This window comes from Macromonas bipunctata (assembly GCF_002837135.1).
Taxonomy (GTDB): Bacteria; Pseudomonadota; Gammaproteobacteria; order Burkholderiales; family Burkholderiaceae_C; genus Macromonas_A; species Macromonas_A bipunctata.
Window position 1 is genome coordinate 385 of record NZ_NWBQ01000022.1, and the last position, 53594, is coordinate 53978.

At 65.9% G+C, this 53594-nt stretch carries 62 protein-coding genes, 1 tRNA gene and 3 pseudogenes (1 of these 66 running past the window's edge); 42 read left to right on the forward strand and 24 right to left on the reverse strand.

What is annotated here, in order from left to right:
* A pseudogene (locus CON76_RS03455) lies at window positions 1-1321 on the reverse strand (heavy metal translocating P-type ATPase); the annotation flags it as partial.
* 139 nt (window positions 1322-1460) lie between these two features.
* Here CON76_RS03455 and CON76_RS03460 point away from each other — a divergent pair.
* The 4 genes from CON76_RS03460 to minE all read left to right on the forward strand — a co-directional run bounded on the left by CON76_RS03460 (window position 1461) and on the right by minE (window position 3951).
* Window positions 1461-1682 carry a heavy-metal-associated domain-containing protein gene (locus CON76_RS03460; protein ID WP_101101971.1) on the forward strand — a complete coding sequence of 74 codons (222 nt, stop codon included), beginning with the start codon at window positions 1461-1463 and terminating at the stop codon, window positions 1680-1682.
* 388 nt (window positions 1683-2070) lie between these two features.
* Window positions 2071-2844 (forward strand): septum site-determining protein MinC, encoded by a 774-nt coding sequence (gene minC, locus CON76_RS03465; protein WP_101101972.1) that lies wholly within the window; start codon window positions 2071-2073, stop codon window positions 2842-2844.
* Between the two features lie 22 nt (window positions 2845-2866).
* On the forward strand, window positions 2867-3682 hold the full coding sequence (gene minD / locus CON76_RS03470; protein ID WP_101101973.1) for a septum site-determining protein MinD: 816 nt from the start codon (window positions 2867-2869) through the stop codon (window positions 3680-3682).
* Window positions 3683-3687: 5 nt separating this feature from the next.
* Complete coding sequence (minE, locus tag CON76_RS03475) at window positions 3688-3951, forward strand: cell division topological specificity factor MinE (RefSeq protein ID WP_101101974.1); 264 nt, start codon at window positions 3688-3690, stop codon at window positions 3949-3951.
* Between the two features lie 64 nt (window positions 3952-4015).
* On the opposite strand, the gene CON76_RS03480 is transcribed toward minE, so the two are convergent.
* Together CON76_RS03480 and CON76_RS03485 are read right to left on the reverse strand one after the other, a co-directional pair.
* Window positions 4016-4738 (reverse strand): 16S rRNA (uracil(1498)-N(3))-methyltransferase, encoded by a 723-nt coding sequence (locus tag CON76_RS03480; RefSeq protein WP_101102027.1) that lies wholly within the window; start codon window positions 4736-4738, stop codon window positions 4016-4018.
* A 22-nt stretch (window positions 4739-4760) separates the two neighbouring features.
* Window positions 4761-5885, reverse strand: coding sequence for an aminoglycoside phosphotransferase family protein (locus CON76_RS03485; protein ID WP_101101975.1), 1125 nt, complete (start codon window positions 5883-5885; stop codon window positions 4761-4763).
* A 120-nt stretch (window positions 5886-6005) separates the two neighbouring features.
* On the opposite strand from CON76_RS03485, the gene CON76_RS03490 reads away from it, so the two are divergent.
* The 3 genes from CON76_RS03490 to rsmA are packed head-to-tail and all read left to right on the forward strand — an operon-like array spanning window position 6006 to window position 10559.
* The gene (locus tag CON76_RS03490) at window positions 6006-8417 is read left to right on the forward strand and encodes an LPS-assembly protein LptD (protein WP_145995312.1); all 2412 of its coding nucleotides are present in this window, start codon (window positions 6006-6008) and stop codon (window positions 8415-8417) included.
* Window positions 8410-9786: a peptidylprolyl isomerase gene (locus tag CON76_RS03495; RefSeq protein ID WP_101101977.1), complete on the forward strand. Its 1377-nt coding sequence runs from the start codon at window positions 8410-8412 to the stop codon at window positions 9784-9786. The genes CON76_RS03490 and CON76_RS03495 overlap by 8 nt, the downstream gene beginning before the upstream one ends.
* Entirely contained in the window at window positions 9783-10559 is a 777-nt protein-coding gene (gene rsmA / locus CON76_RS03500; protein WP_101101978.1) for a 16S rRNA (adenine(1518)-N(6)/adenine(1519)-N(6))-dimethyltransferase RsmA, read from the forward strand. The genes CON76_RS03495 and rsmA overlap by 4 nt, the downstream gene beginning before the upstream one ends.
* A gap of 122 nt (window positions 10560-10681) precedes the next feature.
* On the opposite strand, the pseudogene CON76_RS03505 reads toward rsmA, so the two are convergent.
* Window positions 10682-11077 (reverse strand): annotated as a pseudogene (locus CON76_RS03505) (barstar family protein); the annotation flags it as partial.
* 256 nt (window positions 11078-11333) lie between these two features.
* Window positions 11334-13658, reverse strand: coding sequence for an NADP-dependent malic enzyme (locus CON76_RS03510; protein WP_101101980.1), 2325 nt, complete (start codon window positions 13656-13658; stop codon window positions 11334-11336).
* A 141-nt stretch (window positions 13659-13799) separates the two neighbouring features.
* On the opposite strand from CON76_RS03510, the gene CON76_RS03515 reads away from it, so the two are divergent.
* On the forward strand, window positions 13800-14726 hold the full coding sequence (locus CON76_RS03515) for a bestrophin family protein (RefSeq protein WP_101101981.1): 927 nt from the start codon (window positions 13800-13802) through the stop codon (window positions 14724-14726).
* Window positions 14727-14759: 33 nt separating this feature from the next.
* Here CON76_RS03515 and CON76_RS03520 read toward each other — a convergent pair whose 3' ends face one another.
* From CON76_RS03520 to CON76_RS03535, 4 genes are all read right to left on the reverse strand, one after another.
* Window positions 14760-15746: a TPM domain-containing protein gene (locus tag CON76_RS03520; protein ID WP_240592752.1), complete on the reverse strand. Its 987-nt coding sequence runs from the start codon at window positions 15744-15746 to the stop codon at window positions 14760-14762.
* Between the two features lie 11 nt (window positions 15747-15757).
* Window positions 15758-16357 carry a LemA family protein gene (locus tag CON76_RS03525; RefSeq protein ID WP_420812901.1) on the reverse strand — a complete coding sequence of 200 codons (600 nt, stop codon included), beginning with the start codon at window positions 16355-16357 and terminating at the stop codon, window positions 15758-15760.
* Window positions 16358-16437: 80 nt separating this feature from the next.
* Window positions 16438-17931 carry a sensor histidine kinase gene (locus CON76_RS03530; protein ID WP_101102030.1) on the reverse strand — a complete coding sequence of 498 codons (1494 nt, stop codon included), beginning with the start codon at window positions 17929-17931 and terminating at the stop codon, window positions 16438-16440.
* A gap of 94 nt (window positions 17932-18025) precedes the next feature.
* On the reverse strand, window positions 18026-18700 hold the full coding sequence (locus tag CON76_RS03535; protein ID WP_101101982.1) for a response regulator: 675 nt from the start codon (window positions 18698-18700) through the stop codon (window positions 18026-18028).
* Window positions 18701-18882: 182 nt separating this feature from the next.
* Here CON76_RS03535 and CON76_RS13805 point away from each other — a divergent pair.
* Together CON76_RS13805 and CON76_RS03540 are read left to right on the forward strand one after the other, a co-directional pair.
* Window positions 18883-19059: pseudogene (locus CON76_RS13805) on the forward strand (type IIL restriction-modification enzyme MmeI); the annotation flags it as partial.
* 64 nt (window positions 19060-19123) lie between these two features.
* Complete coding sequence (locus CON76_RS03540; protein ID WP_101101983.1) at window positions 19124-19312, forward strand: type IIL restriction-modification enzyme MmeI; 189 nt, start codon at window positions 19124-19126, stop codon at window positions 19310-19312.
* On the opposite strand, the gene CON76_RS03545 is transcribed toward CON76_RS03540, so the two are convergent.
* Genes CON76_RS03545 through CON76_RS03555 form a run of 3 tightly spaced genes read right to left on the reverse strand, consistent with a single transcriptional unit; the run spans window position 19304 to window position 21710 of the window.
* Complete coding sequence (locus CON76_RS03545) at window positions 19304-19912, reverse strand: hypothetical protein (protein WP_101101984.1); 609 nt, start codon at window positions 19910-19912, stop codon at window positions 19304-19306. The genes CON76_RS03540 and CON76_RS03545 overlap by 9 nt on opposite strands.
* Window positions 19909-21192, reverse strand: coding sequence for an AAA family ATPase (locus CON76_RS03550; RefSeq protein ID WP_101101985.1), 1284 nt, complete (start codon window positions 21190-21192; stop codon window positions 19909-19911). The genes CON76_RS03545 and CON76_RS03550 overlap by 4 nt, the downstream gene beginning before the upstream one ends.
* Before the next feature lie 17 nt (window positions 21193-21209).
* Window positions 21210-21710, reverse strand: a complete 501-nt coding sequence (locus tag CON76_RS03555) for a MarR family winged helix-turn-helix transcriptional regulator (protein WP_420812903.1) — start codon at window positions 21708-21710, stop codon at window positions 21210-21212.
* A 168-nt stretch (window positions 21711-21878) separates the two neighbouring features.
* Between CON76_RS03555 and recA the strand changes: the two genes are divergently transcribed.
* The 3 genes from recA to scpB all read left to right on the forward strand — a co-directional run bounded on the left by recA (window position 21879) and on the right by scpB (window position 24443).
* Entirely contained in the window at window positions 21879-22955 is a 1077-nt protein-coding gene (gene recA, locus CON76_RS03560) for a recombinase RecA (protein WP_101101987.1), read from the forward strand.
* A complete protein-coding gene (locus CON76_RS03565) occupies window positions 22952-23587 on the forward strand; it encodes a RecX family transcriptional regulator (RefSeq protein ID WP_101101988.1) in 636 nt (211 codons plus the stop codon). The genes recA and CON76_RS03565 overlap by 4 nt, the downstream gene beginning before the upstream one ends.
* A gap of 70 nt (window positions 23588-23657) precedes the next feature.
* Window positions 23658-24443 carry a methylmalonyl-CoA decarboxylase gene (scpB, locus tag CON76_RS03570; RefSeq protein ID WP_101101989.1) on the forward strand — a complete coding sequence of 262 codons (786 nt, stop codon included), beginning with the start codon at window positions 23658-23660 and terminating at the stop codon, window positions 24441-24443.
* Between the two features lie 37 nt (window positions 24444-24480).
* On the opposite strand, the gene CON76_RS03575 is transcribed toward scpB, so the two are convergent.
* The 3 genes from CON76_RS03575 to CON76_RS03585 form a co-directional block, all read right to left on the reverse strand.
* Window positions 24481-25728 (reverse strand): helix-turn-helix domain-containing protein, encoded by a 1248-nt coding sequence (locus tag CON76_RS03575; RefSeq protein ID WP_101101990.1) that lies wholly within the window; start codon window positions 25726-25728, stop codon window positions 24481-24483.
* A gap of 307 nt (window positions 25729-26035) precedes the next feature.
* Entirely contained in the window at window positions 26036-26848 is an 813-nt protein-coding gene (gene dapB, locus CON76_RS03580; RefSeq protein ID WP_101101991.1) for a 4-hydroxy-tetrahydrodipicolinate reductase, read from the reverse strand.
* Between the two features lie 11 nt (window positions 26849-26859).
* Entirely contained in the window at window positions 26860-27423 is a 564-nt protein-coding gene (locus CON76_RS03585; protein ID WP_101101992.1) for an outer membrane protein assembly factor BamE, read from the reverse strand.
* Between the two features lie 103 nt (window positions 27424-27526).
* Between CON76_RS03585 and fur the strand changes: the two genes are divergently transcribed.
* On the forward strand, window positions 27527-27970 hold the full coding sequence (fur, locus tag CON76_RS03590; RefSeq protein ID WP_101101993.1) for a ferric iron uptake transcriptional regulator: 444 nt from the start codon (window positions 27527-27529) through the stop codon (window positions 27968-27970).
* A gap of 18 nt (window positions 27971-27988) precedes the next feature.
* On the opposite strand, the gene hprK is transcribed toward fur, so the two are convergent.
* The 3 genes from hprK to hpf all read right to left on the reverse strand — a co-directional run bounded on the left by hprK (window position 27989) and on the right by hpf (window position 29910).
* Window positions 27989-28939, reverse strand: a complete 951-nt coding sequence (gene hprK, locus CON76_RS03595) for an HPr(Ser) kinase/phosphatase (RefSeq protein ID WP_101101994.1) — start codon at window positions 28937-28939, stop codon at window positions 27989-27991.
* A 31-nt stretch (window positions 28940-28970) separates the two neighbouring features.
* Window positions 28971-29441 (reverse strand): PTS sugar transporter subunit IIA, encoded by a 471-nt coding sequence (locus tag CON76_RS03600; RefSeq protein WP_101101995.1) that lies wholly within the window; start codon window positions 29439-29441, stop codon window positions 28971-28973.
* A 136-nt stretch (window positions 29442-29577) separates the two neighbouring features.
* Window positions 29578-29910, reverse strand: coding sequence for a ribosome hibernation-promoting factor, HPF/YfiA family (gene hpf / locus CON76_RS03605; protein ID WP_101101996.1), 333 nt, complete (start codon window positions 29908-29910; stop codon window positions 29578-29580).
* A gap of 214 nt (window positions 29911-30124) precedes the next feature.
* Between hpf and corA the strand changes: the two genes are divergently transcribed.
* Window positions 30125-31111: a magnesium/cobalt transporter CorA gene (gene corA, locus CON76_RS03610; RefSeq protein ID WP_101101997.1), complete on the forward strand. Its 987-nt coding sequence runs from the start codon at window positions 30125-30127 to the stop codon at window positions 31109-31111.
* A 24-nt stretch (window positions 31112-31135) separates the two neighbouring features.
* On the opposite strand, the gene CON76_RS03615 is transcribed toward corA, so the two are convergent.
* A complete protein-coding gene (locus tag CON76_RS03615) occupies window positions 31136-31891 on the reverse strand; it encodes a 5'-methylthioadenosine/adenosylhomocysteine nucleosidase (RefSeq protein WP_101101998.1) in 756 nt (251 codons plus the stop codon).
* Between the two features lie 17 nt (window positions 31892-31908).
* Entirely contained in the window at window positions 31909-33612 is a 1704-nt protein-coding gene (locus tag CON76_RS03620) for an AMP-binding protein (protein WP_240592753.1), read from the reverse strand.
* A 103-nt stretch (window positions 33613-33715) separates the two neighbouring features.
* Here CON76_RS03620 and CON76_RS03625 point away from each other — a divergent pair, with 103 nt between their 5' ends.
* From CON76_RS03625 to ubiA, 5 genes are all read left to right on the forward strand, one after another.
* The gene (locus tag CON76_RS03625; protein ID WP_101102000.1) at window positions 33716-34186 is read left to right on the forward strand and encodes an NUDIX hydrolase; all 471 of its coding nucleotides are present in this window, start codon (window positions 33716-33718) and stop codon (window positions 34184-34186) included.
* A gap of 16 nt (window positions 34187-34202) precedes the next feature.
* A complete protein-coding gene (locus CON76_RS03630; protein ID WP_101102001.1) occupies window positions 34203-34763 on the forward strand; it encodes a YaeQ family protein in 561 nt (186 codons plus the stop codon).
* Window positions 34764-34859: 96 nt separating this feature from the next.
* Window positions 34860-35711: a 3-hydroxybutyryl-CoA dehydrogenase gene (locus tag CON76_RS03635; RefSeq protein WP_101102002.1), complete on the forward strand. Its 852-nt coding sequence runs from the start codon at window positions 34860-34862 to the stop codon at window positions 35709-35711.
* Between the two features lie 6 nt (window positions 35712-35717).
* Window positions 35718-36689 carry a hydrogen peroxide-inducible genes activator gene (locus tag CON76_RS03640; RefSeq protein WP_101102003.1) on the forward strand — a complete coding sequence of 324 codons (972 nt, stop codon included), beginning with the start codon at window positions 35718-35720 and terminating at the stop codon, window positions 36687-36689.
* 18 nt (window positions 36690-36707) lie between these two features.
* Entirely contained in the window at window positions 36708-37613 is a 906-nt protein-coding gene (gene ubiA, locus CON76_RS03645; RefSeq protein ID WP_101102004.1) for a 4-hydroxybenzoate octaprenyltransferase, read from the forward strand.
* Window positions 37614-37640: 27 nt separating this feature from the next.
* Here the strand turns inward: ubiA and proC are convergent, their stop codons facing one another.
* Window positions 37641-38477 carry a pyrroline-5-carboxylate reductase gene (proC, locus tag CON76_RS03650; protein ID WP_101102005.1) on the reverse strand — a complete coding sequence of 279 codons (837 nt, stop codon included), beginning with the start codon at window positions 38475-38477 and terminating at the stop codon, window positions 37641-37643.
* A 239-nt stretch (window positions 38478-38716) separates the two neighbouring features.
* On the opposite strand from proC, the gene rplN reads away from it, so the two are divergent.
* The 19 genes from rplN (at window position 38717) to CON76_RS03745 (ending at window position 48378) form a co-directional block, all read left to right on the forward strand.
* Complete coding sequence (gene rplN / locus CON76_RS03655; RefSeq protein ID WP_101049622.1) at window positions 38717-39085, forward strand: 50S ribosomal protein L14; 369 nt, start codon at window positions 38717-38719, stop codon at window positions 39083-39085.
* Between the two features lie 11 nt (window positions 39086-39096).
* Window positions 39097-39417 (forward strand): 50S ribosomal protein L24, encoded by a 321-nt coding sequence (gene rplX / locus CON76_RS03660; RefSeq protein WP_101102006.1) that lies wholly within the window; start codon window positions 39097-39099, stop codon window positions 39415-39417.
* 2 nt (window positions 39418-39419) lie between these two features.
* The gene (rplE, locus tag CON76_RS03665; RefSeq protein WP_101102031.1) at window positions 39420-39959 is read left to right on the forward strand and encodes a 50S ribosomal protein L5; all 540 of its coding nucleotides are present in this window, start codon (window positions 39420-39422) and stop codon (window positions 39957-39959) included.
* Between the two features lie 8 nt (window positions 39960-39967).
* Entirely contained in the window at window positions 39968-40273 is a 306-nt protein-coding gene (gene rpsN, locus CON76_RS03670; protein WP_101102007.1) for a 30S ribosomal protein S14, read from the forward strand.
* Window positions 40274-40292: 19 nt separating this feature from the next.
* Window positions 40293-40688 (forward strand): 30S ribosomal protein S8, encoded by a 396-nt coding sequence (rpsH, locus tag CON76_RS03675; protein ID WP_101102008.1) that lies wholly within the window; start codon window positions 40293-40295, stop codon window positions 40686-40688.
* Between the two features lie 24 nt (window positions 40689-40712).
* A complete protein-coding gene (rplF, locus tag CON76_RS03680; protein WP_101102009.1) occupies window positions 40713-41246 on the forward strand; it encodes a 50S ribosomal protein L6 in 534 nt (177 codons plus the stop codon).
* Between the two features lie 11 nt (window positions 41247-41257).
* Complete coding sequence (gene rplR / locus CON76_RS03685) at window positions 41258-41623, forward strand: 50S ribosomal protein L18 (RefSeq protein ID WP_101102010.1); 366 nt, start codon at window positions 41258-41260, stop codon at window positions 41621-41623.
* 14 nt (window positions 41624-41637) lie between these two features.
* Window positions 41638-42156, forward strand: a complete 519-nt coding sequence (gene rpsE, locus CON76_RS03690) for a 30S ribosomal protein S5 (protein WP_101102011.1) — start codon at window positions 41638-41640, stop codon at window positions 42154-42156.
* A gap of 12 nt (window positions 42157-42168) precedes the next feature.
* Window positions 42169-42351: a 50S ribosomal protein L30 gene (rpmD, locus tag CON76_RS03695; RefSeq protein ID WP_101102012.1), complete on the forward strand. Its 183-nt coding sequence runs from the start codon at window positions 42169-42171 to the stop codon at window positions 42349-42351.
* 13 nt (window positions 42352-42364) lie between these two features.
* A complete protein-coding gene (gene rplO, locus CON76_RS03700; RefSeq protein WP_101102013.1) occupies window positions 42365-42796 on the forward strand; it encodes a 50S ribosomal protein L15 in 432 nt (143 codons plus the stop codon).
* 24 nt (window positions 42797-42820) lie between these two features.
* Window positions 42821-44131: a preprotein translocase subunit SecY gene (gene secY, locus CON76_RS03705; RefSeq protein WP_101102014.1), complete on the forward strand. Its 1311-nt coding sequence runs from the start codon at window positions 42821-42823 to the stop codon at window positions 44129-44131.
* 172 nt (window positions 44132-44303) lie between these two features.
* A complete protein-coding gene (gene rpmJ / locus CON76_RS03710; protein ID WP_072242940.1) occupies window positions 44304-44417 on the forward strand; it encodes a 50S ribosomal protein L36 in 114 nt (37 codons plus the stop codon).
* Between the two features lie 18 nt (window positions 44418-44435).
* On the forward strand, window positions 44436-44801 hold the full coding sequence (rpsM, locus tag CON76_RS03715; protein ID WP_101102015.1) for a 30S ribosomal protein S13: 366 nt from the start codon (window positions 44436-44438) through the stop codon (window positions 44799-44801).
* Window positions 44802-44818: 17 nt separating this feature from the next.
* On the forward strand, window positions 44819-45223 hold the full coding sequence (rpsK, locus tag CON76_RS03720) for a 30S ribosomal protein S11 (RefSeq protein WP_101102016.1): 405 nt from the start codon (window positions 44819-44821) through the stop codon (window positions 45221-45223).
* Between the two features lie 160 nt (window positions 45224-45383).
* Window positions 45384-46007: a 30S ribosomal protein S4 gene (rpsD, locus tag CON76_RS03725; RefSeq protein WP_101102017.1), complete on the forward strand. Its 624-nt coding sequence runs from the start codon at window positions 45384-45386 to the stop codon at window positions 46005-46007.
* Between the two features lie 108 nt (window positions 46008-46115).
* Window positions 46116-47102, forward strand: coding sequence for a DNA-directed RNA polymerase subunit alpha (locus tag CON76_RS03730; RefSeq protein ID WP_101102018.1), 987 nt, complete (start codon window positions 46116-46118; stop codon window positions 47100-47102).
* An 86-nt stretch (window positions 47103-47188) separates the two neighbouring features.
* On the forward strand, window positions 47189-47581 hold the full coding sequence (gene rplQ, locus CON76_RS03735) for a 50S ribosomal protein L17 (RefSeq protein WP_101102019.1): 393 nt from the start codon (window positions 47189-47191) through the stop codon (window positions 47579-47581).
* Window positions 47582-47604: 23 nt separating this feature from the next.
* Window positions 47605-47681: transfer RNA gene (locus CON76_RS03740), tRNA-Met, on the forward strand.
* A gap of 94 nt (window positions 47682-47775) precedes the next feature.
* Complete coding sequence (locus CON76_RS03745; RefSeq protein WP_101102020.1) at window positions 47776-48378, forward strand: hypothetical protein; 603 nt, start codon at window positions 47776-47778, stop codon at window positions 48376-48378.
* Window positions 48379-48475: 97 nt separating this feature from the next.
* On the opposite strand, the gene CON76_RS03750 is transcribed toward CON76_RS03745, so the two are convergent.
* Window positions 48476-49021, reverse strand: coding sequence for a phasin family protein (locus tag CON76_RS03750; RefSeq protein ID WP_101102021.1), 546 nt, complete (start codon window positions 49019-49021; stop codon window positions 48476-48478).
* Window positions 49022-49156: 135 nt separating this feature from the next.
* A complete protein-coding gene (locus CON76_RS03755) occupies window positions 49157-51619 on the reverse strand; it encodes a bifunctional acetate--CoA ligase family protein/GNAT family N-acetyltransferase (RefSeq protein ID WP_101102022.1) in 2463 nt (820 codons plus the stop codon).
* Here CON76_RS03755 and CON76_RS03760 point away from each other — a divergent pair.
* Window positions 51618-52049: a hypothetical protein gene (locus CON76_RS03760; RefSeq protein ID WP_145995314.1), complete on the forward strand. Its 432-nt coding sequence runs from the start codon at window positions 51618-51620 to the stop codon at window positions 52047-52049. The two genes, CON76_RS03755 and CON76_RS03760, sit on opposite strands and share 2 nt — an antisense overlap.
* Here CON76_RS03760 and rsmI read toward each other — a convergent pair.
* Window positions 52046-52975, reverse strand: a complete 930-nt coding sequence (rsmI, locus tag CON76_RS03765; protein WP_101102024.1) for a 16S rRNA (cytidine(1402)-2'-O)-methyltransferase — start codon at window positions 52973-52975, stop codon at window positions 52046-52048. The two genes, CON76_RS03760 and rsmI, sit on opposite strands and share 4 nt — an antisense overlap.
* 3 nt (window positions 52976-52978) lie before the next feature.
* Between rsmI and CON76_RS03770 the strand changes: the two genes are divergently transcribed.
* Together CON76_RS03770 and CON76_RS03775 are read left to right on the forward strand one after the other, a co-directional pair.
* A complete protein-coding gene (locus CON76_RS03770) occupies window positions 52979-53395 on the forward strand; it encodes a YraN family protein (RefSeq protein WP_240592754.1) in 417 nt (138 codons plus the stop codon).
* A 36-nt stretch (window positions 53396-53431) separates the two neighbouring features.
* Window positions 53432-53594, forward strand: the 5' portion of a protein-coding gene (locus CON76_RS03775; RefSeq protein ID WP_101102032.1) for an SIS domain-containing protein. The gene runs 404 nt beyond the window's last position; 163 of the gene's 567 nt are visible here — the first part of the coding sequence; its start codon is at window positions 53432-53434; its stop codon lies beyond the right edge, outside the window.

Here is a 53594-nt window from a genome sequence, read left to right on the forward strand (position 1 = left end):
CTTCGGTCAGGGTGCCGGTCTTGTCCAGCACCACGGTATCGACGCGGTGCGCCAGCTCCAGCGCCTCGGCGTCCTTGATCAGGATGCCATGGCGCGCCGCCACCCCCGTGCCCGCCATGATGGCCACCGGCGTGGCCAGCCCCAGTGCGCACGGGCAGGCAATCACCAGCACCGCCACCGCGTGCAACCACACCGTTTCCAGCGGTGCCTGTTGCCACCACCAGCCCAGCCAGGTCAGCACCGCCAGCAGCAACACCACTGGCACAAACCAGGCCGCCACCCGGTCCACCAGCCGCTGCACCGGCGACTTGGTGGCCTGCGCGTCCTGCACCAGCGCAATGATGCGGCTGAGCACACTTTGCGCACCCGTGGCTGTGACGCGCAGCCGCACCGCACCATCACCGTTGAGGCTGCCACCCGTGACCACATCACCCACCGCCTTGGGCACGGGCATAGGCTCGCCGGTGAGCATGGATTCATCGACCTGGGTCTCGCCATCCACCAGCACGCCGTCGGCGGGGATGCGCTCGCCCGGGCGCACCAGCACCACGTCGTCGGGCAGCAGTTCGGCCACGGGCACATCCACCACCTCGTCGCGGCGGACGCCGTCGGGCCACAGGTGTGCCACCTCCGGGCGCAGGGCCTGCAGCGCACGGATGGCGCTGGTGGTCTGGCGCTTGGCGCGCGCTTCCAGCCACTTGCCCAGCAGCACCAGCGTGATGACCACCGCCGAGCTTTCGTAGTACAGGTGCGGCATGGTGCCGGCCTCGGCGCGCCACCACAGCCAGGTGCTCAGGCCCCAGCCCGCCGTGGTGCCGATGGCCACCAGCAGCTCCATGTTGCCGCTGCGCGCCCGCAGCGCGTGCCAGGCGCCAGCGTAAAAACGCCAGCCCAGCACCCACTGCACCGGCGTGGCCAGTGCAAACTGCCACCCGGGCGCCAGCATGGCGTGCCCACCCGAGCCCAGGCCCGCCAACATCGGCCACAGCAGCGGCAGCGACAGCAGCGCCGCCACCAGCACCGGCCAGGCGTCGCGCGGCACACCCAGCCAGCCCGGTGCCACGGCGGGCTCGGTGGCCTCGGCGGGGCGGGGCTCGTAACCGGCATCGCGGATGGCGCGCTGCACCCGCGCCGCCGCGGCGGCGGCTTGCTCGGCCACAAGGTCATCGCGCCAGTGCACGCGCGCGGTCTCGGTCGCCAGGTTGACCGCCACCGCCTGCACTCCGGGCACTTTTTTCAGCGCCCGCTCGACCCGGCCCACGCAGGAAGCGCAGGTCATGCCCCCCACACCCACGTCGTACGGATTCATGGCTCCATCCATATTTGATAAAAAACTACATTTTCACCGCAGGTGTGCGGTACCACCCGCGCATGCGGTACAACCGGTGGGCCGCATTGTCCCACCTGGGACGCACACGGCACTTTTTCACCTTGTTTCCAACACCGAAAGGAAAGATCCCATGAACGACTACTTGTTCACCGTCACCGGCATGAGCTGCGGCCACTGCGAACGGGCCATTGTGCAAAGCCTGCGCCAGCTCGACCCCCACGCCGTGGTGCAGGCCAGCCACACCACGCAACACGTGCGCGTGGAACACACCGCCCACACCGCTGAGGCCCTGGCAGCGGCCATCACCGAGGAGGGCTACACCGTGGTGCAGATCACACCCTTACAAAAGTAATTTAATCACGTAATACGTCATAAAATTTATGTAAAAACCTGTGGATAAGTTGGTGGATAACTTGTGTATAACCTGTGAGTTATCCACAAGATTTTGGAAATCCCAAAGTTGTTCAACTTTCATCCACAGGCTACTCACAGGTAATCCACAGGGTTACCCACAGGAGAACAAGGGGTTAAGTTGTTGATTCAAAACATGTTTTTGAAGTTATCCACAGAAAAGGGCCAACACCTACTATCTACTACTAAGATATATATATATAAGAAAGAGATAGAGATAGAGGGAAAACTTTTCCACAGGAGCCAAGGGGTTGACCAGGGTCGAAAATGTTAAAACTTCATCCTATGGGCCAGAACCGTTAGAATTTCGTTTTCTTTACCGTACGCCCATGTCCCTGGTCTCTGGCAACAGCCCTTCTAGCTACGACATCAAGAGCGCCCAACTCTCCGTGGTGGTGCTGTTGCTCAAGTCCAACGTCCTGTCGGTGCTGGACGCGGAGCTCGAGCAACGCTTTGGTCGGCAATCCTTGTTCTTCAGCCAAGATCCGGTCTTGCTGGACTTGTCGCCGCTGGCCGCGCAGGCTTGCACCGTGGACTACGCTGGACTGCTGGCACTGTTGCAGGGTTACGGCATGGTGGTGGTGGCCGTCAAGGGCGGCAGCCCGGAGCAGATGCAGGCGGCGCTGCAGTTCGGCCTGGCGCAGGCCGACGACCAGCTCGCCCTGCAGCCGTCCACGGCGACCCGCCACCCGCAGCATCCACCGTCCGGGCCCGACATCCCCGCCCCGCTGGACGCCGGCGCGGTGTACGCCGAAACCGTGCCCGCGCTGGTGGTCGACAAGCCGCTGCGCTCGGGCCAGCAGGTGTACGCCCGGGGCCGCGACCTGCTGGTGATGGCGATGGTCAACCCCGGCGCGGAAGTGATTGCCGATGGCCACATCCACGTCTACGCCCCGTTGCGGGGCCGCGCCATGGCCGGCGCCCGGGGCTGGACCGAGGCCCGCATTTTTGCGCAGGTGATGGAGCCCGAACTGGTCTCGATTGCCGGCATCTACCGCACCAGCGAAGTGCCCTTGCCCGCCGATGTGCTGGGCAAGCCGGCCCAGGTGCGCCTGCAGGTGGGCCCTGAAGGCGACCAGCTGCGCGTGGACCCGATTCCCTGATATTTGGAAAGACTGTTTGAAAATGGCAAAGATTGTTGTCGTGACATCGGGCAAGGGCGGGGTGGGCAAGACCACCACCAGCGCCAGTTTTGCCGCCGGGCTGGCGCTGCGCGGTTTCAAGACCGTGGTGATCGACTTTGACGTGGGGCTGCGCAACCTCGACCTGATCATGGGCTGCGAGCGGCGCGTGGTGTACGACTTCATCAACGTGATCCAGGGCGAGGCCAACCTCAACCAGGCGTTGATCAAGGACAAGCAGTGCGACAACCTGTTCGTGCTGGCCGCCAGCCAGACACGCGACAAGGACGCGCTGACCAAGGACGGTGTGGAGCGCGTGCTCACCGAGCTGGCCGGCATGGGGTTCGACTACATCGTGTGCGACTCGCCCGCCGGCATCGAGACCGGGCCGCTGCTGGCGATGCACTTTGCCGACGAGGCGCTGGTGGTGACCAACCCCGAGGTGTCGTCGGTGCGCGACTCCGACCGCATCCTGGGCATGCTGGGCAGCAAGACCAAGCGCGCGGTGGAGGGCGGCGAGCCGGTCAAGGAGCACCTGCTCATCACGCGCTACAACCCGAACCGGGTGCAGGATGGCCAGATGCTCTCGCTCAAGGACGTGCAGGACATCCTGCGCATTGACCTCATCGGCGTGATTCCGGAGAGCGAGAGCGTGCTGCAGGCGTCCAACCAGGGCCTGCCGGTGATCCACCTGCAGGGCTCGGACGTGTCCGAGGCCTACAAGGACGTGATCGAGCGCTTTCTGGGCCACGAGCGGCCGATGCGCTTTGTGGAGGCCGAGAAACCAGGCTTCTTCAAGCGCCTGTTTGGCGGGAGGTAAGGCCTGTGTCCTTCTTCTCGTTTCTGTTGGGCGAAAAAAAGAAAACCGCCCCGGTGGCCCGCGAGCGGCTGCAGATCATCCTGGCGCACGAGCGCTCGGGGCGCAACGCCGCCGAGCCCGACTACCTGCCCGACTTGCAGCGTGACCTGATCGCGGTGATCAGCAAGTACGTCAACATCCACCAGGAAGACATCAAGGTGCAGCTCGACCGCCAGGAGAACCTGGAGGTGCTGGAGGTCAAGATCGAGCTGCCCGAGAAGGGCAAGTAGCCCCAGCGGCCCCGGGATGCCGTTTGCAGGCCGCCAAAGGCCCGCTGGCGGCCTCTGCGGGGCTTCAGAGTACCCAAGCCGCCAGCGCGGCAATCGCGGCCGTCTCGGCCCGCAAAACGCGCGGCCCCAGGCTGGTGGCGGCAAAGCCTTGCGCCAGCAGGGTGTGTTCCTCTTGCGGGCTGAGGCCGCCTTCGGGCCCCAGCACCAGCCACAGGGGTTGCTGGTCATCAAATTGGCGCAGGCCTTGTGCGCCAGCGGCCAGCGACAACACGCCGCGTTGTGCCGATGCGGGCGGCGCGCTGGCGCCATGCAACCATTCCTGCAGGGTGCGCACCGGGTGTACCACCGGCACCCGGTTGCCGCCACATTGCTCGCACGCCGACACCGCCACCGCTTGCCAGTGTGCTTGTTTTTTGTCGGCGCGTTCGCCTTTGAGGCGCAGCACGGTGCGTTCGGTCATCAGCGGTTGGATGCTGGCCACGCCGAGTTCGGTGGCTTTTTCCACCAGCCAATCCATGCGTTCGTTGGCGGGCATGCCCACCACCAGATGCACCGTACGCACGGGTTCGCGTTCGGTGGCGTGGTGGGCGCCGACGTGGACTTGCACGTCGCTGCGCCCCATGCGTTGTACGGTCGCATCGTATTCTCCGCCCACTACAGGATCGCCAAACAGGGTCAGCGTATCGCCAGGTTGCAGGCGCAGCACTTGCACGTGGCGCGCGCCCTCCGGGGTTAGGTCTAGCGTCTGGCCGGGTTGCAGGGGGGAGGGATGGTGGATGCGGGGCATGGGGTGAACCTGGGGGGTGGCTTCAGACGCGGCCATAGGCAAAGCCGCTGGCGGCTTCCCAGCCTTCGACCTTGTCGATCAGGCGCAGCAGGGGCGTGAGTTCGCGGTAGCGTGCGGCGGTGTTGCGGATGTAGTGGATGAAGCGCGGCGCATCGGCCAGGTACTGGGGCTTGCCGTCGCGCAGGGTCAGGCGGGCAAAGATGCCGGCCACTTTGAGGTGGCGTTGCAGCCCCATCCATTCCACGGCGCGGTAAAAAGCGCCAAAGTCGTCGCTCCAGCCGTCAAAGTCCAGCATGCCCAGCTGGCGCGCCTGTTGCCAGTAGCGGATGGTGACGTCAAGCACCAGGTCTTCTTCCCAGGTCAAAAAGGCGTCGCGCGTCAGGCAGGCGATGTCGTAGGTGATGGGGCCGTACACGGCGTCCTGGAAGTCGAGCACGCCCAGGCGCTGGTCAGGGTCGTGGGCGCGCGGCAGCATCAGGTTGCGCGGCATGAAGTCGCGGTGGACAAACACGCTGGGCGCGGCCAGGTTGCGTTCCACCACCAGCGCAAAGGTGCGCTCCAGCGTGGCGCGCTGGGTGTCGTCCAGCGTCAGGCCTTTGTGCTGTGCCAGGTACCAGTCGGGAAAGAGTTGCAGTTCGCGCTGCAGCAGCGCAGCGCCGTAGGCGGGCAGCACGCCGGGGCGCGAGGCCTGTTGCCACACCAGCAGGGCGCGGGTGGCGTCCTGGAAGTGGGGCAGGGCGGCGGCGGGCTGGTGCGCGTCGAGCGCGCTGAGCAGGGTGTGGTCGCCCAGGTCGGTCAGCAGCATGAAGCCCAGGGGTTCGTCCCAGGCCAGCACGTCGGGCACGCGCACGCCAGCGTCGCGCAGCAGCTGGGCGACTTGCACAAAGGAGCGGCAGTCCTCGTGCGCGGGTGGGGCGTCCATGATCACCAGGGTGCCGCCACCGGCGCTGGCGGCGCGGTCGATGCGGAAGTAGCGCCGGAAGCTGGCGTCGGCGGAGGCGGGGCGCACGCTGTCGGGCTGCACGCCGTGCGCGCTGGCCTGGGTGTGCAGCCAGGCCTGGAACGCCTGGGCGCGTGACGGGTCGGCCCACCCGATGCGGGCGGGGGAGGCGGAGCTGGAGGGGCTGGGGGTGGGCGTGGCGTGCATGGTGGCGCGGGGCGGGAGTGGCCTCGTGGATAATTGGCTGGCTATTCTACGAACGCGGTTCGTGTGTGCGCGGGTGGGGCCGGTCGGGCCCTGGGGTCTGGGTTGTTGTGGTGGGTGTTTGTGCTGTCTGTTTTGTTTGCCGCTGGGGGTGGGTTGCGCTGGTGCCGCGTGAGCGGGCGCTGGGTGCTGGCCGCCGGTGCGCTGGCCACGTTGTCCACCCTGGCCCAAGCCGATGAGGCACTGCCACCGCTGGCGCTGCAGCCCAGCGAGCGTCTGCAGGAGCGCCTGAGCCCCGCCGCCGCCGAGCAGGCGCCACAATTTCTGTTCGGGGACGCGGTGCAAGGCCAGGCTGATGCCCAGACCGTGGTGCAGGGCCACGCCGAGCTGCGCCGCCACGACTTGGTGCTGCGCGCCGACCAGCTGACGCACGACACGCCCAGCAACACCGTGACCGCCACGGGCCAGGTGCGCATCAACCGGCAGGGTGATGTGTACGAGGGCACCGAGCTGCGGCTGCAGCTCGACACGTTCGAGGGCCACTTCGTGCAGCCGCGCTTCTCGTGGCTCAAGAACGGGGGCCACGGCCAGGCCGAGCGGGTGGATTTTCTGGACGAGCACCGCGCCGTGGCGCACCAGACCCAGTACACCACCTGCGAGCGCCCGCCGGGTGGCGACTGGCTGCCGGACTGGGTGGTGACCGCCGACCGCATCGAGTTTGACACCGCCCAGGACACCGGCACCGCCACCGGCGCGGTGCTGCGCTTCAAGGACGTGCCGGTGCTGGCTGCGCCGTGGCTGAGCTTTCCGCTGTCGGACAAGCGCAAGTCCGGCGTGCTGCCGCCCACGCTCAACCTCGACACGCAAAGCGGGCTGGAAGTCACGCTGCCGTACTACCTCAACCTGGCGCCCAACATGGACGCCACGCTGTTCCCGACCGTGATGAGCAAGCGCGGCATCGACCTCGGGGCCGAGTTGCGCTATCTGGAACCCAGCTTCAATGGCCGCGTGCGTGGCGCCTTCATGCCGTCCGACCCCGCACGTGAGCACACCGACCGCTGGAGCCAGGCCTGGCAGCACCAGCAGGTGTTCAACGGTGTGCCGGGCCTGGGCACCCTGGGGCTGCGCCTGAACCACAACCGCGTCAGCGACGACGACTACTGGCGCGACTTTCCGCGCAGCAACACCGCCCTGACCGAGCGCCTGCTGCCCAGCGAGGCCACGCTGCACTGGGGCCAGGGCGACTGGCAGGTGTCGGCCGGGGCGCAACGCTGGCAGACGCTGCAAGATGCCGACGCCCCCATCACCGCGCCCTACGACCGCGTGCCGTCGCTGGCGGCGCGCTACACCCCGGCCGCGTTTGCGCTGGGCGGGGTGGACGGCTGGGAGGCCACGCTGCAGACCGAGGCCACCCACTTCAGCGCCGACCGCGCCCTGCGCGCCGCCAACGACGTGGACGGCACCCGCACGCTGGCGGTGGCCGAGATCAGCAAGCACTGGCACACGCCGGGCGCCTACCTCAAGCCCGCGCTGCAGTTGCACGCGCGCCACTACGCCTTCAGCCAGACGCTGGCCAACGGCACGCGCCACCAGAGCTACGCCATTCCCACCCTCAGCCTGGACGGCGGGCTGATGCTGGAGCGCGACACGCGCCTGGCCGGGCAGGACTTTGTGCAGACGCTGGAGCCGCGCGTGCTGTACGCCCGCACCGGCTACCGCGACCAGAGCTTTGTGCCCACCTACGACACCGCTGCCTACGACTTCAACCTGGCCACAGTCTTCACGCCCAACCCCTACGGCGGGCACGACCGCATTGCCGACACCCACGCCGTGACGCTGGGCGCCACCACCCGCCTGCTGCACCCCGTCACCGGTGCCGAGGTGCTGAGCCTGGGCGTGGCGCAGCGCGTGCGCCTAGACGACCAGCGCGTGGTGCTGCCAGGCGAGGCGGTGGTGTCGGAGCGCCTGAGCGATCTGCTGTGGGGCGGGCGCGTGCAGTGGACGCCGCAATGGGCCTTCAACGGCACCGTGCAGTACAACCCCAAGCAGAACGAATCGGTGCGCACCACGCTGGGCATGCGCTACCAGCCCGGGCCGTACCGCCTGTTCAACGCCGCCTACCGCCTCAACCGCAGCACGCCCGAGGCCGAGAGCCAGCAGTGGGACTTCAGCTGGCAGTGGCCCGTGGGCGGTGGTGCGGCCAACGCCGCCACGCCCGCCGTGCGTGGCCAGGGTCTGGGGCCACGCCAATGGTACAGCGTGGGCCGCCTCAACTACAGCGCCACCGACAACCAGGTCGTCGATCTGGTGGCGGGCTTTGAGTACGATGCCGACTGCTGGATCGGCCGCGTGGTGCTGGACCGCCTGCAGCGCAGCACCGGCAGCGCCAACCAGCGCATTTTGTTCCAGCTCGAGTTCGTCGGCTTCTCCCGTCTTGGCTCCAACCCTTTGCAAACGCTCAAGGACAATGTACCCCGCTACCAATACCTGCGAGAAGACACCAACCCGCCCAGCCGGTTTGAACGCTATGAATAAATGGTCGCACTGGAGCGTGCTGGCGCTGTGTCTGGGGGGTGCCGTGGCACTGCCCGTGGGCGCACAGGGCCTGCGCATGGGCAACACCGCTACCACGCCCAAGGCGGCGGCGCGCGTGCCCACCCCCGCCCCCGCCCTGGTGGTGGCCGAGGCCGACCACATCGTGGCGGTGGTCAACTCCGAACCCATCACCCGGCACGACGTGCGCGCCCGCCTGGCGCGCCTGCAACCGCCCGAGGGCACGGCCCTGCCGCCCCGGGCGCAACTGGAGCGCCAGGTGCTCGATCGCCTGGTGCTCGAGCGCATCCAGCTGCAGCAGGCCAAGGAACAGGGCCTCAAGGTGGACGATGCCGCGCTGGCCGACGCCGAAGCCGCCGTGGCGCGCCAGAACCGCCTGACGGTGGACGCCTTGCGCGAGCGCGTGCAGGCCATCGGCCTGACGCTGCAAGGCTTCCAGGCCGACTTGCGACGCGACTTGCTGCTGCAGCGCCTGCGCGAGCGCGAGGTGGACAGCCGCGTGCGCGTGAGCGAGGCCGACATCGACGCCTACTTGGCCGAGCGCCAGCGCGCGGCTGGCCTGGCCCAGACCGAGTTGCACCTGGCCCAGGTGCTGGTGCAGGTGCCCGAAGGCGCCAGCGCCGACACCATGGCCGCCCTGCAGGCGCGGGCCGAACACGTGCGCCAGCGCGCGCAAGACGGTGCCGACTTTGCCGCTCTGGCCAAGGAGTTCTCCGAAGCGCCCGAGCGCGACAACGGCGGCCAGCTGGGCCTGCGCAGTGCCGAGCGTTACCCGACGCTGTTTGTCGAGGCCACGCGCCAGCTCAAGGCGGGCGACGTGAGCGCCGTGGTGCGCAGTGGCGCCGGTTTCCACGTCCTCAAGGTGCTGGAAAAACGCGCCACCGGCCTGCCCGAAGCCCAGTACACCCAGACCCGTGCGCGCCACATCCTGCTGCGCCCCAACGCGCAACTGAGCGAAGCCGCCGCTATCGCGCGCCTGAACGGCTGGCGCGAGCAAATCCTCAGCGGCAAGACCACCTTTGAGACCCTGGCGCGCCAGCACAGCCAGGACGGCTCTGCGGCACAAGGGGGCGACTTGGGCTGGGCCAGCCCCGGTCAGTTTGTGCCCGAGTTCGAGCAGGTGATGGACGAGCTGGCCCCCGGCCAGGTGTCGATGCCGCTGGTGTCGCGCTTTGGCGTCCACCTGATCCAGCTGCAGCAGCGCCGCCAGGCCGAGCTCACCCCGGCGCAGCAGCGCGACTGGGTGCGCAACCTGTTGCGCGAACAAAAAACCGAAACCGCCTACGCCAACTGGCTGCGCGACCTGCGCGCCCAAGCGTATGTGGAATACCGCGAAGCACCCCAACCTTGAAACCTTCAGCTCCCCACCAGGCGCGCAAGCGTTTTGGACAACATTTTTTGTCGGACCGCGGCATCATCGAGGCCATTGTGCAGGCGATTGCGCCGCAGCCGGGCCAGTTTGTGGTCGAGATTGGCCCTGGTCTGGCGGCATTGACGCAGCCGCTGGTGGAGCGGTTGGGCCAGCTGACGGTGATTGAACTCGACCGCGACCTGGCGTTGCGCTTGCGCCTGCACCCGCAGTTGCAGGTGATTGAATCCGACGTGCTGCGGGTCGATTTCCGCGCGCTGGCCGCCAGCCGCCCCGAGCCCATGCGCGTGGTGGGCAATCTGCCCTACAACATCTCCACGCCCATCCTGTTCCACCTGCTGGATGTGGCCGATGTGGTGCAAGACCAGCACTTCATGCTGCAAAAAGAGGTGATCGACCGGATGGTGGCACAGCCCTGCACCGCCGACTACAGCCGCCTGAGCGTGATGCTGCAATGGCGCTACGCGATGGAAGACGTGCTGTTTGTGCCGCCCGGCAGTTTTGAGCCACCGCCCCGGGTGGACAGCGCGGTGGTGCGCATGGTGCCACTGGCGCAGCCGCCGCAGGTCGATGCGGGGCTGCTGGAGGAGCTGGTGAAGGTGGCGTTTTCGCAGCGGCGCAAGCTGTTGCGGCACAGCCTGGGCCGCTGGCTGGAGCAGCGCGGCTTTGCCGGGTCGTTCGACCTACAGCGCCGCGCCGAGGAAGTGCCCGTGGCCGAGTACGTGGCTTTGGCTCAGGCCGCGGCGGTCCAGTAGCCGGCGTTGAAGGGGCTGCTCATGCGCAGCGCCATCGGGCTGACATCGACCAGCTTGTCGGTCAGCAGCGGCTCGTCGCTGTGGGCGCTCAGATCCTCGGCCTTGGCGGCGCGCGCCACCGAGAACGAGTAGAAGCAGCGGAACGGCACCTTGCGGTCGTTCCAGTATTCGGCGATGTCGCGGAAGATGTCGAGCAGTTGCTCGCGCGCTTCCTTGTCGAACTTGGGGCTGGTCGGGATGTGTTCCAGCACCGCCACAAAGCCGGTTTGCGCGCCGGACTTGTGGATCAGGTCGGTCATGCACTCGTAGAGCGCATCAAAGTTTTTGCCAAAGCTGGCGGGCAGGGTGTATTGGCCGGCAATCAGGTCGAGCACGTCCTGCTTGTTTTGCGCGTTGGCCAGGTTGGCGTACAGAAAGTGGTGGCCCAGCTCTTCGGCGGCGGCCTGCAGGTTTTGGACGGTGTGAGCGCGTATCGATTGAACGATGTTGGTGCGAACGGTACGAAGCGGTGTGTCCATCTCCGTTTGTCTTTCTTGTGTCAAAGTTGAAAATCCCGAACGGCCCAGGGCAGGGCGGCACAATGTGCGGACTGGCAGCCGCGCTGCAGGTGTGGATGCGCGGCTGGCCTGGCCCCCACAAAACAAACGGGTAAACCCTGGCAGTGAGCCCGGGTTTACCCTGAAAACAAGGGCGCAAGTGTGCCCTAAGCGGTGTTGAAAAGCAAGGGGCCACCGTCGGTGGCCCCTGGGCAGGCGCGGGTGCCGCCGGGTGGCGTTACGCCGGGGTGGCCGCCGCCGAGGCGCGCGGCCCGGCGTTGGCCTCGCTCACGGTGAGCGCGGTCATGTTGACGATGCGGCGCACGGTGGCGCTGGCGGTCAGGATGTGGGCCGGCTTGGCCACGCCCAGCAGCATGGGGCCGATGGCAATGCCGCCGCCCGCAGCGGTCTTGAGCAGGTTGTAACTGATGTTGGCGGCGTCGATGTTGGGGAACACCAGCAGGTTGGCATCACCCGTCAGCGCGCTGTTGGGCATGAGGCGCGCGCGCGAGCTGGCGTCGAGCGCCACGTCGCCGTGCATCTCGCCATCGACTTCCAACCACGGCGCACGTTCGCGCAAGATGGCCAGGGTTTGGCGCATCTTGACGGCAGAAGGTTGGTCGGACGAGCCGAAGCTGGAGTGCGACAGCAGCGCCGCCTTGGGCGTGATGCCAAAGCGCAGCATCTTGCGCGCGGCCATCTTGGTGATCTCGGCCAGTTGCTCGGCGCTGGGGTCGTAGTTGATGTGGGTATCGACCATGAAGATCTGGCGGCCCGGCAGCATCAGCGCGTTCATGGCGGCATAGCAGTGGGCTTCCTCGCGCAAGCCGATCACCTGGTCGATGTACTGCAGGTGCATGGTGTGGTTGCCCCAGGTGCCGCAGATCAGGCCATCGACCTCGCCCTTGTGCAGCAGCATGGCGCCAATGAGCGAGAGGCGGCGGCGCATCTCGATCTTGGCCAGCTGCTCGGTCACACCCCGGCGCTCCATGATGCGGTGGTAGGTTTGCCAGAAGTCGCGGTAGCGGTGGTCGTTTTCGACGTTGACCACGTCGTAGTCCAAGCCTTCGGCCAGGCGCAGGCCGAACTTTTCGATACGTTGCGCGATGATGGCCGGACGGCCAATCAGCACCGGGCGGGCCAGACCTTCATCGACCACCACCTGGCAGGCGCGCAGCACGCGCTCTTCCTCGCCCTCGGCGTAGGCGATGCGCTTGTGCAGCGCCTTCTTGGCGGCGGCGTACACCGGCTTCATCATGGTGCCGGAGGCAAAGACGAAGCTTTGCAGCCTCTCGCGGTAGGCGGCCATGTCGGCCACCGGGCGCAGCGCCACACCCGAGTCGGCCGCCGCTTGCGCCACCGCCGGCGCAATCTTCATCATCAGGCGCGGGTCGAACGGCTTGGGGATCAGGTATTCGGGGCCAAAGGCCAGCGTCTGGCCGGTGTAGGCGGCGGCCACCACTTCGCTCTGCTCGGCCTGGGCCAGCTCGGCAATGGCGTGGACAGCGGCGATCTCCATCTCGTCGGTGATGGAGGCCGCACCCGCGTCCAGCGCCCCCCGGAAGATGTACGGAAAGCACAGGACGTTGTTGACCTGGTTGGGGTAGTCGGTGCGGCCGGTGGCCATGATGGCGTCGTCGCGCACCGACTTGACCTCTTCGGGCGTGATCTCGGGCGTGGGGTTGGCCAGCGCGAAGATCAGCGGGTTGGCGGCCATGCTGGCCACCATGTCGGGCTTGAGCACGCCGCCGGCCGACAGACCGAGAAAGATGTCGGCCCCGGCGATGACTTCGCGCAGGGTGCGGGCGTCGGTGGGCTGCGCGTACTGCGCCTTGTCGGCGTCCATCAGTTCGGTGCGGCCCTGGTACACCACGCCGACCAGGTCGGTCACGAAGATGTTCTCGCGTGGCAGGCCGAGTTTGACCAGCAGGCCCAGGCAGGCCAGCGCCGCCGCACCCGCGCCGGAGGTGACGAGCTTGACGTTCTTGATGTCCTTGCCGATCACCTTGAGGCCGTTGAGCAGCGCCGCGCCCACCACGATGGCGGTGCCGTGCTGGTCGTCGTGGAAGACCGGGATCTTCATGCGTTCCTTGAGCTTCTTCTCGATGTAGAAGCACTCGGGCGCCTTGATGTCTTCGAGGTTGATGCCGCCAAAGGTGGGTTCCATGCTGGCGATGATCTCGATCAGCTTGTCGGGGTCTTTTTCGTTGATTTCGATGTCAAAGACGTCGATGCCGGCGAATTTTTTGAACAGTACGCCCTTGCCTTCCATCACCGGCTTGGAGGCCAGCGGGCCAATGTCGCCCAGACCCAGCACGGCGGTGCCGTTGGTGATGACGGCCACCAGGTTGCCCCGGCTGGTGTACTTGAAGGCGGCGTTGGGGTCCTTGACGATTTCCTCGCACGGCGCAGCCACGCCCGGCGAGTAGGCCAGCGCCAGGTCGCGCTGGTTGGTGAGCTGCTTGGTGGCGGCAATGGCCACTTTGCCGGGGGTGGGGAATTCGTGGTATTCGAGCGCGGCGCGGTGGAGTTCGGCGCGTTTGTCTTGCTGCTGTGGTGTCATGCCGGTGTGTGGGTACGTAAACCAGAAGGGGCGCGTGGCCTGCGGGTGGCGGCCAGCATCTGCCGGTACAGTGTAAAGCCATTCCGTGCCACGCCCTGGCCCACTGGGTCCGCGCTGCGCCGGTGCTAGACTGTGGCGGCCATGATTCTTCGCGACCGACCCTCCGGCTTCAAGTTGTTTTTGCTCTGGCGCGGCTCCATGTTGCCGCGCATCTTGCCGGTGCTGGTGTTCAACGTGGTGCTGGCGGTGCTGGTCACCCTCACGCACGGCGAATGGTTCCACTTCAAGGTCACGATGACGGCGATCCCGTTCACGCTGATGGGTTTGCCGCTGGCGATTTTTCTCGGCTTTCGCAACACAGCGGCCTACGACCGTTACTGGGAAGCACGCAAGCTTTGGGGCGAGTTGGTGCTGCGCAGCCGCAACCTGTCGCGCCAATGTCTGCATTTGATTGAGCCACCCCCACCGGATTTGCCCGACCTGCGCCGCCGCATGGTGTTGCGTGCGGTGGCGTTTTGCCATGCGTTGCGCGTGCAGTTGCGCCGCAGCAGCGATACGCGCGCCATTGAGGCCATGCTCAGCGCCGAGGAATGGCAGGCGGTGCAGGCCAGCGGCAACCGCCCCGCTGCGCTGATGCTGCACATGGGGGCCGATTTGGCCACGTGCCGCCACCAAGGGCAGATCGACGGCCCGCTGCTGGCGCAGATCGACGACACCTTGTCCGCCATGACGGGCGCGGCGGCCTCGTGCGAGCGCATCAGCGGCACGCCAATTCCGTTTCCGTACACGCTGCTGTTGCACCGCACCGCCTACATCTACTGTTTGTTGCTGCCGTTTGGCCTGGTGGACATTGTGGGCGTGATGACGCCGCTGGTGGTGGGCGTGATTGCCTACACCTTCTTTGCGCTGGACGCGCTGGGCGACGAGATCGAGGAGCCGTTTGGCGCGCTGCCGCACCATTTGCCGCTGGACGCGATGTGCCGCGCGATCGAGATCAACCTGCTCGAAGCCCTGGGCGAGACCGAGCTGCCACCGCCGCTGAAGCCGGTGGACTACTGTCTGCTTTGAGTGACGGCTGCTGGCGGTGTGCGGTGCGCCGCCCTACCAGCCGCCCGAGGCGCCGCCGCCGCTGCTGCGGCCCCCGCCCCCCGAGGAAAACCCGCCCCCAGAACTGCCACTGCCCCCACCGCCACCCCAGCCCCCACCGCCGGGCCAGTCGTCGCGGCCACCCCGGCGCCGCCGCGTGCCGCTGCGGTAGGTCTTGAAGCGCGCCAGCAGCAGGCCCAGCCCCAGCGTGATGGCCGCCGCCAGCAGCGTGCGCCACACCGATTCGGTAAACTGCCAGCCCAGCACGCTCACCAGCGGTGTGGCCAGCCACGGCCCCCAGCGGCCCACGCGCTGGCGCAGCACCAGGTTGACGAACAGCGCCAGAAACGCCAGCAGCACCCAGTCGTCGGGTGCGCTCACGCCACCGCTGGCATCGTTGCCATTAGGGGCGGGTGGGGGCAGGTTCTCGCCGCGCAGCAGGGCCAGGATCTGATCCACCCCGGCGTCCAGCCCGGCGGCGTAGTCGTTGGTGCGAAAGTGCGGCGTGATGGCCTCGTCGATGATGCGCTTGGCCGCCAGGTCGGGGATGGCGCCTTCCACCGCCCGCATGGTGGCAATGCGCAGGCGCCGGTCGTCCTTGGCCACCACCAGCAACACGCCGTCGCCCACGTCGGCGCGGCCCACTTTCCAGGCTTCGGCCACGCGCTGGGTGTAGCTGAAGATGTCCTCGGGCGCGGTGGTGGCAATCAGCAGTACCACCACCTGGCTGCCGCGTTCGCGCTCGAAGGCGGCCAGCTTGTCTTCCAGTGCCTGGCGTTGCGTGGCGCTCAGGGTGGCGGTGTGGTCCAGCACGCGGGCCGTCAGGGCGGGGATGGGTTGCAGCGGCGTGGTCTGCGCCCACAGCGCGCCGGGCAGCAGGGTGGCCCAGCCCAGCGCGCAGCACCACAGCCACAGCAGCAGCGGCTGCCGCCAGGGCGGGCGCGCCGTGGCGCTGGGGCGGCGCATGGCCCCGGCGGCTGGCTGCGTGCGCCTGGCTGGCATGGCCTGCATGGCTATTTGGCCCCGAAGTCCACGCTGGGCGGGGCGCTGATGGCAGCCTCGTTGGCCACCTGGAACGTGGGCTTGGGCGCGTAGCTGAACACCATCGCGGTCAGGTTGGTCGGGAAGCTGCGCGCCAGCACGTTGTACTGCTGCACCGCCTCGATGTAGCGGTTGCGTGCCACGGTGATGCGGTTTTCGGTGCCTTCGAGTTGCACGCGCAAGTCGCTGAAGGCCTGGTTGGCCTTGAGCGTGGGGTAGCGTTCGGCCACCACCAGCAGGCGGCTCAGGGCGCTGCCCAGCTCGCCCTGCGCGGCCTGGAAGCGTTGCAGCGCCTGCGGGTTTTGCAGCGTCTCGGGCGTGACCTGGATGGCGGTGGCCTGCGCGCGCGCCTGCACCACGCGGGTCAGGGTGTCTTGCTCGAACTGGGCTTCGCCCTTGACGGTGGCGACCAGGTTGGGCACCAGGTCGGCGCGGCGCTGGTATTGGTTGAGCACCTCGGCCCAGGCGGAGGCGGTCTGTTCGTCCAGGCGCTGGAAGTCGTTGTAGCCACAGCCGCTCAGGGCGGCCACCGTGGCAAGGGCAAGGAGCAAGCGGGGCACAAAGGAGGACATGGGTGGCGGGCCTTGGCGGTGGTGGAACGAGAAGGGCTATCGTAGCGCGATGCCCCTGCGCGTGGCGCGGGCCGTGGCCGTCAGCTGAGCTGTTCGGCGCAGACGCTGCTGTTGTGCAGCGGCAGGCGCACCGTCACCTTGAGCCCGCGCTGGCCGCCCGCACCACCCGCACCGCCTGAACCGCCTGAACCGCCTGAACCGCCCGGGTTGGGGTGGGTGTCGTCCAGCGTCAGGGTGGCGCCGTGCTGCAGCGCAATCTCCTGCACGATGGCCAGCCCCAGGCCGGAGCCATCGACGTTGGTGCCCAGCGCGCGGTAGAACGGCTCCAGCACCAGCGGGCGTTCGTGCTCTGGGATGCCGGGGCCGTTGTCCTCCACCTGCAGCTCCTGCACGCCCTGGGCCACGTCCAGCACCACCCGTGCCGTGACGATGCCGCCGGCGGGCGTGTAGTTGAGCGCGTTGTCCACCAGGTTGCGCACCAGCTCGCTCAGCAGCGTGGGGTTGCCCTCCATGCTGCAGCCGTCGGGCAGGCGGGGCGGGCCTTCGTAGCCCAGGTCGATGCGCTTGTCCAGCGCACGCGGCACGGCGTCTTCCACCACTTCCATCACCAGCGCGGGCAGGTCGATGGGGCTGGTGGGCAGGGTGCGGCCCGTGGTCTCGGCGCGCGCCAGCGCCAGCAGCTGGTTGACGGTGTGGGTGGCACGCACGCTGGACTTGGCAATCTGCTGCAGCGAGCGTTGCACGTCGTCGGGGTTGGTGGCCTGCTGCGCCATCTCGGCCTGCATGCGCAGGCCCGCCAGTGGCGTCTTGAGCTGGTGCGCGGCGTCGGCCAAAAAGCGTTTTTGCGTGCCCAGCGACACGGTCAGGCGCTGCAGCAAGTCGTTGATGGAAGCCACCAGTGGCGTGGCCTCCTGCGGGATGCTGTGGTCGTCGATGGGGCTGAGGTCGTCGGGCTTGCGTGCGCGGATGCGCTGCTCGAGCTCGTGCAGCGGCTTGATGCCGCGCACCAGCGCCAGCCACACCAGTAGCACCGCCAGCGGCAGCGTGACGAACTGGGGCACCATCACGCCCTTGATGATCTCGGTGGCCAGCTGGGCGCGCTTGCCGCGCGTCTCGCCCACCTGCAGCAGCACCAGCTCGTGGTAGCCGTTGTGCGGGCGCGCGACCCAGGTGTAGGCCACGCGCACTTTCTCGTTGCGCACCACGTCGTCGCGCAGCTGGATGCGCCCGGCCTGCAGCGGTATGGCCTCGGCCGGGATGGTGGGGTCGATGTGGTAGGTGGGGTCGGTCTCTGTGGGCGGCGGCGGGAACTCCGGGTCGCCGCTGACGACCTGGCCGCTGAAGTTGCGCACTTGGTAGAACACCTGGTCGGTGTCGTCGGCGCGCAGCAGGTCGCGCGCCTGGCTGGTCAGGTTGAACTGGGGCGTGCCGTGCTCGTTGACGACGATGAATTGCGTGAGCGCCTGCAGGTTGAACTCCAGCGCGCGGTCAAAGGGCTTGCTGGAGATGCCCTGCGCCACAAACCACGTCAGCGCCAGCGACAGCGGCCACAGCAGCAGCAGCGGCGTGAGCATCCAGTCCAGGATCTCGCCAAACAGGCTGCGCTGCTCGCGCTGGAACAGCCCGAACGCGCCATTGGCCGCTGGCCGCTGGCGGGCGCCGCTGGTCTCAGGTCGGGTGGATCTTTTCAAGGCAATACCCCAGCCCGCGCACGGTGGCAATGCGGATGGGGCCTTTCTCGATCTTCTTGCGCAGGCGGTGGATGTAGACCTCGATGGCGTTGTTGCTCACCTCTTCGCCCCATTCGCACAGGCGCTCCACCAGCTGGTCCTTGCTGACCAGGCGGCCCACGCGCTGCAGCAGCACTTCGAGCAAGCCCAGCTCGCGCGCCGACAGATCCACCATCTTGCCGTCGATGGTGGCCACACGCCCGGCCTGGTCGTACAGCAGCGGGCCGTGCTTGATCTGGCTGCTGGCGCCGCCCATGCCGCGCCGGCCCAAGGCGCGTACGCGTGCCTCCAGTTCTTGCAGTGCGAAGGGCTTGGTCATGTAGTCGTCGGCGCCCAGGTCCAGGCCCTTGACGCGGTCCTCGATGCTGTCGGCAGCGGTCAGAATCAGCACCGGTAGCGTGAGCCGCGCGCGCAGGCGGCGCAGCACTTCGAGCCCGTGCAGGCGGGGCAGGCCCAGGTCCAGAATCAGCAGGTCGAACTCGTGGTTGGTCATCAGGGCCGCGTCGGCCTCAGAGCCGCTGGCCACGTGGTCCACCGCGGCGCCCGTGGCGCGCAGGGTTCGCAGCAAGCCATCGGCCAGCACCTGGTCGTCTTCGGCAATCAAGATGCGCATGTTGTCAGTCTCCTGGGGGGCAAGGTGTTGTTATGGGGAGGTCTCGGGGGCTGATGCGGATTTTAGGCGGGAGGCCTCCAATTACCGCAAAATCCCCCGCCATGACCACCACCTTGAACAAAGCCGAAGTTCTGCACCGCGCCTACGCCTTGGCCAAAGACTACGCCAGCGCCAGCTACGAAATGGGCCAAGCGCAAAACTTCATCCGCGATTTGTGCGAGGTGTTTGGCTTTTCGGCCAAGCGGTTGGTGAATTTTGAGCAGCGGGTCAAAAAAGCCAGCGGCAGCAGCGGGCGCATGGACGGTTTTTACCCCGGCAAGTTGCTCATTGAGATGAAATCGCGTGGCGAGGATTTGCAGGCTGCCTACCAGCAGGCGCTGGACTATCTGCCCGGTTTGCAAGATGCCGAACTGCCCGATTACCATGCCGGTGCAGCTCACCAAAGCCCACCAACAGCTCGACAAAGCCGTCGATGCTGCCTACGGCTACAAAGCCGCGCCGGACGATGCCGCCCGCGTCGCCTTTTTGTTTGCCCGCTACCAAGCCCTGACGGCGGCCACCGCTCCGGTGGTTCCGGCCAAACCGACGCGGCGGCGCAAGGTGTCAGCGTGAAGTGGAAATTTTTGATGCTGTGCGCTTTTCTACCGCAGCGGCAATCAGCGGCGCGACCTCCCGCAGGCCATCCAGCGTGAGCTTGCCTTCCTCGTACTTGCGCAGCCAGGCCCGACGCTGTCGCAGCACCCGCTCGTCGTCGCGCAGGTGCAGGTCGGTCAAGGTCTGCGCGGCAAGTGCGTGTAGGTGTGCGGGCACCTTCTCGGGCACCAGCACCAGTTGCAGCGAAGGCAGTAGCACTTCAAACCAGCCGTTCCGTACCCACAGGGGATCCAGCACAGCGGTGCGTTTGCTCTTGCTGCTGTTGATCCAGGCTGAGGCAAAGCGGTAGTTGTCCCAGTCGTAGGCGCGCGCCTCGTTGGCGTCCACCGGCTCAAAGTGATCGACGGTGCCAGCAGGCTCGTACATCGCGCCATAGGCACACAGGTCGCCAAAGGCATCCGCCAACTGTGGCTTGAACGGGCTCCAGTAATCCCGGGGCCGCGCATTGGCCTTGCGCGTGGCCTTGGGGTGGTCGGCCAGCCACTGCAAGCCTTTTTGCCGGCATCGGGTGTCGAAGTCGGCTGGCTCGGTCAGGCGCTCGTAGTCGATCTCGATCATGTGCGCCCCGTCTTGCCGCCAGCCAGGTCGGGGCAGGTCTCAACGATCCAGCGCGGCCAAAAGTCATCGTGTCCGGGCAGCACGCGCTGCAATTCTTTGTGGATGGCGGCCTGGGTCTTGAGCTTGTCGGGCAAGGCCGACTTGTCGCCGCGCATCCAGGCCTCGGCGGCCTCGATGGCATGTTCGGCCTCCAGCGAGCGCGCTTGGCGCAGCCCGAAGGCATCCGACACCAGCCAGTTCACCACATCGCCCTGTTTGGCCCAAGGCTCTTGCATCACGCGGGCCTGGCCGTTTTGCAGCTGGATGTTGAAGATGGCATCCTGCGCCTCGTCAAACTCGGGCTCGACCGAGGCCAGCACCAGCGGCGAATGCGTGGCAACGACCAGCTGCACCGGCACCTTCCGGCCGGTCAGGGCCTGCATCACGCGCAGCAGCGCCGGCACAATGCAACGCTGCCACTGCGGATGCAGGTGGCATTCGATCTCGTCCACCAAGAAGATGATTTCCCGCGCTTTCTTGCGCCCCGTCTGCTCGCAGGCAATTTGGTGTTCGTGCCAAGTCCAGACCAGCAAATAGGCCAGCGCCGCAATGCGCCTCATGCCCGCTGAGGCATGCACCAGCGCCACGTCCTGCCCGTAGGGCATGTGCAGCGAGGGGTAATCCTTGACATCACGGCCAAGGCGCACTGGCTGGCCTGGGGTGAGCTTTTCTAGACCGGAGGGCGACAGCGCATCAAGCACCTTAATCAGGTCGGCAAACGCCGGATCCTGGCCTTTCTGCCACAGTACCCAGTCGTGAATCAGGCCGTTGCAGTGACGCATGCCGTCCGGGCCGTCCAGGCCGCTCCAGACCTGCTCGGGTGTAAAGTTGAAGGCTTTGGGGCGGTCCGCCGCGTCGCTGTCCTGCCAGTAATTGCGCGCCGGATCCCAAGCTGCAAAGCTGCCATCGACACCGGCATAGATCACCACGCCGGGAATCGCTGGCCTGCCTTTTTTGAGCGGCCAGAGCTGTTCGGAGCGCTTGAACACGCTGACTTCATCGAAATCGCCCGGCGTGGACTTACTGTAAGCGTAGGCGATGCTGGACTTTTTCTCGCCCAAGGGCGGCACAGCGGCGACGCCGCGCGCCCAGGTGCGCGTCAGCACCCACCAAGCGATGTCGAGCAAGAAACTTTTGCCCAAGCCGTTGTCGCCGGTGATGAAGTTCAGGCGCTGGGCGAAGTGAACCGGCCCGAACGCGGTGGCAGGTCCGACGCCCTTGAGGGTGAGGGTTTTGAGCATGGCGAATTGTGGAGCAATTATGCGCCGTAGGCGTAGGCCTCCAGCCCCAGCGCCACCACGGTGCTGACATCGGTGCCCACCTGTTCGCGGAACTCGGCTTCGGCCTGTGCCACCGCTTGCCGAAACGCTGCCAGCCAGGCCAGCCCGGTGTCGGTGAACACGATGCGTTTGGCGCGTGCGTCCATTGGGTCGGGCGTGCGTTGCACCAAGCCCCAGGCCACGCACTGGTTGACCAAGTCGCCCATGGCTTGTTTGGTCATGCCCGCACTGGCGGCCAGTTCGGTCAGGCGCGAGCCTTGCAGTTGGAGGTGGCGGGTGATGTGGATGTGGGCTGCGCCCACCTGTTCGCGCGCGGCCAGGTTGGACAGTGCCAACGGCACTTGTACCGCATGCGCCATCAGCTCCAGCACGCGCGCATCAAATCGGCGCAGCGCGTGGCCCATTAAAAAGCCCAAATGGGTCTGTCGCCAGCGGTCGTCGGGCGGTGTGGTCGATGTGTTTGGCGGGGGCGGCAACATGCTGTGCATAACGTTGTGTATAACTGTGTAAATGGTAACGTAAACTGACCAAATGTTTGAATATTTTCAATGTATTTGCCCTTAAACTGCCCTCCATGCCGACACCGCACGTTGCTCCGCAACCGGGAGGGTGGCGGGCCAACTTATTGTTTTACCAAGGATTTACCCATGAGCACCCCCAATAACCTCAACCCCGAAAAAGCCAAGGCCCTGGCCGCCGCACTGGCCCAGATTGAGAAGCAATTTGGCAAGGGCACCATCATGCGCTTGGGCGAAGGCGAGGTGATTGAGGACATCCAAGTGGTGTCCACCGGCTCGCTGGGGCTGGACGTGGCGTTGGGCGTGGGCGGCCTGCCGCGTGGCCGCGTGATTGAAATTTACGGCCCCGAATCGTCGGGCAAAACCACGCTCACGCTGCAAGTGATTGCCGAGATGCAAAAGCAAGGCGGCACCTGCGCTTTTGTCGATGCCGAACACGCGCTGGATGTGCAATACGCGCAAAAACTGGGCGTGAACCCGCACGAGCTGCTCATCAGCCAGCCCGACACCGGCGAGCAGGCGTTGGAAATCGTCGATTCGCTGGTGCGCTCAGGCGCGGTGGATTTGATCGTGATCGATTCGGTGGCCGCGCTCACGCCCCGCGCCGAAATTGAAGGCGACATGGGCGACAGCTTGCCCGGTTTGCAAGCGCGCCTGATGAGCCAAGCCCTGCGCAAGCTTACCGCCACCATCAAAAAGACCAACTGCATGGTCATCTTCATCAACCAGATCCGCATGAAAATTGGCGTGATGTTTGGCAGCCCCGAGACCACCACCGGCGGCAACGCGCTCAAGTTCTACGCCTCGGTGCGCATCGACATCCGCCGCACCGGCTCGCTCAAGAAGGGCGAGGACGTGATCGGCAACGAGACCAAGGTCAAGGTGGTGAAGAACAAAGTGGCTCCGCCCTTCAAAACCGCCGAATTCGACATCCTGTTTGGTGAAGGCATCAGCCGCCACGGCGAGATCATCGACCTGGGTGTGGCCAACAAGATCGTAGAAAAGTCCGGCGCTTGGTACGCCTACAACGGCGAAAAACTCGGTCAAGGCCGCGACAACTCGCGCGAATTCCTGCGCGCCAACCCCGCACTGGCGCACGAGATTGAGAACAAAGTCCGCACCGCGTTGAATGTGCCCCTGTTGCCCGAGTTTGACGCCGCCAGCGTGCCGCCGGTGCTCGACGACGACAGCGCCGACTTGGCATGAGTTGGGGCGAGGCCGGTTCTGGTTCCAGTTCCGCTTCCGGTGGCACACCTGCGCGCGGCGGGCGGGCGGGGCGCCAGCGCCCGCTGCCCTCGCTCAAGGCGCGCGCGCTGCGCCTGCTGAGCCAGCGTGAACATTCCCGCGCCGAGTTGGAGCGCAAGCTGCGCTTTCGGCCCGGCGTGGACGCCAGCGCCCCGCCCGGGCAGACGGATACGGGTACCGCCGACGGCCACGCCTGCGACAGCGAGCACGCCGCCCAGGCCCACGCCCAGGCGTTGGCGGCGGTGCTCGACGAGTTGCAGGCCAAAGGCTACATCCACGAGGAGCGCGTGGCCGACAGCGTGTTGCACCGCCGCGCCGCGCAGTGGGGCGCCAGCCGCGTGCGCCAGGCATTGCAAGCCAAGGGCCTGAGCGACGGCGTGGTGCAAGACGCGGTACGCAGCTTGCGCGACACCGAGCGCGAGCGCGCCACCGAAGTCTGGCGCAAGAAATTTGGCCAGCCCGCCACCAGCCCCGGCGAGCAGGCGCGCCAGATGCGCTTTCTGGCCACCCGCGGTTTTGCTGCCGACGTGGTGCGCCGCGTGGTGCAGGACGCCCACCGCCACGCGGATCCAGCCGACGACGGCGACGCCTGAGGCCCACTCCGGCGCCGCTGCACCCGCCGTGTCACGGCGCTGCCCCGCAAACGCGACACAATCCGCGGCTATGACACAACGCTTCATCCTGACCGACGTGACCGAGGACATCGGCACCATCACCCTGCACCAGCCCGCCAAGCGCAACGCGCTGTCGCAAGACCTTATCTGCGAAGTGATTGCGGCGCTGGCCGACTTCCACGCCCGGGGCGTGCGGGTGGTGATCCTGCGTGCGCCGCCTGGCGCCAGCGTGTGGTCGTCGGGCCACGACGTACACGAACTGCCCAAGGCCGGCCACGACCCGCTGGGCTGGCAAGACCCGCTGCGCATCCTCATCCGCGAGATGGAGGCCTGCAGCGCCCCGGTGATTGCGCTGATCGAGGGCGGCGTGTGGGGCGGTGCGTGCGAGCTGGTGTTTGCCTGCGACATGATCATCGCCACGCCCGAGGCCACCTTTGCCGCCACCCCCGCCAAGCTGGGCGTGCCGTACAACGCCACCGGCCTGCTCACCTTCCTCAACGTGGCGCCGCCCCACATTGCCAAGGAGCTGCTGTTCACGGGCCGCCCCATGAGCGCGGCGCGCCTGGAGCGCCAGGGCATCATCAACCACGTGGTGTCCGCCGACGAGATCACCGAGTTCACGCAGGAGCTGGCCCGCACCATGACGTGCAACTCGCCGCTGGCCATCGGCGTGATGAAGGAGCAGCTGCGCATCCTGGCCGCCGCGCACGCGCTCTCGCCCGCCGACTTCGAGCGCATCCAGGGCCTGCGCCGCGTGGTGTACAGCAGCCAGGACTACGCCGAAGGCATCCTGGCCTTCAAGCAAAAACGCACGCCGCAATACCAGGGCCGCTGACCGCACCCAGCCTGTGGGCCACTGCCGCTTCAAGGGTTCAGGTCGCTGTGCTGGCTGCGCGTTGCAAGTGGCGCGGATCGATGCCCAGCACCTCGCACGCCATGTGCAGGCGGCGGTGGCTCACTGGCTCCCCGGCCACGAACAGCTCCACCGCACGCTGCGCCCAGCGCGTGTCGCGCCCTTGGTGGGTGGATGACGACATTGCACCGCAGCGGCCGTGGCGGTTGGCGTTGAAGCTGGCCGTGTACTGGCGCAGGTGCGCGCGGTGTTCCTGTGCGGCCTGGGCCTGCGCGGCTTGCTCCTCGGGCGTGAGCACGGCGGGCGGTGGCTGCAGACGCACAATCACCCGCGCTGCGGCCAGCGCATCGGCGCTGGGTGGTTCAGGCGTTGCCGTTGCCGGGGGCGTGTAGAACTCGGCCTTGAAAAAGTTGCGCCGGGGCTTGGCCAGCACCCATTGCGCGGCCTGCATGGGCGACAGGCCCGCCGTGGCGGCCTCGGCCTGCAGCTGCACGATGTCGCGCCGCGTGAGCGGGTCCTTGCCGTTGCGCTGGCGCTGTGCGTTGAGCTGGCCGACGGTGTCGGCGTCGATCTCGGTGGTGGCGCTGGTGGTGGGTGCCGCCGTGGGTGTTGCTGCCCGCGCTGGCGTGGTGACTGGTACTGGTGCCGCCGATTGAAGTAGCGGCGGTGCATCCGCATCTTGCTGGACAGCCAAAGGGGAAGGGCGGACGGCGGTTGCCGCAGGTGCAGCCATGGCCGGGCTTGCTGGTGGTGGTGGCGTGTCGTGCGCGCCTTCTTCCTTCCCTTGATATTCAAGCCCTTGTTCCCACCCTTCTTGGTGCGCAGCTGCTGCGTGGGGGGCAAGCGGCTCCTGCACAGGGGGTGCGCAGCTGGCGCCTGGGGGGTGTGCGCCATCTGCGTGGGGGGCTGGTACCGGGCCTGAGCCGTACGCGGCGTCGTGCGGTGCGCCGTCGGTGGGCAGTTGCTCCAGCCGCACCTGGTAGATGCAGGTGCCGCTGTGGTGGACGCCGACCAGGCTCAGGTAGCCCAGTTGCTGCAGGCGCGTCAGGTGTTCGGTGACGGTGCGGCGCGACCAGCCGCTTTCGCGCGCCAGCGTGCCGACGCTGCAGAAGCACTGGCGCCGTTCTTTGCTGGCGTGCATGCCCACGGTGAGCAGCACCGAGCGGCTGGTGCCCGAGAGGTTGCGGCACAGCACGATGCGGCGCACGAGGTCGATGTTGATGAATTGCTGCCGTGGCGCGGCCACGGGCGTGTAGGTGTCAGCCATGGTTGGCTCCTTTTTGAACGGAAAAACCGCCCAAAACCGCTGCTAAACGGTGGTGGGCAGGCACATGCGGGGTTAGCAGACCGACAAAAAGGAACCGGCGAGCCTTGCGGCTCCCCCGCATGGCCGCCCATACAACGGAGCCATGCACGCACAACGCACGGAAAACAAGTTGCAGCTGGTTGCTTTTGACCACACCGAAGAACCGGGGTGGCGGCAAAGCTGCGCCTTTTTGCTTGGGGCTGCTAAACCCGTGGCGCGGATTCTAGCGGAAAGGCAGGCGCCGCACGCGCCCCGTTTCAGTGCAGGCTCAGCGCAGGCCCAGCACGTCGAACATGTCGAACAAGCCGTTGGGCTGGCTGGCCAAAAAGCGCACCGCGCGCAGGCTGCCCTGGGCGTAGGTGGCGCGGCTGCTGGACTTGTGCGTGACCTCGATGCGCTCGCCCGTGCCCATGAACATCACCGTGTGGTCGCCCACCACGTCGCCGCCGCGCACGGTCGCAAAGCCGATGCTCGACGGGTCGCGCTCGCCCGTATGGCCGTAACGCTCGTACACCGCGCACTCCTTCAGGTCGCGCCCCAGCGCGTCGGCAATCACCTCGCCCATCTTGAGCGCGGTGCCGCTGGGCGCGTCCACCTTGTGGCGGTGGTGCGCTTCCACAATCTCGATGTCGTAGCCGGTGGCCATCGCCTTGGCGGCCATCTCCAGCAGCTTCAAGGTGACGTTGACGCCCACGCTCATGTTAGGCGCCATGACGATGGCAATCGACTTGGCCGCCTCGGCAATCTCGGCCTTTTGCGCGTCGCTGAAGCCCGTGGTGCCAATGATGAGCTTGACGCCGTGGCGCACGCAGGCGCGCAGGTGCTCCATCGTGCCCTCGGGGCGGGTAAAGTCGATCAGGTACTCGCTGCCCGCCAGGCCCACGTCCAGGTCCGACACGATGGACACGCCGCTGAGCTGGCCCAGGAACGCCGCCGGATCCTGCCCCAGCGCCGGGCTGGTGGTCATGTCCAGCGCGCCGCCCAGGGCGCAGTCGTCGGCGTTCTGGATGGTTTCAATCAGGATGCGGCCCATGCGGCCGCTGGCACCTGCAATGCAGATGCGGTGGAGGGGGGTGCTCATAACTTGAAAAATCAACGGGATTCGAGAGGGGGGTAGAACGTGGCGGCAGGTACGGGCACGGGGGCGGTGGCGTCGGCGGTGCGGGCCGGGTTCTTGGCACGGAAGGCTTCGAGCTCCTCGGGGCTGGCTTGCAGCCTGGGCAGCGGCTGGTCGTTGCGGCGCTTGTCCAGCGAAGCCACGAACTCGGCCTCGGTCGGCAGCTCGTCGGCTTGCACGCGCGCCACCACGTCGCCGTCAAAGAACACCGACACCTTGCGTTGCTGCGCCGGCTGGCCCTGGCGGCGGAAGGTGAACACGTAGTCCCAGCGGTCGGCGTGGAACACGCTGGCCAGCAGCGGCGTGCCCAGCATGGCGCGCACCTGCTCGCGCGGCAGGCCGGGCTGCAGCGCCTGCGCCTGCTCGCGCGTGACCACGTTGCCTTGCAGGATGTCGATCTTGTACGGCGTGATCAGCCCGCCCAGCGTGCTCACCGAGCCGCTGATCTTTTCGGTGCTGGCGCAGCCCGACAGGGCCAGGGCGGCCAGCGCAGCCAGCGTGCAGCGGCGGGCGGTTAACGAAAAGGGGCGAGGCGTCATCGTGTGGGCATTCCGGCAAAAAACAGGCGCCCGCAGGCGCATGGTTATATCATCCGGGGCATTGTAGCCCTTGGGCCTGGCCCCAAGCACCCGACCCGCGCCCATGACCAACAACATCGACGAACTTAAGAACACTGGACTCAAAGCCACCTTGCCGCGCCTGAAAATTCTGGAAGTGTTTCAGGCCAGCGCGCAGCGCCACATGACGGCGGAGGATGTGTTCCGTGTGCTGCTGGGCGATAACGCCGACATTGGTCTGGCCACGGTGTACCGGGTGCTGACGCAGTTCGAGCAGGCGGGTCTGCTGGTGCGCAGCAACTTCGAGTCGGGCAAGGCCATGTACGAGCTCAACGAGGGCCAGCACCACGACCACCTGGTGTGCCTGGACTGTGGCCGGGTCGAGGAGTTCTTTGACCCCGAGATCGAGCGCCTGCAGCAGCAGGTGGCGCTGCAGCGTGGCTTTGCGCTGCAGGAGCACGCGCTGTCGTTGTACGCGCACTGCACCAAGACCGACTGCGAGCACCGCACCCAGCGCACGCGGCGCTGAAGCCGGCGCCGCCCAGGTTCAGTAGTTGCCCACCATCGCGGCGCGCTGGCGCTGCACGAATTCCTGGTAGGTGTCGATGCCGCGCAGCTGCAGGATGGTGTTGCGCACGGCGGCCTCCACCAGCACGCCAATGTTGCGCCCTGCCACCACCGGAATCACCGCCTTGCGGATGGCCACATCCAGCACGTTCTGGTACAGCGGTTCCGAGGGCAGGCGCTCGTAGTCGCGCTCCATCGTCTCCAGCCGCACCAGGTGCACGATCAGGCGCAGCCGCATCTTGCGCCGCACCGCCGTCTCGCCAAAGATGGCCTTGATGTCGAGCAGGCCAATGCCGCGCACCTCCAGCAGGTTTTGCAGCAGGTCGGGGCAGCGGCCCTCGATGATGGTCTGGTTGACGCGGTCGAGGTCCACCGCGTCGTCGGCCACCAGCCCGTGCCCGCGCGAGATCAGCTCCAGCCCCAGCTCGCTCTTGCCCAGGCCCGACTCGCCCGTGATCAGCACCCCCACGCCCAGGATGTCCATGAACACCCCGTGCAGCGTGGTGCGCTCGGCAAAGTGGCGCGAGAGGTAGGCGCGCAGCACGTCGATGACGAAACCGGCGGAGTCGGCGGTGGCAAACAGCGGGATGTGGGCGCGCTCGCACATGGCCACCAGCGCCTCGGGGGCGTGCTGGTTGTCGGCCACGATCAGCACCGGCGGCTCCAGCGTGACGATGCGCGCGATGCGCCGGCGCGTGTCCTCGGCGCTGCCGTTGCCGATGTACGCCACCTCGCGCTTGCCCAGCACCTGCACCCGGTAGGGGTGGATGTAGTTGAGGTGGCCCACCACGTCGGCGCCCGAGCGGGCCTCCTTGACCGCCGCCTCGTCAAAGCGGCGCTCCGAGGCGCTCAGGCCGGCCACCCAGTGCCACTTCAGGATCTCGCGGTGGTCCTCGAACAGCACATCGGCGCTGATGGCGGTAGGCTTCATGTGGGGCGCTCCCGGGGCGGCGTGGCCAGGGTCAGTCGGTGGTGTGGGCCGACTGCCAGCCGGCCAGCAGGCCGTGCAGCGCGGCGGCGTCGGTGCTGTCCTTCATCTGCTCGCGCAGCGCGCTGTCGCTGAGCAGCTCGGCAATCTCGGACAGAATTTCCAGGTGCTTTTGCGTGGCGGCCTCGGGCACCAGCAGGAAGATCATCAGCCGCACCGGCTGCTCGTCGGGGGCGTCAAAGCCGATCGGGTTGGCCAGCTGGAACACCGCCGCCAGCGGCTGCTTGAGCCCCTTGATGCGCCCGTGCGGAATGGCCACGCCATGCCCCAGGCCGGTGGAGCTCAGCCGCTCGCGGGCAAACAGGCTGTCGGTGATGAGCGCACGGTTGAGCCCGTGCAACGCTTCAAACAGCAAACCCGCTTCTTCAAACGCGCGTTTTTTGCTGGTGGCATCCACGGATACCAGCACCTGGCTGGCAGGCAAAATGGCAGAAAGTCGGTTCATGAAAAGCCTCACGGAGCGCCATTATGCCCATTTGCAGCACGGGGCAAAACGGTGTCGTTCCGGTACAAAAAAGCCGCTTGAACAAGCAAGCGGCTGCGGGAGTGCAGCATATCACACGCTGCACGGGCGTCCAACCTTATTCGACGTGGTTGCGCACCGAGTCGCGGTGGTGGTCCTGCACCTTGTCCTTGTAGCGCAGCACCTGGCGGTCGAGCTTGTCGGCCAAGTCGTCAATGGCGGCGTACATGTCGGCGTGCTGGCTTTCGGCGTGCAGATCCTTGCCCTTGACGTGGAGGTTGCACTCGGCCTTCTGGCGCAGGTCTTTCTCGGTCTGGTTGTCCACCGACAAGATGACCTTGACATCGACCACTTGGTCAAAATGGCGCGTGATGCGCTCCAGCTTGCTGGTGACGTACTGGTGCAAGGCGGGTGTCACATCCAGGTGGTGACCATTGATCGTCAGGTTCATACAGAGCCTCCATTGTTCTGCAAAGTCCATGGCCGCAGTGCCACGGCAGGGCACGCGCGACCGCGAGAAAGCACCCCGTTTGCGGTGCCGTTGCCGCTGGCCAAAGGCGAACCAGCGACGAGTCCATTGTGTCACATTGCGGTGCGATAATCCGCGCCACTCTCCCTTTCCCCCGGACGATTTTGCGCGGTGGCCGCTGCCGCTGCACCTGCCCATGCTCAACGTCTTCACCCTGGCCAATGGCCGCCTGTTCCAAGAGGAAATCGAGTCGCTCGAGGAGCTGGCGCGCTTCAAGCCCATCTGGGTGGATCTGGAGTCGCCCACACCCGAGGAGCGGCGCTGGGTGCGCCAGCACTTTGGCCTGTCCATCCCCGAGGACGCGATGGACGAGGACATCGAGGAGTCGGCGCGCTTCTTCGAGGAGGACAACGGCGAGCTGCACATCCGCTCCGACTTCCTGATCGACGACAACGACGAGGCGCGCTCGGTGCGGGTGGCGTTCATCCTCAACCAGCACAACACCGAGCTCAAGAGCCATGGCGTGCTGTTCTCCATCCACGACGAGGACGTGCCGGTGTTCCGGCTGCTGCGCCTGCGCGCGCGGCGCATGCCAGGGTTGATCTCGGACGCCAAGGAGGTGCTGCTGAGCCTGTTCGACACCGACGCCGAGTACTGCGCCGACACGGTGGAAGACATCTACGACGACCTCGACCGCGTCAGCCGCCAGGTGCTGTCGGGCGACGTGACGGACGACAAGGCCAGCGAGGTGCTGGCCGCCATTGCGCGCCACCAGGACATGTCGGGCCGCATCCGGCGCAACATGATGGACACGCGCCGCGCCGTCAGCTTCATGATGCGCACCCGCATGCTCAACGCCGACCAGTTCGAGGACGCGCGCCAGATCCTGCGCGACCTGGATTCGCTCGACAGCCACACCGGCTTCCTGTTCGACAAGATCAACTTTTTGATGGACGCCACCGTCGGCTTCATCAACATCAACCAGAACAAGATCATCAAGCTGTTCTCGGTGGCCAGCGTGGCGCTGCTGCCCCCGACGCTGGTGGCCAGCATCTACGGCATGAACTTCCAGCACATGCCGGAGTTGACGCAAAAGTGGGGCTACCCCGCCGCGCTGTGCCTGATGGTGGTGTCGGCGGTGGGGCCGATGCTGTATTTCCGCAAGCGCGGCTGGCTCAAGTAGCGCCTGGCGCGCGGCCCCGCAGCATCACAGCAGGTTGAGCGCCTTGCGGATCATGCGGGCGCTGTAGTGGCGCGCGATTTGGCCCAAAAAGTGCTGAAAGTCCAGGTGTGCGCTGTTGTCGGCGCGGTCCGAGATGGTGCGCACCACCGCGCACGGCACGCCTTGGTCGCGGCACACCTGCACCACCGCCGCGCCCTCCATGTCCACCGCCAGCGCGTCGGGCAGTTCGGCGCGCAGGGCGTTGCTTTCGGCCACGGTGGCCACAAAGCGGTCGCCGGTGATGAGCAGGCCCCGGTGCACGCTGGGCGTGTGCAGGCCAAAGGCGCGCAGCGTCTCGGCGTCCAGCAGCTTGGGCAGCCAGGTGATGGTGTCCTTGGCCGCCTCCAGCAGCACCTGGCTCAGGGCCATTTCGGTGGGCAGGCGTGCCATGCCGTAGCCCGGCAGCTCGTGGCGCGGGTGCAGTGGCGAGGCGTCCATGTCGTGCTGCAGCACGCTGTGCGCCACCACCACGTCGCCCACTTCCACGCCGGGCTGCAGGCCGCCGGCCACGCCGGTGAAGATGACCTGGTCGATCTCGAAGCGCGCCAGCAGCGCAGCGGTGGTGGCCGCCGCCGCCACCTTGCCCATGCCTGAGCACACCGCCACCACCTCGTGGCCGTGCAGGTGGCCCTGCCAGAAGTCGCGCCCCACGCAGCTGATTTTGTGCTCGTCGGGCATCAGCGCCAGCACTTCGGCCAGTTCTTCGTGCAGTGCGCTGAGGATGGCTATGCGTTGACCCATGGTCTGTGGACTCTCTCTCAGTGTGGTGGGGGCAGATCGCGCAGGGCGCGCCGCAAAATCTTGCCGACCGCGTTCTTGGGCAGCTCGGGGCGGAACTCGATCACCCGGGGCTGCTTGTACCCGGTCAGGCGGGACTGGCAATAGTCTCGCACATGTTGCGCCGTCAGGGCGGGGTCGCGTTTGACCACGATCAACTTCACCGCTTCGCTGCTGCGCGCGTCGGGCGTGCCCACCGCCCCGCATTCGAGCACGCCGTCCAGCCCCGACACCACGGCTTCAATTTCATTCGGGTAGACGTTGAAGCCACTGACGATGATGAGGTCCTTCTTGCGGTCGAGCAGCGTGCAGTAGCCCTGTGCGTCCATCACGCCCATGTCGCCGGTGCGCAGCCAGCCATCGGCCGACAGCGCCTGCGCCGTCTCGGCGGGCTGCCGCCAGTAGCCAGCCATCACCTGCGGGCCTTGCACCGCAATCTCGCCCACCTGGCCGCAGGGCAGGGGCGTGCCGTGGTCGTCCACGATCCGCACCCGCGTGCTGGGCAGCGGCAGCCCGATGCTGCCGTTGAACACCGTGGTGGTGACGGGGTTGCAGCTCACCGATGGGCTGGCTTCCGACAGGCCATAGCCTTCGCAGATGGCGCAGCCGGTGCGTTCCAGCCAGCGTTGTGCCACCACCGCCTGCACCGCCATGCCGCCGCCCAGCGTTACCTTGAGCGAGTGCCAATCCACGCGGTCAAAGTGCCGGTGTTGCAGCAGCGCATTGAACAGCGTGTTGACCCCCGGCAACAGGTGGAAACGGTGGCGCTGCAATTCGTGCAGCAGTGCGTCCAGGTCGCGTGCGTTGGGGATCAGGATCGCCTGTCCGCCCACGCGCAGCGTCAGCATCAGGTTCACCGTAAAGGCGAAGATGTGGTACAGCGGCAATGCACACACCGTGGTGAATGTCTCATCGGTGGGCACCTGCCGCAGCGCGGGGGCGTTCCAGGCCTCGGACTGCAACACATTGGCCACCACATTGCGGTGCAGCAGCATGGCCGCTTTGCTGGTGCCGGTGGTGCCGCCGGTGTATTGCAGTGCGGCCAGGTCGTCTGGCCCAATGGTGGGACGGTGCAGCGGTAGATGTTGGCCCGCGCGTACCGCCGTGCGCCAACGCACCGCCTGTGGCAAGTTGAACGGCGGCACCAGCCGTTTGACGTGGCGCACCACCGTGTTCACCAGCGCCCCTTTGCAGCAGCCCAGCATATCGCCCAAACTGCACAGCAGCACGTGCCGCACCGCCGTGTGGGCGATGCAGCTTTCCAGCGTGGCGGCAAAATTTTCCAGCACCACCACGGCTTGTGCGCCCGAATCCTGCAACTGCTCCTGCAACTCGCGCGCGGTGTAGAGCGGATTGACGTTGACCAGCACCAGTCCGGCGCGCAGGATGGCCGCCACCGCCACTGGGTACTGCGGTGTGTTGGGCAGCATCACCGCCACCCGCTCGCCTTGGGCCAAACCCAGGTGTTGCAGCCACGCCGCCAGCGCCTGGGATGCCAAGTCCACCTCGCGGTAACTCCAGTGCGCCCCCAAACAATGGAAGGCGGTGCGTTGCGCGTAACGCGCAAAGCTGTCCTCCAGCAACGCCACCAGCGACGGGCAGTCGCGGGTGTCGATGTCGGCGGGCACCCCGGCGGGGTAAGCCTCCAGCCAAGGCCGGTCGGTGGGTGGGGGGCGGTGGCTCAAATCCAACTCCTGGCAGGTCGGGGTGTCAGGTGCGCGGGCCTGCGTGCGGCTGCGGTGGCCTCCATTGTGCGGTCTGGCCGTGGCAGCGTCGATAATCGCAGGCATGAACACCCGCTGGAAACCCAACGTCACTGTGGCCGCCATCATCGAACGCGATGGCCGCTACCTGCTGGTCGAAGAACACACCCCCGACGGCCTGCGCCTGAACAACCCGGCGGGGCACCTTGACCCCGGTGAAGGCTTGGTACAAGGCTGCGCGCGCGAGGCACTGGAAGAAACCGCGCACCACTTTACGCCCACGGCGCTGGTGGGGATCTACCTGTCGGCCTCCCATACCCGTGGCGAGGACGGCATCACCTACCTGCGATTTGCCTTTTGTGGTGAGCTGGGGGCCGAGGTGCCCGGCCAGACGCTGGACGCGGGCATTGTGCGCACCGTGTGGCTCACGCCCGACGAAGTGCGTGCCAGCACCGACCGCCACCGCAGTGCCTTGGTGTTGCAGTGCATCGAAGACCACTTGGCCGGCCAGCGCCACCCGCTGACGCTGCTGCACACGCAGCTCACCGCCGCCTGAACCGAGAAAGTTGCCCATGGCCATCAAATCCACCGTGTTCAAAGCGAACCTGCAAATCGCCGACATCGACCACAACTACTACGCCGACCACGCCCTGACCTTGGCGCGCCACCCCAGCGAAAACGACGAGCGCATGATGGTGCGGCTGGTGGCGCTGGCCCTCAACGCCCACTTGCTGCAAGATGTGTGCAACGGCGATGGCACCTTGGCCTTTGGCGCGGGCCTGTCCGACCCCAGCGACCCCGATGTGCACTTGACCGACTTCACGGGCCGCAAGCGGCTGTGGATCGAGGTTGGCCAGCCCGAAGACAAACCCCTGTCCAAAGCGTGCAGTCAGGCCGATGCCGTGTACGTCTACACCTACGCTTCGTCCGCCGACATCTGGTGGAAAGGCATCGAAAGCAAACTCAGCCGTTTTGACAAGTTGCAAGTGTGGCGCTTGCCCACCGATGCCACCCGCGACCTTGCTGGTGTGGCCGAGCGCAGCATGCAGCTGCAAGCCACCGTGCTCGACGGCACCTTGACCTTGAGCAGCGACAAGGGCAGCGTCAGCCTGGAGCCTGTGCGCTGGAAGTAGCCTCGCTTCTTTTGTTGGTCGCACGTCATACGGCCGCGCAATAATGGCCGCGCTTTTTCTTCGTTCTCTATTCCATCACATCAGCAGGAGCATTCCATGAGCGACATCCACACCATCGGCGTTATTGGCGCGGGCACCATGGGCAACGGCATTGCCCAAGTGTGTGCGGCCAACGGCTTGCGCGTGATCATGGTCGATATCAGCGACGCAGCCGTACAAAAAGGCTTGGCCACCATCGCGGGCAGCTTGGAGCGTCTGGTCAAAAAAGACAAACTCAGCGCCGCCGACAAAGAGGCCACCTTGGCCCGCATCCAGCCTTCCAGCAGCTACGACGACCTCCAGGGCGCGCAACTGGTGGTGGAAGCCGCCACCGAAAACCAGGAACTCAAAATCAAGATCCTGCGCCAGCTCGACGGCCTGCTGCCGCCCGAGACCGTGATCGCCACCAACACCAGCTCGATCGGCATCACGCAACTGGCCGCCATCACCAGCCGGCCCGACCGTTTCATCGGTATGCACTTCTTCAACCCGGTGCCCATGATGGCGTTGGTCGAAATCATCCGTGGCCTGCAAACCAGCGATGCCACCCACGCCGCCGTCAAGGCGCTGGCCGAAAAGCTGGGCAAAACCCCCGTCACCGTGCGCAACGCTCCCGGGTTTGTGGTCAACCGTTTGCTGATCCCGATGATCAACGAAGCCTTCTTCGTGCTGGCCGAAGGGGTGGCCAGCGCCGAAGACATCGACGCGGGCATGAAACTGGGCTGCAACCACCCGATTGGCCCGCTGGCGCTGGCCGACCTGATTGGCCTGGACACCTGCTTGGCCATCATGAACGTGTTCTTTGCCGATTTCAACGACAGCAAGTACCGTCCCTGCCCGTTGCTCAAAGAGCTGGTGGCCGCAGGCTATTTGGGCCGCAAGACCGGGCGTGGCGTGTACCAGTACTGAAGCCGGATGACACTCACCGAGCTCAAGTACATCGTGGCCGTGGCGCGTGAGCGCCACTTTGGCCGCGCGGCCGAGGCTTGCTTCGTGTCGCAGCCCACGCTCAGCGTGGCCATCAAAAAGCTGGAAGAAGAACTCGAACTCAAACTGTTTGAGCGCAACGCCAGCGAGGTCACCGTCACCCCGCTGGGCGAAGAAATCGTGCGCCAAGCCCAGGTGGTGCTGGAGCAGGCCGCTGCCATCAAGGAAATTGCCAAACGCGGCAAAGACCCACTGGCCGGGCCGTTGCGGCTGGGCGTGATCTACACCATCGGCCCCTACCTGTTGCCCGATTTGGTGCGCCAAGTGATTGAGCGCACACCGCAAATGCCGCTGATGTTGCAGGAGAACCTGACCGCCAAGCTGCTGGAGCAACTGCGGTTGGGCGAGATCGATGCCGCCATCTTGGCCGAACCCTTCCCCGATGCCAACCTGGCCGTGGCCCCGCTGTACGACGAACCGTTTCTCGCCGCCGTGCCCTTTAGCCACCCGCTGGCGCGGCGCGATGACATCAGCGCCGAAGAGCTCAAGCAGGAGACCATGCTGCTGCTGGGCGCGGGCCACTGCTTTCGCGACCACGTGCTGGAAGTCTGTCCCGAATTCGCGCGTTTTTCCAACGACGCTGAAGGTATCCGCAAAAGCTTTGAAGGCTCCTCGCTCGAAACCATCAAGCACATGGTCGCCGCCGGCATGGGCGTGACGCTGGTGCCGCGCTTGAGCGTGCCCGCCAGTGCCCTCACGCCCCAGGCCAAGACCGCGCGACCTGCTGCCGGCCCCGGCGATGTGGCCTATGTGCGCTACCTGCCGTTCGTCGGCGACCCGCCCACCCGGCGCGTGGTGCTGGTGTGGCGGCGCAGCTTTACCCGTTACGAAGCCATTGCCGCCCTGCGCAACGCCGTCTACGCGTGCGAGCTGCCGGGCGTGCAACGCCTGTCCGCCTGAACAACGCAACGCACCGCCATGAACCCCGCCTTGCCCCCGTTGCCCGCGCCATCGCGTCTGGCGCTGTACCTCAACCTCATCCGCTGGGACCGCCCGGCCGGTTGGCTGCTGCTGCTGTGGCCCAGCCTGTCGGCGTTGTGGATTGCGGCGGACGGCTGGCCCGGCTGGCACCTGGTCGCCATCTTTGTGGCCGGAACCATCTTGATGCGCAGCGCGGGTTGCTGCATCAACGATGTGGCCGACCGCGACTTTGACCGCCACGTCAAGCGCACCGCCCACCGTCCCGTCACGGCGGGCACCGTGTCGGTCAAAGAGGCGCTCGGCGTGGGCGCGGTGCTGGCGCTGGTGTCGTTTGGGCTGGTGCTGACCACCAACACCATCGCGGTGTTGTGGTCGGTGCCCGCCTTGCTGGTGTCATTGATCTACCCCTACGCCAAGCGTTTCTTGGCCATGCCGCAGGCGGTGCTGGGCGTGGCCTTCAGCTTTGGCATCCCGATCGCTTTCGCTGCGGCGCAGCAGCACATCCCGGCCCAGGCTTGGGCGCTGCTGCTGGGCAACCTGTGTTGGGTGCTGGCCTACGACACCGAGTACGCCATGGTGGACCGCGACGACGACCTCAAGATCGGCATGAAAACCTCGGCCATCACCTTGGGCCGTTGGGACGTGGCCGCCGTCACCGCGTTCTACCTGGCCCATCTGGCCTTGTGGGGGGGGCTGTTGTGGCCGCAGGTGGGCGGCTGGCTCTACGGCGCGGCCTTGCTGGTGGCGTTGGGGCAGGTGGGGTGGCACTACACCATGATCCGCCACCGCACCCGCGAAGGCTGCTTTCGCGCCTTCCGCCTCAACCACTGGCTGGGGCTGACGCTGTTTGCGGGCGTGGCGGGCAGCTACGCGCTCAAGGCGCTGGGCGTGCCGCTGGTTTGAAGTCGCAGACACGCTACATTGCTGGCGTCAGGCGCCAAATTCGTCGCCCAGTTCGCGGGCGCGTTGCCGGGCGGCGTGCATGGCCTGCACAAATGCGGTCTTGACACCCGCCGCCTCCATCGCCGTCAGCGCGGCGTAGGTGGTGCCGCCCTTGGATGTGACGCGCTCGCGCAACACCTCGGGCGGCTCTGTGGCGTCCTGCGCCAGTTGCGTCGCCCCGGCAAACGTGGCCAGCGCCAGTTGCATCGCCGCATCCGCACCCAGGCCCATCTCGGTGCCCGCCTGGCGCATGGCTTCCAGAAAATAGAACACGTACGCCGGCCCCGAGCCCGACAACGCCGTCACCGCGTCCAGGTCGGCCTCGCGCTCCAGCCACAGGTGCTGCCCGGTGCTGGCCACCACCTGCTGCACCAGCGCACGGTCGTCGGCGTCCACGGCGGCGCGCGCGTACAGGCCCGTCATGCCCCGGCCCACCAGCGCCGGCGTGTTGGGCATGGCGCGCACCACGCGCTCGCTGCCCAGCCAGCTGGCCAGACTGTCGCTGCGTATGCCCGCCGCCACACTCAGGTGCAGCGCACCGGCCACATGCGGTGCCGCGGCCTGCGCCACCGCTTTGAGCACCTGCGGCTTGACCGCCCACACCACCAGCTGGCAGTCCTGCAGCGCCGGGCCCGCCGCCTCGTGTACCTGCACGCCCAACTGCGCCTGCAGGCGCTCGCGCTGCTGCGCCAGCGGCTCCACCACCGCGATGTGATGCGCGGGCACGCCGCGCTGGATCAGGCCGCCGATGATGGCGCTGGCCATGTTGCCGCCCCCCACAAAGCCCAGGTGGGCGTGGGCTAAAGAAGAATCAAGAGTGTTCATGCCGCCTATTGTCCGCCCAGCGCGCCGATTGACGGAATAAATGTGGTTTTTTGGCCCTGCAGCCATTGACGTCCCCGGGGCTTGGCGCGATAATCCGCCACTTCGCCTCAAAACGAAGCAAATCTGCCCAGCGAAGCTGCGGTGCTCTTGGCAACAAAAGCGCTGCAACAACGACGGGCCCAAGACTGATCGCCTGCGGCCGTGGTGGCTGCTGGGATTCAAGTTGGGACTTAAATCAAATGATCCAAACGCAATCTCGACTCGATGTTGCCGACAACACGGGCGCTAAGTCCGTGATGTGCATCAAAGTGCTGGGCGGCTCCAAGCGCCGCTACGCCAGCGTGGGCGACATCATCAAAGTGAGCATCAAGGAAGCTGCTCCGCGCGGCCGCGTCAAAAAAGGCGAGGTCTATAACGCCGTGGTGGTTCGCACCGCCAAGGGCATCCGCCGTGGCGATGGCGCCTTGATCAAGTTCGACGGCAACGCTGCAGTGTTGCTCAACGCCAAGCTCGAGCCTATCGGCACCCGCATCTTCGGCCCGGTCACGCGTGAACTGCGTACCGAGAAGTTCATGAAGATCGTGTCCCTGGCCCCCGAGGTCCTGTAAGGAATCGACACATGAACAAGATCCGTAAAGGCGACGAAGTGATCGTCATCACCGGCCGCGACAAAGGCAAGCGTGGCACCGTGGTGCAACGTGCCAGCGAAGAGCGCGTGCTGGTCGAAGGCATCAACCTGGTCAAGAAGCACGCCAAGCCCAACCCCATGAAGGGTGTGGCCGGCGGCATCATCGAAAAGAGCATGCCCATCCACCAGTCCAACGTGGCCATTTTCAATGCCACCACGGGCAAGGCTGACCGCGTGGGCATCAAGGTGCTGGAAGACGGCCGCAAGGTGCGCGTCTACAAGTCCAGCGGCGAAGAAATCAAGGTGGCATGAGCATGGCACGCTTTCAACAAATCTACCGCGACAAAGTCGCGCCGGCGCTCAAGGAGCAGTTCGGCTACACGTCCGTGATGGAAGTGCCGCGCATCACCAAGATCACCCTGAACATGGGTGTCTCGGAAGCCGTGGCCGACAAGAAAGTCATGGACCACGCCGTGGGCGACCTGACCAAGATCGCGGGCCAACGCCCCGTGGTGACCAAGGCCCGCAAGGCCATCGCCGGCTTCAAGATCCGTGAACAACAGCCCATTGGCTGCATGGTGACCCTGCGCGGTGCCAAGATGTACGAATTCCTGGACCGTTTCGTCACCGTGGCCCTGCCGCGCGTGCGCGACTTCCGTGGTATCTCGGGCAAGTCCTTTGATGGCCGTGGCAACTACAACGTCGGCGTCAAAGAACAGATCATCTTCCCCGAGATCGAATACGACAAGGTGGATGCGCTGCGTGGCCTGAACATCAGCATCACCACGACCGCCAAGACCGATGCCGAGTGCAAAGCACTGCTGGCTGGTTTCCGTTTCCCGTTCAAGAACTGAGGTGCTTCGTGGCTAAACAAGCTTTCCTCCAGCGTGAACTGAAGCGCGAGAAACTCGCCGCCAAGTTCGCCAACAAGTACAACGAGCTCAAGGCCATCGCCAAGGACGCCCAGCGTTCCGACGAAGAGCGCGACGCCGCTCGCCTGGGCCTGCAGAAGTTGCCCCGCAACGCCAACCCGACCCGCCAGCGCAACCGTTGCGAAATCACCGGTCGTCCCCGTGGCACGTTCCGCCAGTTCGGTCTGGCGCGTGCCAAGGTGCGTGAACTGGCTTTTGCCGGTGAAATCCCCGGCGTGACCAAAGCCAGCTGGTAAGGCGTAAGGAGTACCCCAAATGAGCATGAGTGATCCTATCGCCGACATGTTGACCCGCATCCGCAATGCGCAAATGGTAAGCAAGGCCACCGTGGCCATGCCGGCTTCCAAAGTGAAGTCCGCCATCGCGCAAGTGCTGAAGGACGAAGGTTACATCGACGGTTTCCAAGTCAAGACCGACGCTGGCAAGAGCCAGCTCGAAATTGCCCTGAAGTACTACGCCGGTCGCCCGGTCATCGAGCGCATCGAGCGCGTCAGCCGCCCCGGCCTGCGCGTGTACAAGGGCAGCAAAGCCATTCCCCAGGTGCAAAATGGCCTGGGTGTTGCCATCGTCACGACCCCGCAAGGCGTCATGACCGATCGCAAAGCCCGTGCTACCGGCATCGGTGGTGAAGTTTTGTGTTACGTCGCCTGACGCTGGCATTGAGGAGAACCTGAAATGTCCCGTGTAGGTAAACAAGCTGTGGCCATTCCGCAAGGCGTGGAAGTGGCCCTCCAGGCAGAATCCATCAGCGTCAAGGGCGCCCTGGGTGCCCTGAACCTGACGCTCAATCCGCTGGTCAAGGTGGAAAGCGCCGACAACAAGCTGTCCTTCACCCCGGTGAACGACTCGCGCGACGCCAGCGCCATGAGCGGTACCATGCGTCAGCTGGTCAACAACATGGTCAACGGCGTGAGCAAAGGCTTCGAGAAGAAGCTCAACCTGATCGGCGTGGGCTACAAGGCCGCTGCCCAGGGCAACAAGCTCAACCTGGCCGTGGGTTACTCCCACCCGGTGAACTTCGACATGCCCGAAGGCATCACCGTCGTGACCCCGACCCCGACCGAAATCGTGATCAAGGGTGCCGACCGTCAGCGCGTGGGTCAAATCGCTTCTGAAGTCCGTGCCGTGCGTCCTCCCGAGCCCTACAAGGGCAAGGGCATCCGTTATGCGGATGAAAAGGTCGTGATCAAAGAGACCAAGAAGAAATAAGGACAGCGAACATGTTGACGAAAAAAGAACAGCGTTTGCGTCGTGCCCGTCAAACCCGCATCCGCATTGCCCAGCAAGGCGCCGTACGTTTGACGGTCAACCGCACCAACCTGCACATCTACGCCAGCGTCATCTCCGACGACGGCTCCAAGGTGCTGGCCTCGGCCTCGACGCTCGAAGCCGAAGTGCGTGCCCAGATCGGTGCAGGCGGCAAGGGTGGCAACAAAGCCGCTGCCGAGCTGATTGGCAAGCGCATCGCCGAAAAGGCGAAAGCCGCCGGCATTGAAAAAGTGGCCTTCGACCGTTCCGGTTTTGCTTACCACGGCCGTGTCAAAGCCCTCGCAGACGCCGCTCGTGAAGCTGGCCTGCAATTCTGATTGGGAATACGCAAATGGCTAAATTTCAAGCTAACGTGAAGAACGAAGCGAACGACGACGGCTTGCGCGAGAAGATGATCGCGGTCAACCGCGTGACCAAGGTGGTCAAGGGTGGCCGCATCATGGGTTTCGCTGCGCTGACCGTGGTGGGCGACGGCGATGGCCGCGTCGGCATGGGCAAGGGCAAGGCACGTGAAGTGCCGGTGGCTGTGCAAAAGGCCATGGACGAAGCCCGCCGCAACCTGTTCAAGGTCTCGCTCAAGAGCGGTTCCCTGCACCACGCGGTCAACGGTCACCACGGTGCCTCCAACGTCATGATGCTGCCGGCCTCCAAGGGTACCGGCATCATCGCTGGCGGCCCGATGCGCGCCGTGTGCGAAGTGCTGGGCATCACCGACGTGGTGGCCAAGAGCCACGGTTCGAGCAACCCGTACAACCTGGTTCGCGCCACGTTGGACGCGCTGAAGAACTCGACCACGCCCGCCGAGATTGCCGCCAAGCGTGGCAAGTCGGTCGAAGACATCCTGGGTTGATTGGAGCGATCAATGACGACCACCAACACCGTTAAAGTCCAACTGGTGCGCAGCCCCATCGGCTGCAAAGAGTCCCACCGCGCCACCGTGCGTGGCCTGGGCCTGCGCAAAATTAACAGCGTCAGCGAACTGCAGGACACCCCGGCAGTGCGCGGCATGATCAACAAGATCAGCTACCTGATCAAAGTGATCTGATCGGAGTCAAGACATGGAACTCAACACTATCAAACCCGCAGCTGGCGCCAAACACGCCAAGCGCCGTGTGGGTCGTGGTATCGGCTCCGGTCTGGGCAAGACCGCTGGCCGTGGCCACAAGGGCCAGAAGTCCCGTTCGGGCGGCTACCACAAGGTGGGTTTCGAAGGCGGTCAAATGCCTTTGCAACGTCGTCTGCCCAAGCGCGGCTTCAAGTCGGCCAACCTCAAGTTCAACGACGAGGTGACCCTGTCCGACCTGCAAGCCCTGGGTGCTGCCGAGGTCGACCTGTTGGCGCTCAAGCAAGCGGGCCTGATCGCTGCCATCGCCAAGAACGTCAAGGTTGTCAAGACCGGTGAGCTCAGCATTGCTGTCAAGCTCAACGGCATCGGCGCCACCGCCGCTGCCAAGGTGGCCATCGAGGCCGCCGGCGGTTCGCTGGCTTAAGGCTCAACCCAACCGGAAGCGTTTGTGGCCACATCTGCTGCAACCTCAGCCAAGACAAGCAAGTTCGGTGACCTGCGTCACCGGCTTGTCTTTTTGTTGCTGGCTCTGGTGGTGTACCGTATCGGCGCGCACATTCCTGTGCCTGGCATCGACCCCGACCAGCTGTCCCAGCTGTTCAAGGGCCAGCAAGGCGGCATCCTGAACCTGTTCAACATGTTCTCGGGCGGGGCGCTGTCGCGCTTCACCGTGTTCGCGTTGGGCATCATGCCCTACATCTCGGCCTCGATCATCATGCAATTGATGACCTACGTGCTTCCGGCATTCGAGCAGCTGAAAAAGGAAGGCGAGGCAGGACGGCGCAAGATCACCCAGTACACCCGTTACGGTGCGTTGGGGCTGGCGGTGTTCCAGGCGCTGGGCATTGCGGTGGCGCTCGAGGGTACGGCAGGTCTGGTCATCGACCCGGGCTTTGGCTTTCGCGTCACCGCGGTGGTCAGCCTGGTGGCAGGTACCATGTTCCTGATGTGGCTGGGCGAACAGATCACCGAGCGCGGTCTGGGCAATGGTATTTCCATCCTGATCTTTGCCGGTATTGCGGCGGGACTGCCCAGTTCGGTGGGTGGCCTGCTCGAGCTGGTGCGCACCGGGGCCATGAACATCCTGGCGGCCATCGTGATTGTGCTGCTGGTCGGTCTGGTGACGTATTGCGTGGTGTTCGTGGAACGTGGCCAACGCAAGATCCTGGTCAATTACGCACGCCGTCAGGTGGGCAACAAGGTGTACGGCGGCCAGTCGTCGCACCTGCCGCTCAAGCTGAACATGGCGGGTGTGATTCCCCCGATCTTTGCCTCGTCCATCATCCTGTTGCCGACCACGGTGGTCAGCTGGATCAGCACGGGCGATTCCATGCGCTGGTTGCGCGACATTGCTGCGGCACTGTCGCCGGGCCAGCCCATCTACGTGGCGTTCTACGCCGCGGCGATCGTCTTTTTCTGCTTCTTCTACACCGCCTTGGTGTTCAACAGCCGCGAAACCGCCGACAATCTGAAGAAGAGCGGCGCCTTCATTCCGGGTATCCGTCCAGGCGAGCAGACCGCACGCCACATCGACAAGATCCTGGTTCGTCTGACGCTGGCTGGCGCGGTTTACATTACTTTGGTGTGCTTGCTGCCTGAGTTCCTGATACTCAAGTACAACGTGCCGTTCTACTTTGGTGGTACTTCGTTGCTGATCATTGTGGTGGTGACCATGGACTTCATGTCCCAGGTGCAAAACTACATGATGTCGCAGCAGTACGAGTCGTTGCTGAAAAAGGCTAACTTCAAGGCCCAGTAAGTAAGGCAGCACTGCTGGAGAACGCACACCATTGAAATGCCAGCCCGCAAGATGCACACAAGCACTTTGCCGGGCAGCTAGGCCCCCATAGAGCGCATGCCCTACGGTCTTAAGTATGCCCGGATCGTGTTCCGAGCGAAGTCAAGAGTTTGAAAGTTTTTTGGAGAGAAACATGAGAGTTTCAGCTTCGGTCAAAAAAATGTGCCGCAACTGTAAGATTATCCGTCGCCATGGCGTCGTGCGCGTTATCTGCACCGACCCGCGCCACAAGCAGCGCCAAGGCTGATACGTTTAGAGGACCACCATGGCTCGTATTGCAGGTATCAACATTCCGCCCCACAAGCACGCTGAGATTGGCCTGACCGCCATCTTTGGCATCGGTCGCACCCGCGCCCGCCAGATCTGCGAAGCTTGCGGCATCGACTATTCCAAGAAGATCAAGGATCTGACCGACGCTGAACTCGAAAAAGTTCGCGATCAGGTGGGCGTCTTCACGATCGAAGGCGACTTGCGCCGCGAAACCACCATGAACATCAAGCGTTTGATGGACATCGGTTGCTACCGTGGTTTCCGTCATCGCCGTGGCCTGCCCGTGCGTGGTCAACGTACCAAGACCAATGCCCGTACCCGCAAGGGCCCGCGCAAGGCTGCTCAATCGCTGAAGAAGTAATCGGTTAAAGGACAGTTATGGCCAAGTCTCCCTCCAGCAACGCCTCTGCCCGCGTTCGCAAGAAGGTTCGCAAGAACATTGCCGACGGCATCGCCCACGTGCACGCCTCGTTCAACAACACCATCATCACCATCACCGACCGCCAAGGCAACGCCTTGTCGTGGGCTTCGTCGGGTGGTCAAGGTTTCAAGGGCTCGCGCAAGTCCACCCCGTTCGCTGCCCAGGTGGCTTCGGAAGTGGCTGGCCGCGCCGCCATCGAACAGGGCATCAAGAACCTGGACGTTGAAATCAAGGGCCCGGGCCCGGGCCGTGAGTCGTCGGTGCGTGCGCTGGGTGCCCTGGGCATCCGCATCACCTCGATCGCCGACGTGACCCCGGTACCGCACAACGGCTGCCGTCCGCAAAAGCGTCGCCGTATCTAAGGCGATGCTGCAGAAGCGGGATTCGCATACAATCCTGCCTCTGTCTTTTTGCCACCGCCATCCGGTGGCATTTTCTCGTTAAGACCACCGCTGCTCCCCCGCTGGGGCAGCTCCCGTTGGCCGGTGTCGGTCAGCGGCAGTTCAACACAAGGATTTTCTCGTGGCACGTTACCTCGGCCCCAAGGCCAAACTCTCCCGCCGTGAAGGCACCGACCTGCTGCTCAAGAGCGCCCGCCGCTCCATCAGCGACAAGGCCAAGTTCGACTCCAAGCCCGGCCAGCACGGCCGCACCTCGGGTCAACGTACCTCCGACTTCGGCCTGCAACTGCGCGAAAAGCAGAAGGTCAAGCGCACCTACGGCGTGCTGGAGCGCCAGTTCCGTCGCTACTTCGCCGAAGCCGACCGCCGCCGTGGCAACACCGGTGCCAACCTGCTGAGCCTGCTCGAGTCTCGTCTGGACAACGTGGTGTTCCGCATGGGTTTTGCCTCGACCCGCGCCGAAGCCCGTCAGCTGGTGTCGCACAAGGCCATGCTGGTCAACGGCAAGAGCGTCAACATCCCGTCGTACTCGGTCAAGGCCGGTGACGTGGTGTCGGTGCGCGAGAAGTCCAAGACCCAGGCCCGCATCAAGGAAGCCCTGGAGCTGGCCAAGCAAATCGGCTTCCCGGCATGGGTGGAAGTCGCTGCCGACAAGGCCGAAGGCGTGTTCAAGAAGACTCCGGACCGCGACGAATTCGGTTCCGATATCAACGAATCCCTGATCGTTGAACTGTACTCGCGCTAATCGCGAGGTGCCATCCCGTACCCGGGCCCTGCGCAGTGCGGAGCCCGGGATTTTGTGCTCCATCGGCCTTATCGGTGTAACGAGCCGAGGGTATTGAAGGAAGTCCGAATGCTGAATAATCTGCTCAAGCCCAAGAACATCAACGTCGAGCAACTGTCGGCCAACCGCGCCAAAGTCACGCTGGAACCTTTTGAGCGTGGCTACGGCCACACGCTGGGCAATGCCCTGCGCCGTGTGCTGCTGTCTTCCATGGTCGGCCATGCCCCCACGGAGGTGACGATTGCGGGCGTGGTGCATGAGTATTCCGCCATCGATGGCGTGCAAGAAGACGTGGTGGATCTGCTGCTCAACCTCAAGGGTGTGGTGTTCAAATTGCAAGGCCGCGACGAAGTGACCCTGAGCCTGCGCAAGGATGGCGAAGGCATAGTCACCGCCGCCGACATCCAGACCCCGCACGACGTCGAGATCCTCAACCCCGGCCACGTGATTGCCACGCTGTCCGCCGGTGCCAAGCTGGACATGCAGATCAAGGTGGAAAAAGGCCGTGGTTATGTGCCCGGTAACCTGCGCCGTGGTGACGAAGCCACCCGCTCGGTGGGCCGCATTGTGCTGGACGCCTCGTTCTCGCCGGTGCACCGCGTGAGCTACGCGGTCGAAAACGCCCGCGTCGAGCAGCGCACCGACCTGGACAAGCTGGTGCTGGACATCGAGACCGACGGCACCGTGGGCCCGGAAGAGGCTGTGCGCGCCGCCGCCAAGATTTTGGTGGAACAGCTGGCGGTGTTCGCTCAGCTCGAAGGTGCTGAAATGTTTGAAATGGGCGCCGCTTCTGCCCGCAGCAGCCAGCAGTTCGATCCGATCCTGCTGCGCCCGGTCGATGAGCTGGAGTTGACCGTGCGTTCGGCCAACTGCCTCAAGGCCGAGAACATCTACTACATCGGTGACCTGATCCAGCGCACCGAGAACGAGCTGCTCAAGACCCCGAACCTGGGTCGCAAGTCGCTCAACGAAATCAAGGAAGTGCTGGCTTCGCGCGGCTTGACGCTGGGCATGAAGCTGGAAAACTGGCCGCCGGCCGGCCTGGAAAAGCACTGATCCCAGGTTTCTCCCTCTTATTGTTTCCCCTGACCCCCTGTGGTACCTGATCCGGCCACAGGCGATACCAAAGAAAGGCATACACCATGCGTCACGGACACGGACTTCGCAAACTCAACCGCACCACCTCGCACCGCCTGGCGATGCTGCGCAACATGATGAACTCGCTGCTGACGCACGAAGTCATCAAGACCACCCTGCCCAAGGCCAAGGAACTGCGCCGCGTGGTCGAGCCCATGATCACCCTGGCCAAAGAGCCGACCCTGGCGAACCGCCGCCTGGCGTTTGACCGTCTGCGCGACCGCGACGTGGTGGTCAAGCTGTTCAACGAACTGGGCCCGCGCTTCAAGGCGCGTCCGGGCGGCTACACCCGTATCCTGAAGATGGGCTTCCGCGTGGGCGACAACGCTCCGATGGCGCTGGTCGAATTGGTGGACCGTGCAGAAGATTCTTCTGTCGAAGCGCCCACAGCCGAATAAATCGGTTACAATAGATTCTCTGACGCGCGGTGGAGCAGCCTGGTAGCTCGTTGGGCTCATAACCCAAAGGTCGCAAGTTCAAATCTTGCCCGCGCAACCAAATCTAGCCAGCCTTGCTGGACAAAAAAACCTGCTAAGTGCAGGTTTTTTTGTGCCTGTTGTTCGCCCGGCTTTAGCGGGCGTATGCTGTGGTCATGTCTTCCTCCCGTCATCACAACGCTGCGCAACGCCTGGCCCGCATCGAGGTGCATGTGGAGGTGATCGAGCAGTTGTTCGACTCGATCGACCCGTCGCCGTTTCTGGTGCGCGATCTGGATCCGGACGCCGACAACTACATTGTGGCCAGCAGCAAGGCGTTGCCCCAGAACGCCGAGCTGGCACTGGTGGTGCATTTGGACCGTTTGCCGGTGCCCGACACCCGCCTGCAGCAGGTGGAGCCTGCTATCCGCACCCATTTTTCCGCCCGCGCCGCCAGTGTGCGCTTGCAGTTGCGCGAGCTGTTTGGCCGTGGCCGCATCAGTTTGTTGATCGGGCTGGTGTGCCTGTCGGCCTCGATTGCGGCGGTGGAGTACAGCGCGGCGTGGCTGCCACCTGGGGCGGCGCACGACATTGTGCGTGAGAGCCTGCTGATTGGCGGCTGGGTGGCGATGTGGCGCCCGATGGAGGTGTTTCTGTACGACTGGTGGCCGATGGCGGCGGAGCTGCGCCTGCTGCGGCGTCTGGCCCGCATCACGGTGCAGGTGTTGCACCGGCCTCTGCGCCTGGGGCATAGCGAGCCCAGCAACACACCGGACTGATACTCCCGGCCACAAAAAACCCCGCTCACCGGGTGGGGTGGCGGGGTGGTGCGGGGCGGCCTGAGTGCGTCAGGCCACACGGCGCATGGCCAGAGGATCAGGCGCGGGTCTTGGCCGCGCTCTTGGCGGTGTTGACGGCGCTGGTGGTCACGGCTTGCAGGTTGGCTTCGGCCATTTCGGTGGCTTGCTTCACCACTTTCTGCATGGATTCCATGGCGGTCGAAGCGGTGGAGATGGCGTTCTTGACGGCGGCCACGGCGGATTCGGAACCCTGCGGGGCGTTCTTCACGGCGTTGTCCACCACGCTGGTGAACTGCTTTTGCGCATCAGCGGCCTGGGCTTCGGCGGCCTTGCTGAATTCGGCGGCGGCACCGGAGGCGATCTCGTACAGGTGGCGGCTGTAGGCGGCGGCCTTGTCGGCCAGCGGCTGCAGCACGTTGGTTTGCAGGGCCAGCAGCTCTTGCACGTCCTTGATGTTGAGCAGCGACTGGGCGCTGGAGGCGCTGTCGGCCAGCGCAGCCTTGGTGGCTTGCAGGTTGAGTTCGACGATCTTCTCGACGCTGGCGAGTGCCTTGCTGCTCAGTTCGAACACGGTGGCGATCTGGGCTTTTTGGGCGGCAACGATGTGGTCAACGGTCATCATGGTGGGACTCCTTGTGGGAACAACGATTCAAAAGTGGGGTGGGCGGTGCGGCTCGATTGCTGCACTGCAACTTGGCTTCAAGTATAGGGTAATCCCGCGCCGTTGCCAAATTTTTGTTGCAGTGCAGCAAAAAAGTCACAGCGTCAGCACCAGGCGCCGCACCTCGGGGTCGTCGTTGTAGCTGGTGTCGGTGACAAAGCCGAGCTGACGCGCCAGCTTGAGCATGCCGGTGTTCTCTTTCAGGATGATGCCGACCACGCGCTGGGTGCCGTTGGCGCGCAGGTAGCGGATGAGCTTGTCCATCAAAATCCAGCCCAGGCGCTTGCCCTTGAGGTCGGAGCGGATGATGATGCCGAATTCGGCCTCGGTGTTGTCGGGGTCGCAGATGCCGCGCACGCTGCCCAGGGTTTCCTCCGCGCCGTCGGGGCCGGTGGTGGTGGCAATGAAGGCCATCTCGCGGTCGTAGTCGATCTGGGTCAGGCGCGCCAGTTCGGTGTGTTCCATGCTGCGCTGGCTGTAGAACACGCGCAGGCGCAGGTCTTCGGGCAGGAGGCGGTTGCAGAAGGCCAGGTGCTGGGGTTCGTCTTCGGGTCGGATCGGGCGCAGGGTCAGGGTGCCGCCATCGCCCCAGGGCCGGTGCTCGATCAGTTCCTCGGGGTAGGGCCGGATGGCGAAGTGGTGCGCGCCCGCCGGGCCGCTGGCGCTCAGGCGCACGCGCGCGCCTTGCGCCACCGCGCCGTCGGGGCCGACGAGGAATGGGTTGATGTTGAGTTCGGCGATCTCGGGCACCTGGGCCAGCAGCTGCGAGACGGTGATGAGCGCCTGCGTCAGCGCAGACAGGTGCGCGGGCGGCACGTCGCCGTAGCCGTGCAGCAGCCGCGCCACACGGGTGCGCCCGATCAGGCTCTGCGCCAGCGACAGGTTGAGCGGCGGCAGCGCCAGCGCGCGGTCGGCCAGCACGTCGGCGGCGCTGCCGCCCTGGCCAAACACGATCACGGGGCCAAACAGCGGGTCGATGCTGGCGCCGAGCATGAGTTCGTGCGTGTGCGCGCTGGCCTGGTGCGGTGTGGCGGGCGTCTGCACCGGGATGCCGGCCGCTTGCAGCAGGGCCTGGGCTTCGGGCGCGGTCAGGGTGTCGCGCCCCTGGACCAGTGCGGTGTCGATCAGGGCGCGGATGGTGGCCAGGTCGATGCGGCTGCCGATGGGGGTGGCGCCCGGGGTCTCCATCAGCTCGGCCTGGTGGCGGTGGTACTGGCGCAGGAAGGCAAAGGCGCGCACCGCTTCCTCGGGCGTCTGGTATTCGGGGATGCCGGCCTGGCGAAACAGCGCGCGCGCGGGCGCCACCGCCTGGTGCCCCAGCCAGCTGGCCAGCACGCGCGGCGGGCGTTGGCTGGCCACGGGCAGCACGGCCTGGGCCACGTCGGTGCTGGAGACGAGCCCGGTGGGCGTCTGCACCAGCAGGATGGCGCTGTCGCGTTGCTCGCGCAGCAGTTGCAGCACGTCGGCGTAGCGTTGCGGCGGCGCGTCGTTGCCGATGTCGATCGGGTTGGTGCGCGACCAGGCGCCGGGCAGCAGGGCGTCGAGTTTTTGCACCACGGCGGGGCTGAGCGTGGCCAGCGGGATGCCAACGTCGGCGGCAGCATCGGCGGCCATGACGCCGGTGCCGCCACCATTGGTCAGCACGATGAGCTGTTCGTTGCGGTTGTCGCGGAAGCGCGCCAGCAGCTCGGCGGCGGCAAACAATTCCTGCAGGCTGGCCACGCGCAAGATGCCTGCGCGCGACAGCGCGGCGTCGAACACGGCGTCGGCGCTGGTGGGGGCGGCGCGGCCCAGGCGCGCGGCGGCGGCTTGCTGCCCCTGCACCGAGCGCGCAGCCTTGACCACGATGACAGGCTTGTTGCGCGCCGCCGCCCGCGCCGCCGACATGAACTTGCGCGGCGCGCTGATGTTTTCCAGGTAGAGCAGGATGGCGCGGGTGCGCGGGTCGCTGCCCAGGTAGTCGAGCAGGTCGCCAACGTCGATGTCGAGCGCCTCACCCGGGGCCACGCAGCACGAGAACCCGATGCCGTGCGCGTTGGCCCAGTCCAGCATGCCGGTGACGAGCGCGCCCGACTGCGACACGAACGCCAGTTGTCCGGTCAGGGGTGTGTTCTGGGGCTGGGTGGCGTCGAGGCTGAAGCTGGCGTGCAGGCCCAGGTGCGGCACCAGCAGGCCGATGGAGCCGGGGCCGAGCAGTCGCACATCGTGGCGGCGTGCCGCCTGCAGCAGGGCGGCTTGCTGCTCGGGGCTGACCCCGGCCGTGACGATGACGGCGGCGCGGGTGCCGCGCGCGCCCAGGGTTTGCAGCAGTGGCTCCAGGGTGTCGGGGGCGGTGCAGAAGATGGCCAGCGCCGGCGCGGCGGGCAGGGCCGCGGCGTCGGGGTACACCGTGGCGCCGTCCAGCACGCTCAGGCGCGGGTTGACCGGGTACAGTGTGCCTTTAAAGTGGGCGTGCAGGTTGCGCCAGACCGTGGCCCCGACGCTGTGGGGACGGTCCGAGGCGCCAAAGACGGCCACGCTGGCGGGGACAAACAGGGAGTCGAGATGGCGGATGGTCATGGTGCGAGCATCTTACGCCGTGCCCGGGCCAGCGGGCCGCAAACAGGAAAGGCAAGCGATGGAGCGGTGGTTGAACGTGTTGGCCAGGGCGGTGCTGTGGGGGGTGGCGGCGGTGTTGTCGCTGCTGGTGCTGGCGGTGGCCTTGGTGTTGTTGCTGGTGGGCTGGCTGTGGGCGCTGTGCCGTGGGCGGCGGCTGGAGGTGCCAGCGTCGCTGGCACAGCTGCGCCGCTGGCAGGAGCAACAGATGCGGCGCGCGGGTGGCCGCAGCCCGGCCCCCGACGAGGCCGAGGTGGTGGATGTGCAAGGGCGTGAGGTGGAGCAGCCGTTGGCGCGCTTGCCCGCGCCGCAGCGAAACGCGTCGGATGCCGATGTGGTCGATGTGTCGCCCAAGGACGGGACGCGCCCACCGCCGGGGCAGGGCCCAGGTTAGGCGTTGTGGGCCTTGAGCGCCAGCGCAGCGTCGTAGAGCGCGTTCTTGCTGGCGCCGGTGATGTGCGCGGCCAGCCGGGCGGCGGTTTTGGGGGGCAGCTCGGGCAGCAGCAGTTGCAGCACGCGCAGGGCCTCGGTGCTGGGGCCGTCCTGCGCGTCGGGTGACGGCGCCGCTTGCGGGTGCAGCACCAGCGCAAATTCGCCCTTGCTGTGGCGCGCGTCGGCATCAAGCCAGGCGCGAAAGCCATCGCAGGGCAGGGTGGTGATCTGCTCGAACTGTTTGGTCAGCTCGCGGCCTACCGTGAGCGGGCGCGGGCCCAGCGCGGCCAGGTCGCGCGCCAGGGTGGCGATGCGGTGCGGCGCTTCCAGCAGCACGCAGGCGTGGGGCTGGCTGGCCAGGCGGCGCAGGGCCTGCTCGCGCGCGGCGCCCTTGGCGGGCAGAAAGCCGGTGAACTCGAACGCGGCGCCGGGCTCATGGTGTGCCTCGGCCAGCCCGGCCACGCTGAGCAAGGTGGTGATGCTGCTGGCGCCCGGCAAGGGCACGCAGCGCAGCCCGGCGGCCTGCACGGCGGCGCACAGGCGCGCGCCGGGGTCGCTGATGCCGGGCGTGCCCGCGTCGCTCACGTAGGCCACGCGTTGCCCGGCCTGCAGGCGCTCGATGACGCCTTGGGCGGCCTCGGCCTCGTTGTGCTGGTGCAGTGCCAGCAGCGGCTTGTGCAGGCCGTAGCCCTGCAGCAGCGCCGCGGTGTGGCGGGTGTCCTCGCAGGCAATGGTGTCGGCCAGTGCCAGCACGTGCAGCGCACGCAGGGTGATGTCGGCCAGGTTGCCAATAGGTGTGGCCACCACGTACAGGGTGCCAGACGGATAATGTTGCGGCCCGGCCGCCGCTTGTGCGGCGGGCAGCGCCAACGGGAAGGAAGGATTCAAAGCGTGAGCATCCGGAAACAGGAACAAACCGACCGCACCGCGCCCACCACCAAACAGCGGGGCGACGCCGCCGAGCTGCTGGCGCTGCAGCACCTGCAGCAGCACGGCCTGCGCCTGGTGCAACGCAACTTCAAGACGCCCGGGCGCGGCGGGGGCGAGGTCGATTTGATTATGCGCGATGCCGACGGCACGCTGGTGTTTGTGGAGGTGCGCCAGCGCAGCAGTGCGCGCTACGGTGGCGCCGGGGCCAGCATAGGTGCCACCAAGCAGCGCCGTCTGGTGTACGCCGCCCGGCACTACCTGGCGCGCCTGCCCCAGTGCCCACCGTGCCGCTTTGACGTGGTGCTGGTGCAAGGCAGCGGCGAGGCGGCCACGCTGGCGTGGTGGCCCGCCGCATTTGACGCCAGCGGCTGGGCCTGAGCACGCCCCACCACACACACAGGTATGATGCCCCCCATGTTGCTGCAACGAATTCAACAACACTTCATCGACAGTGCCGACCTGAGCTACCAGGCCGCCCAGACCCTGGGCCCGGCGGTGGAAGCCGCCACCGGTGCCGTGCTGGCCGCCGTGACCAACGGTGGCAAGGTGCTGGCCTGGGGCATGGGCCCGGCGGCGG

Coding starts and splice junctions, on each gene's coding strand:
- CON76_RS03585 (WP_101101992.1), bottom strand. CDS start 27,423: ATGACGCCTCGCCCCTTTTCGTTAACCGCCCGCCGCTGCACGCTGGCT.
- rpmD (WP_101102012.1), top strand. CDS start 42,169: ATGACGACCACCAACACCGTTAAAGTCCAACTGGTGCGCAGCCCCATC.
- corA (WP_101101997.1), top strand. CDS start 30,125: ATGCTCAACGTCTTCACCCTGGCCAATGGCCGCCTGTTCCAAGAGGAA.
- CON76_RS03600 (WP_101101995.1), bottom strand. CDS start 29,441: ATGAACCGACTTTCTGCCATTTTGCCTGCCAGCCAGGTGCTGGTATCC.
- CON76_RS03515 (WP_101101981.1), top strand. CDS start 13,800: ATGATTCTTCGCGACCGACCCTCCGGCTTCAAGTTGTTTTTGCTCTGG.
- rplF (WP_101102009.1), top strand. CDS start 40,713: ATGTCCCGTGTAGGTAAACAAGCTGTGGCCATTCCGCAAGGCGTGGAA.
- CON76_RS03755 (WP_101102022.1), bottom strand. CDS start 51,619: ATGACCATCCGCCATCTCGACTCCCTGTTTGTCCCCGCCAGCGTGGCC.
- rplR (WP_101102010.1), top strand. CDS start 41,258: ATGTTGACGAAAAAAGAACAGCGTTTGCGTCGTGCCCGTCAAACCCGC.
- CON76_RS03640 (WP_101102003.1), top strand. CDS start 35,718: ATGACACTCACCGAGCTCAAGTACATCGTGGCCGTGGCGCGTGAGCGC.
- CON76_RS03520 (WP_240592752.1), bottom strand. CDS start 15,746: ATGCCAGCCAGGCGCACGCAGCCAGCCGCCGGGGCCATGCGCCGCCCC.
- CON76_RS03550 (WP_101101985.1), bottom strand. CDS start 21,192: ATGCTCAAAACCCTCACCCTCAAGGGCGTCGGACCTGCCACCGCGTTC.
- rpmJ (WP_072242940.1), top strand. CDS start 44,304: ATGAGAGTTTCAGCTTCGGTCAAAAAAATGTGCCGCAACTGTAAGATT.
- hprK (WP_101101994.1), bottom strand. CDS start 28,939: ATGAAGCCTACCGCCATCAGCGCCGATGTGCTGTTCGAGGACCACCGC.
- CON76_RS03495 (WP_101101977.1), top strand. CDS start 8,410: ATGAATAAATGGTCGCACTGGAGCGTGCTGGCGCTGTGTCTGGGGGGT.
- CON76_RS03635 (WP_101102002.1), top strand. CDS start 34,860: ATGAGCGACATCCACACCATCGGCGTTATTGGCGCGGGCACCATGGGC.
- dapB (WP_101101991.1), bottom strand. CDS start 26,848: ATGAGCACCCCCCTCCACCGCATCTGCATTGCAGGTGCCAGCGGCCGC.
- CON76_RS03615 (WP_101101998.1), bottom strand. CDS start 31,891: ATGGGTCAACGCATAGCCATCCTCAGCGCACTGCACGAAGAACTGGCC.
- CON76_RS03565 (WP_101101988.1), top strand. CDS start 22,952: ATGAGTTGGGGCGAGGCCGGTTCTGGTTCCAGTTCCGCTTCCGGTGGC.
- CON76_RS03555 (WP_420812903.1), bottom strand. CDS start 21,710: ATGTTGCCGCCCCCGCCAAACACATCGACCACACCGCCCGACGACCGC.
- CON76_RS03510 (WP_101101980.1), bottom strand. CDS start 13,658: ATGACACCACAGCAGCAAGACAAACGCGCCGAACTCCACCGCGCCGCG.
- scpB (WP_101101989.1), top strand. CDS start 23,658: ATGACACAACGCTTCATCCTGACCGACGTGACCGAGGACATCGGCACC.
- CON76_RS03750 (WP_101102021.1), bottom strand. CDS start 49,021: ATGATGACCGTTGACCACATCGTTGCCGCCCAAAAAGCCCAGATCGCC.
- rplX (WP_101102006.1), top strand. CDS start 39,097: ATGAACAAGATCCGTAAAGGCGACGAAGTGATCGTCATCACCGGCCGC.
- CON76_RS03545 (WP_101101984.1), bottom strand. CDS start 19,912: ATGATCGAGATCGACTACGAGCGCCTGACCGAGCCAGCCGACTTCGAC.
- fur (WP_101101993.1), top strand. CDS start 27,527: ATGACCAACAACATCGACGAACTTAAGAACACTGGACTCAAAGCCACC.
- rpsE (WP_101102011.1), top strand. CDS start 41,638: ATGGCTAAATTTCAAGCTAACGTGAAGAACGAAGCGAACGACGACGGC.
- CON76_RS03730 (WP_101102018.1), top strand. CDS start 46,116: ATGCTGAATAATCTGCTCAAGCCCAAGAACATCAACGTCGAGCAACTG.
- CON76_RS03760 (WP_145995314.1), top strand. CDS start 51,618: ATGGTGCGAGCATCTTACGCCGTGCCCGGGCCAGCGGGCCGCAAACAG.
- CON76_RS03525 (WP_420812901.1), bottom strand. CDS start 16,357: ATGTCCTCCTTTGTGCCCCGCTTGCTCCTTGCCCTTGCCACGGTGGCC.
- rpsK (WP_101102016.1), top strand. CDS start 44,819: ATGGCCAAGTCTCCCTCCAGCAACGCCTCTGCCCGCGTTCGCAAGAAG.
- minC (WP_101101972.1), top strand. CDS start 2,071: ATGTCCCTGGTCTCTGGCAACAGCCCTTCTAGCTACGACATCAAGAGC.
- rpsM (WP_101102015.1), top strand. CDS start 44,436: ATGGCTCGTATTGCAGGTATCAACATTCCGCCCCACAAGCACGCTGAG.
- CON76_RS03535 (WP_101101982.1), bottom strand. CDS start 18,700: ATGCGCATCTTGATTGCCGAAGACGACCAGGTGCTGGCCGATGGCTTG.
- CON76_RS03575 (WP_101101990.1), bottom strand. CDS start 25,728: ATGGCTGACACCTACACGCCCGTGGCCGCGCCACGGCAGCAATTCATC.
- recA (WP_101101987.1), top strand. CDS start 21,879: ATGAGCACCCCCAATAACCTCAACCCCGAAAAAGCCAAGGCCCTGGCC.
- rplN (WP_101049622.1), top strand. CDS start 38,717: ATGATCCAAACGCAATCTCGACTCGATGTTGCCGACAACACGGGCGCT.
- CON76_RS03745 (WP_101102020.1), top strand. CDS start 47,776: ATGTCTTCCTCCCGTCATCACAACGCTGCGCAACGCCTGGCCCGCATC.
- hpf (WP_101101996.1), bottom strand. CDS start 29,910: ATGAACCTGACGATCAATGGTCACCACCTGGATGTGACACCCGCCTTG.
- rplO (WP_101102013.1), top strand. CDS start 42,365: ATGGAACTCAACACTATCAAACCCGCAGCTGGCGCCAAACACGCCAAG.
- CON76_RS03485 (WP_101101975.1), bottom strand. CDS start 5,885: ATGCACGCCACGCCCACCCCCAGCCCCTCCAGCTCCGCCTCCCCCGCC.
- CON76_RS03480 (WP_101102027.1), bottom strand. CDS start 4,738: ATGCCCCGCATCCACCATCCCTCCCCCCTGCAACCCGGCCAGACGCTA.
- CON76_RS03460 (WP_101101971.1), top strand. CDS start 1,461: ATGAACGACTACTTGTTCACCGTCACCGGCATGAGCTGCGGCCACTGC.
- rplE (WP_101102031.1), top strand. CDS start 39,420: ATGGCACGCTTTCAACAAATCTACCGCGACAAAGTCGCGCCGGCGCTC.
- rplQ (WP_101102019.1), top strand. CDS start 47,189: ATGCGTCACGGACACGGACTTCGCAAACTCAACCGCACCACCTCGCAC.
- minD (WP_101101973.1), top strand. CDS start 2,867: ATGGCAAAGATTGTTGTCGTGACATCGGGCAAGGGCGGGGTGGGCAAG.
- CON76_RS03625 (WP_101102000.1), top strand. CDS start 33,716: ATGAACACCCGCTGGAAACCCAACGTCACTGTGGCCGCCATCATCGAA.
- CON76_RS03540 (WP_101101983.1), top strand. CDS start 19,124: ATGCCGGTGCAGCTCACCAAAGCCCACCAACAGCTCGACAAAGCCGTC.
- ubiA (WP_101102004.1), top strand. CDS start 36,708: ATGAACCCCGCCTTGCCCCCGTTGCCCGCGCCATCGCGTCTGGCGCTG.
- CON76_RS03630 (WP_101102001.1), top strand. CDS start 34,203: ATGGCCATCAAATCCACCGTGTTCAAAGCGAACCTGCAAATCGCCGAC.
- CON76_RS03530 (WP_101102030.1), bottom strand. CDS start 17,931: ATGCTCACGCCGCTGCTGCTGCTGTGGCCGCTGTCGCTGGCGCTGACG.
- proC (WP_101102005.1), bottom strand. CDS start 38,477: ATGAACACTCTTGATTCTTCTTTAGCCCACGCCCACCTGGGCTTTGTG.
- rpsH (WP_101102008.1), top strand. CDS start 40,293: ATGAGCATGAGTGATCCTATCGCCGACATGTTGACCCGCATCCGCAAT.